General features: G+C 42.8%; 48 protein-coding genes, 1 other RNA gene and 1 pseudogene (1 of these 50 running past the window's edge). 23 read left to right on the forward strand and 27 right to left on the reverse strand.

Features of this window, described 5'->3' with window-relative positions:
• Positions 1-436 precede the first annotated feature (436 nt).
• From H5181_RS15835 to H5181_RS15850, 4 genes are all read left to right on the forward strand, one after another.
• Entirely contained in the window at positions 437-1,339 is a 903-nt protein-coding gene (locus tag H5181_RS15835; RefSeq protein ID WP_182751492.1) for a nuclease-related domain-containing protein, read from the forward strand.
• Positions 1,340-1,406: 67 nt separating this feature from the next.
• Entirely contained in the window at positions 1,407-3,314 is a 1,908-nt protein-coding gene (locus tag H5181_RS15840) for an SIR2 family protein (protein WP_182751493.1), read from the forward strand.
• A gap of 12 nt (positions 3,315-3,326) precedes the next feature.
• Entirely contained in the window at positions 3,327-3,977 is a 651-nt protein-coding gene (locus tag H5181_RS15845; RefSeq protein WP_182751494.1) for a hypothetical protein, read from the forward strand.
• Positions 3,967-6,108, forward strand: coding sequence for an AAA family ATPase (locus tag H5181_RS15850; RefSeq protein WP_182751495.1), 2,142 nt, complete (start codon positions 3,967-3,969; stop codon positions 6,106-6,108). The genes H5181_RS15845 and H5181_RS15850 overlap by 11 nt, the downstream gene beginning before the upstream one ends.
• Positions 6,109-6,916: 808 nt before the next feature.
• On the opposite strand, the gene gcvP is transcribed toward H5181_RS15850, so the two are convergent.
• The 6 genes from gcvP to H5181_RS15880 all read right to left on the reverse strand — a co-directional run bounded on the left by gcvP (position 6,917) and on the right by H5181_RS15880 (position 14,957).
• Positions 6,917-9,805 (reverse strand): aminomethyl-transferring glycine dehydrogenase, encoded by a 2,889-nt coding sequence (gene gcvP / locus H5181_RS15855; protein ID WP_059745593.1) that lies wholly within the window; start codon positions 9,803-9,805, stop codon positions 6,917-6,919.
• A 239-nt stretch (positions 9,806-10,044) separates the two neighbouring features.
• A complete protein-coding gene (gene gcvH / locus H5181_RS15860; protein ID WP_011638589.1) occupies positions 10,045-10,434 on the reverse strand; it encodes a glycine cleavage system protein GcvH in 390 nt (129 codons plus the stop codon).
• Positions 10,435-10,516: 82 nt separating this feature from the next.
• Entirely contained in the window at positions 10,517-11,611 is a 1,095-nt protein-coding gene (gene gcvT / locus H5181_RS15865) for a glycine cleavage system aminomethyltransferase GcvT (RefSeq protein WP_182751496.1), read from the reverse strand.
• Between the two features lie 219 nt (positions 11,612-11,830).
• Positions 11,831-13,054: an FAD-dependent oxidoreductase gene (locus H5181_RS15870; protein WP_123776496.1), complete on the reverse strand. Its 1,224-nt coding sequence runs from the start codon at positions 13,052-13,054 to the stop codon at positions 11,831-11,833.
• Between the two features lie 24 nt (positions 13,055-13,078).
• A complete protein-coding gene (gene ubiH, locus H5181_RS15875) occupies positions 13,079-14,353 on the reverse strand; it encodes a 2-octaprenyl-6-methoxyphenyl hydroxylase (RefSeq protein WP_182751497.1) in 1,275 nt (424 codons plus the stop codon).
• A 28-nt stretch (positions 14,354-14,381) separates the two neighbouring features.
• Positions 14,382-14,957, reverse strand: coding sequence for a UPF0149 family protein (locus H5181_RS15880; RefSeq protein ID WP_011638593.1), 576 nt, complete (start codon positions 14,955-14,957; stop codon positions 14,382-14,384).
• Positions 14,958-15,169: 212 nt separating this feature from the next.
• Here H5181_RS15880 and H5181_RS15885 point away from each other — a divergent pair, with 212 nt between their 5' ends.
• The 3 genes from H5181_RS15885 (at position 15,170) to H5181_RS15895 (ending at position 16,408) form a co-directional block, all read left to right on the forward strand.
• A complete protein-coding gene (locus H5181_RS15885) occupies positions 15,170-15,469 on the forward strand; it encodes a cell division protein ZapA (RefSeq protein WP_011638594.1) in 300 nt (99 codons plus the stop codon).
• 52 nt (positions 15,470-15,521) lie between these two features.
• A non-coding RNA gene (gene ssrS, locus H5181_RS15890) (6S RNA) lies at positions 15,522-15,703 on the forward strand.
• Between the two features lie 9 nt (positions 15,704-15,712).
• Positions 15,713-16,408, forward strand: coding sequence for a 5-formyltetrahydrofolate cyclo-ligase (locus H5181_RS15895; protein ID WP_182751498.1), 696 nt, complete (start codon positions 15,713-15,715; stop codon positions 16,406-16,408).
• Between the two features lie 86 nt (positions 16,409-16,494).
• On the opposite strand, the gene H5181_RS15900 is transcribed toward H5181_RS15895, so the two are convergent.
• The 4 genes from H5181_RS15900 to folX form a co-directional block, all read right to left on the reverse strand.
• A complete protein-coding gene (locus H5181_RS15900; protein ID WP_182751517.1) occupies positions 16,495-17,787 on the reverse strand; it encodes an O-acetylhomoserine aminocarboxypropyltransferase/cysteine synthase family protein in 1,293 nt (430 codons plus the stop codon).
• 144 nt (positions 17,788-17,931) lie between these two features.
• Positions 17,932-18,660: a dihydromonapterin reductase gene (gene folM, locus H5181_RS15905; protein WP_123883330.1), complete on the reverse strand. Its 729-nt coding sequence runs from the start codon at positions 18,658-18,660 to the stop codon at positions 17,932-17,934.
• Between the two features lie 246 nt (positions 18,661-18,906).
• On the reverse strand, positions 18,907-19,575 hold the full coding sequence (folE, locus tag H5181_RS15910) for a GTP cyclohydrolase I FolE (RefSeq protein ID WP_182751499.1): 669 nt from the start codon (positions 19,573-19,575) through the stop codon (positions 18,907-18,909).
• A gap of 26 nt (positions 19,576-19,601) precedes the next feature.
• The gene (folX, locus tag H5181_RS15915; RefSeq protein ID WP_011638602.1) at positions 19,602-19,964 is read right to left on the reverse strand and encodes a dihydroneopterin triphosphate 2'-epimerase; all 363 of its coding nucleotides are present in this window, start codon (positions 19,962-19,964) and stop codon (positions 19,602-19,604) included.
• A gap of 191 nt (positions 19,965-20,155) precedes the next feature.
• On the opposite strand from folX, the gene H5181_RS15920 reads away from it, so the two are divergent.
• The gene (locus tag H5181_RS15920) at positions 20,156-20,545 is read left to right on the forward strand and encodes a thiol-disulfide oxidoreductase DCC family protein (RefSeq protein WP_059745580.1); all 390 of its coding nucleotides are present in this window, start codon (positions 20,156-20,158) and stop codon (positions 20,543-20,545) included.
• An 11-nt stretch (positions 20,546-20,556) separates the two neighbouring features.
• Positions 20,557-21,399 (forward strand): SDR family NAD(P)-dependent oxidoreductase, encoded by an 843-nt coding sequence (locus tag H5181_RS15925; protein WP_182751500.1) that lies wholly within the window; start codon positions 20,557-20,559, stop codon positions 21,397-21,399.
• A gap of 157 nt (positions 21,400-21,556) precedes the next feature.
• Here H5181_RS15925 and mdh read toward each other — a convergent pair whose 3' ends face one another.
• Positions 21,557-22,492, reverse strand: coding sequence for a malate dehydrogenase (mdh, locus tag H5181_RS15930; RefSeq protein WP_011638612.1), 936 nt, complete (start codon positions 22,490-22,492; stop codon positions 21,557-21,559).
• A 530-nt stretch (positions 22,493-23,022) separates the two neighbouring features.
• Here mdh and H5181_RS15935 point away from each other — a divergent pair.
• The gene (locus H5181_RS15935) at positions 23,023-23,472 is read left to right on the forward strand and encodes a GNAT family N-acetyltransferase (RefSeq protein ID WP_182751501.1); all 450 of its coding nucleotides are present in this window, start codon (positions 23,023-23,025) and stop codon (positions 23,470-23,472) included.
• A 108-nt stretch (positions 23,473-23,580) separates the two neighbouring features.
• Here H5181_RS15935 and H5181_RS15940 read toward each other — a convergent pair whose 3' ends face one another.
• The gene (locus tag H5181_RS15940) at positions 23,581-24,369 is read right to left on the reverse strand and encodes a ribonuclease H family protein (protein ID WP_182751502.1); all 789 of its coding nucleotides are present in this window, start codon (positions 24,367-24,369) and stop codon (positions 23,581-23,583) included.
• 174 nt (positions 24,370-24,543) lie between these two features.
• Positions 24,544-25,347: a hypothetical protein gene (locus tag H5181_RS15945; RefSeq protein WP_123776503.1), complete on the reverse strand. Its 804-nt coding sequence runs from the start codon at positions 25,345-25,347 to the stop codon at positions 24,544-24,546.
• A gap of 277 nt (positions 25,348-25,624) precedes the next feature.
• Between H5181_RS15945 and yjjX the strand changes: the two genes are divergently transcribed.
• The 6 genes from yjjX to H5181_RS15975 all read left to right on the forward strand — a co-directional run bounded on the left by yjjX (position 25,625) and on the right by H5181_RS15975 (position 30,999).
• Complete coding sequence (gene yjjX / locus H5181_RS15950; protein WP_182751503.1) at positions 25,625-26,197, forward strand: inosine/xanthosine triphosphatase; 573 nt, start codon at positions 25,625-25,627, stop codon at positions 26,195-26,197.
• Entirely contained in the window at positions 26,190-26,711 is a 522-nt protein-coding gene (locus H5181_RS15955; protein ID WP_182751504.1) for a GNAT family N-acetyltransferase, read from the forward strand. The genes yjjX and H5181_RS15955 overlap by 8 nt, the downstream gene beginning before the upstream one ends.
• A gap of 143 nt (positions 26,712-26,854) precedes the next feature.
• Complete coding sequence (locus H5181_RS15960) at positions 26,855-27,895, forward strand: NADP(H)-dependent aldo-keto reductase (protein WP_182751505.1); 1,041 nt, start codon at positions 26,855-26,857, stop codon at positions 27,893-27,895.
• Between the two features lie 99 nt (positions 27,896-27,994).
• Entirely contained in the window at positions 27,995-29,284 is a 1,290-nt protein-coding gene (locus H5181_RS15965) for an aminotransferase class V-fold PLP-dependent enzyme (protein WP_182751506.1), read from the forward strand.
• Positions 29,285-29,349: 65 nt separating this feature from the next.
• Positions 29,350-29,805: a SufE family protein gene (locus tag H5181_RS15970; RefSeq protein ID WP_182751507.1), complete on the forward strand. Its 456-nt coding sequence runs from the start codon at positions 29,350-29,352 to the stop codon at positions 29,803-29,805.
• Positions 29,806-29,832: 27 nt separating this feature from the next.
• Positions 29,833-30,999: a membrane dipeptidase gene (locus tag H5181_RS15975; RefSeq protein ID WP_059745570.1), complete on the forward strand. Its 1,167-nt coding sequence runs from the start codon at positions 29,833-29,835 to the stop codon at positions 30,997-30,999.
• 149 nt (positions 31,000-31,148) lie between these two features.
• On the opposite strand, the gene cysC is transcribed toward H5181_RS15975, so the two are convergent.
• From cysC to cobA, 5 genes are read right to left on the reverse strand one after another with little or no spacing between them, the layout of a single operon-like run.
• On the reverse strand, positions 31,149-31,772 hold the full coding sequence (cysC, locus tag H5181_RS15980; protein ID WP_059745569.1) for an adenylyl-sulfate kinase: 624 nt from the start codon (positions 31,770-31,772) through the stop codon (positions 31,149-31,151).
• Positions 31,773-31,817: 45 nt separating this feature from the next.
• The gene (locus H5181_RS15985) at positions 31,818-33,542 is read right to left on the reverse strand and encodes an SLC13 family permease (protein ID WP_011638624.1); all 1,725 of its coding nucleotides are present in this window, start codon (positions 33,540-33,542) and stop codon (positions 31,818-31,820) included.
• A 3-nt stretch (positions 33,543-33,545) separates the two neighbouring features.
• Positions 33,546-35,006 carry a sulfate adenylyltransferase subunit CysN gene (cysN, locus tag H5181_RS15990; protein ID WP_182751508.1) on the reverse strand — a complete coding sequence of 487 codons (1,461 nt, stop codon included), beginning with the start codon at positions 35,004-35,006 and terminating at the stop codon, positions 33,546-33,548.
• Positions 35,007-35,066: 60 nt separating this feature from the next.
• A complete protein-coding gene (gene cysD, locus H5181_RS15995; protein WP_011638626.1) occupies positions 35,067-35,975 on the reverse strand; it encodes a sulfate adenylyltransferase subunit CysD in 909 nt (302 codons plus the stop codon).
• Positions 35,976-36,028: 53 nt separating this feature from the next.
• Positions 36,029-36,847, reverse strand: a complete 819-nt coding sequence (cobA, locus tag H5181_RS16000; protein WP_182751509.1) for a uroporphyrinogen-III C-methyltransferase — start codon at positions 36,845-36,847, stop codon at positions 36,029-36,031.
• Between the two features lie 284 nt (positions 36,848-37,131).
• On the opposite strand from cobA, the gene H5181_RS16005 reads away from it, so the two are divergent.
• Positions 37,132-38,022, forward strand: a complete 891-nt coding sequence (locus H5181_RS16005) for a phospholipase A (RefSeq protein ID WP_041413199.1) — start codon at positions 37,132-37,134, stop codon at positions 38,020-38,022.
• 163 nt (positions 38,023-38,185) lie between these two features.
• Here the strand turns inward: H5181_RS16005 and H5181_RS16010 are convergent, their stop codons facing one another.
• The 4 genes from H5181_RS16010 to H5181_RS16025 form a co-directional block, all read right to left on the reverse strand.
• Complete coding sequence (locus H5181_RS16010; RefSeq protein WP_011638629.1) at positions 38,186-39,910, reverse strand: hypothetical protein; 1,725 nt, start codon at positions 39,908-39,910, stop codon at positions 38,186-38,188.
• Positions 39,911-40,791: 881 nt separating this feature from the next.
• The gene (locus H5181_RS16015) at positions 40,792-41,583 is read right to left on the reverse strand and encodes a phosphoadenylyl-sulfate reductase (RefSeq protein ID WP_011638630.1); all 792 of its coding nucleotides are present in this window, start codon (positions 41,581-41,583) and stop codon (positions 40,792-40,794) included.
• Positions 41,576-43,267: an assimilatory sulfite reductase (NADPH) hemoprotein subunit gene (cysI, locus tag H5181_RS16020; protein ID WP_182751510.1), complete on the reverse strand. Its 1,692-nt coding sequence runs from the start codon at positions 43,265-43,267 to the stop codon at positions 41,576-41,578. The genes H5181_RS16015 and cysI overlap by 8 nt, the downstream gene beginning before the upstream one ends.
• Before the next feature lie 78 nt (positions 43,268-43,345).
• Entirely contained in the window at positions 43,346-45,136 is a 1,791-nt protein-coding gene (locus H5181_RS16025) for an assimilatory sulfite reductase (NADPH) flavoprotein subunit (protein WP_182751511.1), read from the reverse strand.
• A gap of 466 nt (positions 45,137-45,602) precedes the next feature.
• Here H5181_RS16025 and H5181_RS16030 point away from each other — a divergent pair, with 466 nt between their 5' ends.
• The 4 genes from H5181_RS16030 to H5181_RS16045 all read left to right on the forward strand — a co-directional run bounded on the left by H5181_RS16030 (position 45,603) and on the right by H5181_RS16045 (position 51,217).
• Complete coding sequence (locus H5181_RS16030) at positions 45,603-47,132, forward strand: Re/Si-specific NAD(P)(+) transhydrogenase subunit alpha (protein ID WP_182751512.1); 1,530 nt, start codon at positions 45,603-45,605, stop codon at positions 47,130-47,132.
• Between the two features lie 11 nt (positions 47,133-47,143).
• A complete protein-coding gene (gene pntB, locus H5181_RS16035; protein ID WP_011638634.1) occupies positions 47,144-48,628 on the forward strand; it encodes a Re/Si-specific NAD(P)(+) transhydrogenase subunit beta in 1,485 nt (494 codons plus the stop codon).
• Positions 48,629-48,732: 104 nt separating this feature from the next.
• The gene (locus tag H5181_RS16040) at positions 48,733-49,749 is read left to right on the forward strand and encodes a sensor domain-containing diguanylate cyclase (protein WP_011638635.1); all 1,017 of its coding nucleotides are present in this window, start codon (positions 48,733-48,735) and stop codon (positions 49,747-49,749) included.
• 769 nt (positions 49,750-50,518) lie between these two features.
• Entirely contained in the window at positions 50,519-51,217 is a 699-nt protein-coding gene (locus H5181_RS16045; RefSeq protein ID WP_011638636.1) for a DUF3581 domain-containing protein, read from the forward strand.
• Positions 51,218-51,440: 223 nt separating this feature from the next.
• On the opposite strand, the gene H5181_RS16050 is transcribed toward H5181_RS16045, so the two are convergent.
• The 3 genes from H5181_RS16050 to hldE form a co-directional block, all read right to left on the reverse strand.
• Entirely contained in the window at positions 51,441-51,917 is a 477-nt protein-coding gene (locus H5181_RS16050) for a TetR/AcrR family transcriptional regulator (protein ID WP_011638637.1), read from the reverse strand.
• 234 nt (positions 51,918-52,151) lie between these two features.
• Entirely contained in the window at positions 52,152-53,132 is a 981-nt protein-coding gene (locus H5181_RS16055; protein ID WP_259397067.1) for a hypothetical protein, read from the reverse strand.
• A gap of 3 nt (positions 53,133-53,135) precedes the next feature.
• Positions 53,136-54,566: a bifunctional D-glycero-beta-D-manno-heptose-7-phosphate kinase/D-glycero-beta-D-manno-heptose 1-phosphate adenylyltransferase HldE gene (gene hldE, locus H5181_RS16060; RefSeq protein WP_182751513.1), complete on the reverse strand. Its 1,431-nt coding sequence runs from the start codon at positions 54,564-54,566 to the stop codon at positions 53,136-53,138.
• 105 nt (positions 54,567-54,671) lie between these two features.
• Between hldE and H5181_RS16065 the strand changes: the two genes are divergently transcribed.
• A complete protein-coding gene (locus H5181_RS16065) occupies positions 54,672-55,598 on the forward strand; it encodes an LpxL/LpxP family Kdo(2)-lipid IV(A) lauroyl/palmitoleoyl acyltransferase (RefSeq protein ID WP_182751514.1) in 927 nt (308 codons plus the stop codon).
• A gap of 158 nt (positions 55,599-55,756) precedes the next feature.
• Here H5181_RS16065 and H5181_RS16070 read toward each other — a convergent pair whose 3' ends face one another.
• Positions 55,757-56,137 (reverse strand): hypothetical protein, encoded by a 381-nt coding sequence (locus H5181_RS16070; protein ID WP_182751515.1) that lies wholly within the window; start codon positions 56,135-56,137, stop codon positions 55,757-55,759.
• Between the two features lie 131 nt (positions 56,138-56,268).
• Positions 56,269-56,939: pseudogene (locus H5181_RS16075) on the reverse strand (nitroreductase family protein).
• A gap of 191 nt (positions 56,940-57,130) precedes the next feature.
• Here H5181_RS16075 and H5181_RS16080 point away from each other — a divergent pair.
• Positions 57,131-57,671: the 5' portion of a nucleoside-diphosphate sugar epimerase gene (locus tag H5181_RS16080; RefSeq protein WP_011638643.1), read on the forward strand. The gene runs 140 nt beyond the window's last position; the window shows 541 of its 681 coding nt (coding positions 1-541); its start codon is at positions 57,131-57,133; its stop codon lies off the right edge, out of view.

Raw genomic sequence — 57,671 nt, forward strand, 5'->3', positions numbered from 1 at the left:
TATAACTGCTTTTATAACTGCTTTTATAACTGCTTTTATAACTGCTTTTATAGACTGATTTTGTAAACGGCTTGAGTAGAAAGTGACAGACCCAAATAGTGACTAGCTTAAGCGATGTTTTTGAAGTGAACATGACTAACAGCGAAAACTAAACCCAAAAGGCCTGCTTAAAATAAGCAGGCCTTTTTATGTTTCACACTCAGGTAAAATGGTAGCTGTGACGCTAACCCATTAAGATCCCCCCCTGATACAAGCCATTATTATGCAATGATATTTTTGAATACAGCAACAGCCCATTTCGCTCAATTGCGACGCTTAACGATTGATGAGAATTTCCACTTACAATATTGCCAAACTCGGAGTATATTAATCCAGCAGATTCATGGATTTAGAATTGCGACCAATTACTTAGATCACACCACGCTCAAGGACGACAATGACAAGCTTCATCTCCAGTTTATTATCAGTAGGCATTCTTCTTTCTAGTATGTTTGTCACCCTTGGGGTGATGTTTGTATTGCTCAAACATCGCGACAGAACGGTTAAATTACCCGTCGATCGCGACCAACTTCAACGAATTCCCGCTTTTGGCTTACAGCAAGAGATACAAGACCTCCAAATCAATTTAATCGCCAGTATGCTAATGGGCGTATTGGTTGTGTGTCTGCCATTTGCCATTAACAGCATTCAAGCACACATTACCGTCGGCAAATTCCCTTGGATGTTTGCCATAATCTCTTTTATCGGATTATCTTATTGCGGCTACAAAACGTGGAAAAACTTTTCCAAACTCACCAAATTACGCCTAGGCCACACAGCAGAAATAGCCACTGCCAATGAGTTAATCGGCTTACAAGCATTGGGCTATCAAGTGTTTCACGACATACAAGCTGACGGCTTTAACATCGACCACTTAGCCATAGGCAAAAATGGCGTATTCGCCATCGAAACCAAAGGCCGCCACAAGCGACATAAAGACCATACTCAACCCAATCCGAATGGCAGTAAGGGTTACGAGCTTTTCTATAAAGATGGTCGCTTACACTTTCCATCATGGGTAGAAACCAAGCCACTCGAACAAGCCACTCGCCAGGCTAAATGGGTCAGCCAATGGCTCACTAAAGCGACTGGAGAACAAATCATTTCCAGCCCAGTACTCGTGTTCCCAGGCTGGTATGTAACCAGCCAAACACGGCCACCGTTTCCGATCATCAACCACAAACAGCTGGTCAAAACGTTACCCTCTGTCAGGACTCAATCACTCAGCCAACAGCAGGTCGATGCCATCGTGTATCAAGTGGCACAGCGGTGCTTGAGTAAGAGCGAGGTGGGGCAATGATAAAGATAGATAAAATTAATCCGGCCCCACTTTCTAGGATATGTAAAGCCAAATTGAGGCTGTGGTAATGAACCCTAATAATTCTTTCGAATATATCGTTAGACAAATTCTAAATAGACGATGTATTCCTGTCGCTGGTGCTGGTATTTCACTATATAGTGAGCATCCTGAAGGGCTTAGATATCATACAGTACCTTGGATGATTGCAACTCTCGAATGCGCTTTGTTAGCTAGTCGTGTTGATCGGTTTGATGTAAATATCCATGGTCCAATTTGCAGTCACACGACAACTATTGATGCGAAAGACGTTCAACAAGGTTGTCTCATCAGGCTGCAACAACTAGGGCATTCAATTGTATCGGTTGGCACCATTAAATCTGGTTGTTTCTTTTGTGACGTAATTTCAGCTGCGAAAAACCTTAAACTGGGAAATTTGGCAGAACTTTTCCTGTGGGAACCGATTAGCAATATTGACGATTCAAATAACTCTAAAGCGCCTTACAAACAACTTATTGAGTTGTTAAGAATTGTCGAATACCCAAAACTCGAACCAACTCCTGCTCATAAAATTATAGCTAAACTAGCTAGAGAGTCCTTAATCAGTGAAGTCATAACGACCAACTATGATTGTAATTTTGAAAAAGCTTACACAAAAATTGTAGGCAAAAACTCAGCGGATGTAATAGCAAATCTGAATAATTACAGGGAACTCGGAGCGACGTCGAATGGAGTCGTTAATCGCCTTAAAATTTTCAAAATAAACGGCTGTTCCGAAGAGCTAGGCGATGGTAGTAATGAAGATCAATGTGAGCGAATATTACTTACTGAACGTCAACTACAGCAATGGCGTAACCGACAATGGGCAGCGGATATATTTAAAGATAGGTTACGTTCTAATACACTATTTTTTAACGGTTTTGGTAGCGATGAACCACAAATTCATCATACTTTGCAAACCGTGTTGGATGAATACTCCGATTATTCACATACAAAAGGAATAGTGGAGCTATTTAATACCCCATCAGCCCCAATAGTAGCAATCTATGATCTGCATCCTAGTTTTCATCAACAGCAAATTATTAAATCATATGCTTTTCAACATGATTTTCCCCCACAGGATGGTGATAAGTTAATTATACGGAACCCTAAAGTTGGCTCGACTTTACCTGCTGACGAACTATGGCAGGCTATTTTTGAGCGTATTTATCGTCAGCTTTTAATCAATGCGTTAGAGCATAGTATAGTTCCTGCGAATGCTAGTTTTACTGCAATTGTTCCCTATGCGTCAACAATACTTGGTGAGATTTTATCGACCTTTGAAAAGACTCTTGAAGCTGACAAATTTCAAGATGATGAAAAGTCGCAAATAACAAGTGTGCCAGATTGGTTGAGCTCATTGAAACAGATATGTGCTAGGACAATATTACCAAATAGTATTTATCAAGCGTTTAGCACGTGTCTTCAGATGTTAAACGGTCATTTTAATGAGCAAGACGAAGCTGCTCACTACGTACCCGTTAATGAAAATAAAGCGCTGATGTCCGAGCTGATGTTGTTACTATTTATTTTGCATGAAAATCGCAAAGAACAGATTAGCTTTTGCCAAAAAAGAGGTATTGGGATATCGCTAAAAGATGAAGTAAAGTCACTGTATGTTTCTGCAAGCCCATCATTCTTAACCGATTCAAATACATCAAATGAAATAACTGGTGCCGCAGAGTTGATTCTTCTAATAGGAAATGCGGGGAGTTGCACTAGACCACAAATACATCGTTTAGCAAAAGTTATGGGCAAAAGCACCTTGCAACCTAGCACCATAATTGCTTTGGGATGGAAACATATATTCTATGATGGCCGTTTGAATGGTATTTCGTCTATTAATAAAAGACTGATGGATGCAGTTCAATCACCTACTCATTATTACTATGTCAACCAGCCAAGCTTAAATAAGCGCTCTTACTTAATACAAGTCTAAAGGAAGTGACAATTGGAAAAAAATGACTGCTTTAGCATCGAGTTAGATAAAAGAACTGATCCAATATTATCAATAATACCAATCTCAGTACATTGCTCATCGGCTTGCAATTTAGTTATATGGTTATCGCCAACAATTAATGCTGACAAAATAGTTTGGGCTGATATGCGTTTTGATATTGCACAGAAAATGGATCAATTAGCAGATTTACTTCGCGACCTTCAGTATTTCTCACCATTAATTGCAGTTATTGATATTGATGATTGTAAAGAAGAAAATTTAATAAATGAATGGTTGAAATTGACTGGTGATCAGGACTGGCACCGTGGCCGTTTTATTGTCCAAATAGCGAATGCAGAAAAGTATCCTACTGTAAAAGATCTTATAGATAAATGGACTGGTGCATTACAAGTTAAGCCGTACTCACCTAAGAGAATTGATAACAGTCGTTTTAAAGAGCTTTTACTTGAAGCCATTCCCACTGCAAAAATTTCAGCAGGCATTGATCCCCAGCTTTTTGGGCGGTATTCAGATAATGTGCTACAAGCTTTGGAGCATGGCCAAGTAGAGAAAATGGCTCAAAATTGGCAACAAGAGATAGTTGATGATTTAAACAACCTATTAGGTACACACTTCTTTGAAGGAACAAACAATGACGCTTAATAAAACTATCAGTTCAATTGAGCTTCAAAACTTTAAAGGCTATAGGTCAAATCAAGGTCAAAAATCTAATTGTTTTGATTTTTCTAATGCTGATTTAATTCTGATTACAGGCAAAAATGGTGTAGGAAAAACCTCTTTATTGGAAGCCTTAAACTGGACTATAAACCATGACGGCATCCCTAATAAATATCTTAATAAAACTCAAAATGATGGGTTAGTCAGGGTAAATGGTAATGAGTTCATCATAGGAGAGAAAAATTCAGGGGAAGATTTTTTAAAGACGGCATCTACTTTTTTCTTCCAGGAACATATTCAGAAATTAGCTTGTGATGAAGTGATCCAGTTACTTGAACCTGACAACAAGCCCGCACAGGCATTGAAAGCTAATCTTAAATCATTGCTGCCTCAATTAGAGTCGCTGCAACAGCAATTAATTCGGCGTAAATATAGAAAAGATTACGAAGCTGAACGAAAGAAGTTTGCAGAAATAATCTCTGAAGGCACTGAATTTCTAGACCTAGATCATCCTGCAAAAAAATTATTAACTTCGTCAACACTCACTCTAAAAAATGGAAATTTGCAAAGTAAATGGGACTCGCAAATTCGAAATCTGTCTAAAGGATTGAGCCTATTAATTGAACAATTCCAGGTGGTTGGCGAAAGTATTCCTGAGCATTTAGAAAATATTGGAAAATGTCTCAGTGAAATTCAGTTCAACATGATGGCGAATAAATCTGCTCAAGCGAAAAATCAAGAGTTTAGTCAGATTTTTGTCGATAGATTAATGCAATTACCTACTGACTTAGAAATTAAATGGAGTAAAAAGGCTGAAGAAAATGATCTATCGCATTTGCAGTTAGATACATTAGTTGTTGATTTTGCTAAAAATGAGTATTCATTAGCAATAAACAAAATGTTAGGACAACAAGAAATACTACGAAGCCAATATCAGAAAGTGTCCGAAGCAATAGCACGACTTAGTGACGGTGATAGCCTTGGCAACTGGTTAAATAATTTCCATAGTAATATAAATCAATGGCTAAGCGCTTTTGATAACGATGCTGAAAAAGTTAATTTAGATAAGATTGTGAATGATTTGACTGAAAATTTAGCTCAATTAAAATCCCTGAGTCTAAAAAAACTTCAAGAGCTACAACAACAACGTTTACTCATTGAAGAACAGAGCAAACAGATTTCTTCACAAATCCAACAATTAAGTTTATATAGTACCTCGGCTGAGCAGCTCAACCTTTATGGAGAAGAACTAAAAGAAAAACTTAATGGAAACACATTAAAAATCAGCGACATTCTTGATTACGCTAAAAACAAAATCAACTTACTAGCAGATCTAAAACCTGTAAAGAAGGAGATGTACTCACCAGAACCATTGATTCGTGCTTTTAAAAATTGGTCACGTCTTGAGCATGACAAACAACTTGACGAACAAAATGTTAGTCAAGCTGAAAGTATTGGAAGCGCTGAAACCTTGTTATCTAGTGCAATAAAAATTTGTAAGCAGGAGTCAGGAACAAACAGCCAATTACTAAACCTTATGAGCGAGATTCCAGCTGTTGAGTTACAAAATTTGACTGAAAACATGAATTCATTACTTGGTAATTTCCATTTCCCAAAAGGCTTTCTCCCAATAAAACTTAGCAATATTGGTACAGAAAAAAAACCAGAATGGACTTTTGTAACACAAAATAATGTGAGTTTTTCCGACTTATCAACAGGGCAAAAAACCCAACTTGCGATTTGTTGGACCATCAATCTTAATCTAGCGCTCGCTGATACGTTAAACCATAAGGTAATAGGCTTTGATGACTTTACGACGTCTTTGGATATGAACCAATTAATCCCCGCAGCCGTCCTACTCAGAAAGTTAGCTTATGCGAACGATAGAGATAAATGGAAACGGCAAGTGATTGTTACTAGTCACCATGAAGACCTTACCAACCGCTTATTGGATTTTTTACTGCCACCACAAGGTAGAAGCATGAGAGTCATTCAGTTTGAGGATTGGTCACCTGAGACTGGACCTAGTTTCAACTGTTATAAAGTTGAAATGGGTGAGCAAACTTCATCAAATTCCCGAGCAGAATCTGCAATTAAACGCTTGTTTAGTGATTGAATCAATTAAGGGGGAGGAGTAAATTATTCCGCCAATTAAAAAGCGACCTTTTCGGTCGCTTTTTAATGCCTTAATTTTATCTTTATGCTCCACCTGAACTTGAGGCCGTTGAAGAAAATAGCGTGAGCCTGACAGGACGTCAGGCTAGCTTTCGCGGTACAGGTCGTTCTTTGGTATCTGCCCCATATGGATATGGGAAATGTCATTATGATGTCGGGAACATCATTGACCATGCCATCACGACATTCGTAAATCCATTCACATCAGATTCCCATCGGAAGCGTTAGCATTTTCACTCTTTATTGTAAGATGGGCCGAAGCAGTCTACAAACGAAGTTAAAAGCTGGATCAATCCCCATGGCGACCTTTTCGCATCTGTTGTTTAAATCATTAAGGAAAATGTTGCGGGGCGGCTGGGCTAATTCTTTTAAAAAGAGTCAAGAGGGAACAGCCGTTGATTTCCTCTTGGTCTGATGTGGGCGAAGCGCCACGACGTTAGTGGCCGCAGGCCATAGCCATAGCTAAGATGTAAGATGAAGAAAAAAGAAAACACCTGGATTCCGGCTTAAAAGCATTGCAGGAAAGACGTTTGTTCGGAATTTACTGGAATGACACAAACAAAAAAGCGACCTTTCGGTCGCTTTTAAATTCTAAAACTTCAAATGAAGCCTACTACCACGATAATGGCGTTACTGCCGATGAGAAGACAAGAAAGCCGATGCTTTTCTCCTCGGAGTTGACTGGTGTCAATGAGAAGAGAAAAGTGTCGGCTGACGCCGTATTATCGAGGCCAAGTAGTCATTATCATTTATTCGTAGTCTGAAAGTGGGACACAACTACACATCAAATTGCGATCCCCATAAACATCATCGATACGATTTACGGTTGGCCAGAACTTATTTGCCTTAACCGCAGCCGTTGGGAACACGGCCACTTCACGACTGTACGGACGTGAATCAAACTCTGGGTCCATAATATCCGCTAAGGTGTGAGGTGCATTATGCAGTGGGTTATTGTCTACTGGCCACTCGCCTGCTTCTACCTTGGTAATTTCACCGCGAATAGAAATCATCGCTTCGATGAAACGATCCAGCTCAACCTTAGACTCAGATTCAGTTGGCTCAATCATCAAGGTTCCCGCTACTGGGAAGCTCATGGTTGGTGAGTGGAAACCGTAATCGTTTAGACGCTTAGCGATATCCATTTCGGTCACGCCAGAGGTTTCTTTTAATGGGCGTAAATCGATAATACATTCATGGGCAACACGGTCGTTACGGCCGGTGAACAACACAGGATAATGTGCTGAGAGCTTTTTCATGATGTAGTTAGCGTTTAATAGCGCTGTTTGGGTTGATTGCTTAACCCCTTTAGTGCCCAACAACTTAATGTACATCCAGCTGATTGGCAAAATGCTGGCGCTACCATAAGGTGCAGCAGATACCGCGCCGTTATGGTCGCTTTCGCGGCCTGGCTTAATCACTGTGTGGCCTGCTACAAATGGCGCAAGGTGTGATTTAACACCGATTGGGCCCATACCAGGACCACCGCCACCGTGCGGGATAGCAAAGGTTTTGTGTAAGTTAAGGTGCGATACGTCTGCGCCGATAAAGCCTGGTGATGTTAAACCAACCTGTGCGTTCATGTTTGCGCCGTCTAGGTACACTTGACCGCCATATTGATGGACGATTTCGCATACTTCGCGGATTGATTCTTCGTAAACACCGTGAGTCGATGGGTACGTGATCATGATGCACGATAGGCTGTCTGCAAGCTCCGCTGCTTTAGTGCGTAAGTCTTCTAAATCAACGTTACCTTGCTTGTCGCAAGCTGTAACCACTACCTTCATACCAGCAAGTTGTGCTGATGCAGGGTTGGTACCGTGAGCTGATTGTGGGATTAAGCAAATGTTACGGTGCGCGTCGCCGCGAGACTCGTGGTATTTCTTAATCGCTAATAAGCCAGCGTACTCGCCTTGCGCACCTGAGTTTGGCTGAATACACACAGAGTCGTAACCGGTGATTTTAACTAAAAACTCAGACAGTTCGTTAATTAACTGGGTGTAACCTTGTGCCTGATCTAGCGGGCAGAATGGGTGCATGTTAGCAAATTCTGGCCAGCTTACTGGTAGCATTTCCACTGCGGCGTTGAGTTTCATGGTGCATGAACCTAACGAGATCATTGAGTGGTTTAAGGCTAAATCTTTGTTTTCGAGACGCTTGATGTAACGCATCATCTCGGTTTCGCTTTGGTAGCGGTTAAACGTTGGATGGGTTAATACCGCATCTTGACGTACTAGCGCGTCTGGAATTGACTGGCTGCCATTAGCAACGATGTCGGCATCGAGTGCTGCAACATCTAAACCGTGACCTGCGCCTAGGATAACGTCAAATAAGTCTGCGATATCTGTACGGATAGTGGTTTCATCTAAGCTGATACCAAACACGCCGTCTGCATCTATACGTAAGTTAACTTGCGCTGCTATGGCGCGGGCATTAATGGCGGCAACGTCGGCACCTTTAACACTGATGGTGTCGAACCAAGTGGTGTTAGCTAAGGTTAAGCCTTTTGCTGTTAAGCCTGCCGCTAATATGTCGGCTAAACGGTTAATGCGTGATGCTATGGTTTTTAAGCCTTGTGGGCCGTGGAATACCGCATAAAACGACGCCATGTTGGCTAATAAAATTTGCGCGGTACAAATGTTTGAGTTGGCTTTTTCGCGGCGAATATGTTGCTCGCGCGTTTGCATGGCCATACGTAATGCGCTGTTGCCGCGGGTGTCTTTTGACACACCAATAATACGGCCTGGCATTGAACGTTTATGTTCGTCACGGGCAACGAAGAATGCTGCGTGTGGTCCGCCGTATCCCATTGGTACGCCAAAACGTTGCGCGCTACCAAATACTACATCTGCGCCCATGGCGCCCGGTGATTTAAGTAACATTAACGACATGATGTCGGCTGCTACTGTAACAATGACTTTGTTGTCGCGAAGCGTAGCAAATAGCTCAGTGTAATCGGTAATTTGGCCAATACGGTTGGTGTACTGGAACAAGGCACCAAATAATTCGTAATTTACCGCTTCACTCGCTGGGCCAACGACCACTTCAAAACCAAAACATTCTGCGCGGGTTTTCACTACGTCTAATGTTTGTGGGAATACGTCATCGGCAACAAAGAAGATGTTGGCTTTTTTAGCTTTAGACACGCGCTTGGCAAGGGCCATGGCTTCTGCCGCTGCGGTTGCTTCGTCCAGCAATGAGGCTGACGCAAGGTCAAGGCCGGTTAGGTCCATTGACACTTGTTGGAAGTTTAAGATTGCTTCTAAACGGCCTTGAGCGATTTCTGGCTGATATGGAGTATAAGCAGTGTACCAACCTGGATTTTCGAACACGTTACGCAAAATAACATTTGGCACTTGCACGCCGTAGTAACCCATACCGATATAGCTTTTAAAGACTTTGTTTTTGTCAGCTATGTTGCGGATATAGGCAATACCTTCGGCTTCGCCACACGAGTCACCGATGGTGAGGTCTTGTGGTAAACGAATTTTGCCAGGAACGGTTTGCGCGGTTAAGTCTTCTAACGACTCTGCACCAATGAAGTTGAGCATTTCTTGTTGCTGCTCAGCATTGGGGCCAATGTGGCGGGTTAGAAATAACTCGTGTTGTTCTAGTTGTGTCAGGGTTTGCTTGGTCATGTTAAACCTTGTTCCAAATCGACCAGTTATGGCGGTAGGGCACAGAACTGGATTAGGGTGAAAACGTGTAATACGTGACTAACCCGTAAAGGGTTTATTAATGCAACGCGCTTACGTCGTGAGTGGCTTTATGTGTGCCACTTCCTTTATGAAGCAGAAACGACAATACTGCAGGGCGCAACACTTTTATCGTTAGATAACAAAGAAGCTCCCGAGGGAGCTTCCTGCGTCATTGGCGCTTATTCTTCGTCAATCACTTCTTGGTAACCGTCTGCATCTAATAATGCATCCACTTCTGATTCGTCAGAAGGCATAACACGGAAGAACCAACCGTCACCAAATGCGTCGCTGTTAACAAGCTCTGGCGAGTCTTCTAAAGATTCGTTTACGGCAATCACTTCACCAGAAATAGGTGCATAGATGTCTGATGCCGCTTTAACTGATTCAGCTACTGCGCAGTCTTCACCGGCAGTTACTGTGTCGCCAACTTCTGGTAATTCTACGAATACCATGTCGCCTAATAGCTCTTGAGCATGCTCAGTGATACCTACTGTGTAGCTACCGTCTGATTCTTTACGGATCCATTCGTGCGAAGATGCATATTTCAAGTCTGCTGGAATAGTGCTCATTATCGTTGTTCCTTAATCTGATGTTCTAATACTTAACAAATAAATTCTTTTTGGGTAAAGCGCAACTCATTTTATTGAGTTGTTAGAAAGCTTGCTTACCGTTACGTACAAAACTTGGAGCGATGACTTTTACGTTAACACGCTTTTTACGCATTTCAACTTCAGCGATGGCACCAATACCACTAGGCACTCGGGCCATGGCAATAGAATAGCCTAATGTTGGCGAAAACGAACCGCTGGTGATCACACCTTGGTGCTCAACACCGTCTGCGTCGGTAAAAAATACTGCCATATCGTGGCGTAATACGCCCTTTTCTTCCATGACTAAGCCGACTAATTTGTCTGTGCCAGCCGCTTTAATGGCGGTGAGTGCATCACGGCCAATAAAGTCACGCTCGCTTGGCTCCCACGCTACAGTCCAGCCCATGTTAGCGGCTAATGGATTAATTGACTCGTCCATGTCTTGACCGTATAGGTTCATGCCCGCTTCTAAGCGTAATGTGTCACGCGCACCTAAACCACATGGCTTAACGCCTGCATCTAGTAGTGCTTGCCATAAGGTTTCTGCTTCGGTTTCTGGAACAATGATTTCGTAGCCCGCTTCGCCGGTGTAACCGGTTGTGGCAATAAATAAGCTGGCTGATTGCACACCAAAGAATGGCTTCATGCCTTCAACGGCAGCGTTTTGCTCAGCAGAAAATACAGTAGCTGCTTTGGCTTTAGCATTAGGGCCTTGCACGGCAATCATCGCAAGCTCTGGACGTTCAGTCACAACAACATCAAACGCGGCGGCTTGCTTGTTGATCCACGCTAAGTCTTTGTCGCGGGTGGCTGAGTTAACCACAACACGGTAATGAGTGTCGGTAAGGTAGTAGGTAATAAGGTCGTCGATGATGCCAGCGTTTTCGTCTAGCATGCCGCCGTAAAGGGCTTTACCAGGTACGGTAAGTTTGGCGACATCGTTAGCAAGTAACTTACGTAAAAAGGCACAAGCTTCGTTGCCGGTTACGTCAACTACGGTCATGTGCGATACGTCGAACATGCCCGCATCTTGACGCACTGCATGGTGTTCTTCTATTTGAGAGCCGTAATTAATCGGCATTTCCCAACCATGAAAATCTACCATTTTGGCTTTCGATTCTAAATGCTTGTTAAAAAGTACAGTTTTGCTAGCCATTATTATCCCTTTTTTTGAGGCCTTTCTTATGTAGGTTTTTGATAAAATGCGGCCAAAATTATACTCCGCAGACCCACTTTGTATACAAAAAATTTTTCTAATCCGAGTCCGGTCGCATTAGTTTAGCTAATCTATTGTTGTAATTTTTTTACATAATTTTTTACAATAAAAACGCCGATTTAACTGTATAGACTGATATTAAACAAGTTTCTATATTAGCTATGATGAAATTGGCTCGCGACAAAGTTTAGGTAATGTCATTTTGTTACCCATAGCCTGTTTGATGAACACTGTTTTCAGCCCAGCGACATTATCAACTAGGGTTAGGCCTATGTCGCGCATGGCTTTTTTAAGCGGATTGCTGCCGGCAAACAGTCTTTTAAAGCCTTCCATGGTGGCAATCATCTCCATCGCCTCTGCTTTACGCCAACGTTCAAGGGCGCGCAAATGGCTGTATTCGCCTAAATCTTTGCCTTGCTGGTGCAGTTCGGTAAAGGTGTCGATGATGCTAGCTGCGTCTAAAAAGCCTAGGTTAACCCCCTGGCCAGCTAACGGGTGAATGGTGTGAGCAGCGTCGCCAGCCAGCACTAATCGATGGCGGGCAAAGTGGCGCGCATAACGCATACGTAGCGGGAATGATTGACGCTCGCTAACCACCTGGCACATGCCTAAACGGCCATCGAGCGCGGCAGTTAATGCTTTGCCAAATTCGATATCGTCTAATGCCAACAATTGCTCGGCTTGGTCCGGCGATACTGACCAGACGATGGAACATAAGTTGTCGTCGTACAGTGGCAACATAGCTAATGGGCCGCCAGGTAAAAAGGCTTGTCTGGCGGTGGCGTCGTGGGCAAGTTCGGTGCGCACGGTCGCGACAATGGCATGGTGGCCGTAGTCCCAAAAGGTTAGCGGAATACTGCATTGCTGGCGCACCCAAGAATTAGCTCCGTCGGCGGCAACCACCACGGCGGCACTGACGTTATCGCCATTGGCTAGGGTTAGCCAAGCTTCGCGCTCGCCAAAGGCTACACGCTCAAGGCGTTGGTTTTCAATATGGGTAATGTTGCTTATTTCGCTGGCGCGTTTGGCAAGGGCATAACTGATGGCGTCGTTTTCAATGATCGAACCTAAATAGGCTTCGCTGATACTGTGGGCGTCGAACTCAATTTTACCTAGGCCGTCTTTGTCCCATACCGACATTTTTTGGTAAGGGCTAACACGGTTGTCGTCGAGGTATTGCCAAGCACCGAGGTTTTCCAGCAGTTGTTGGCTTGCTTTGTTAATAGCACTGACGCGCAATTTAGGCTCACCGCTGACCGCTTGGGTTGTGCCAGCATCGATAACCACCACATTAAGGTCGGCATTGGCTAAACCGATTGCGGTTGCAAGCCCGACCATACCACCGCCGACGATGGCAACATCATAAGTTTTAGTTGAAAACATGGTCAATCCTTACCTTAAAATGAGTTAACGCCAGCCCATGGCGGTTTGCGCTACGGGGCGCTTTAACGGCGGTAGCCAAGACAATAAACGCAAACCGATATTGCGTCCGGCAACTAACGGCCAATATTGATTGGAAAAGCCACGCACTAAAAATTCGATGTTGTTGAGTGTGCTGTCGCGATCGGCTTGGCGAGCGGCTAAATATTGATGCACGATAGCGCTGCTGCCGAGGTCGATTTCGGTTGCAGTGTTACTGCTAAAGGCATGTTCAAGCACCTTGAGTAGCCCGACTACATCACGTAAACCCAGGTTAAAACCTTGTCCGGCAATAGGGTGTAGCGTTTGCGCGGCGTTACCGACAAATATACAACGATGGTAAATCGGCCGAGGCATGTACGATAACGTGAGTGGATAACTGACCCGTTGACCCACATCGATAAAGCGGCCGACACGATGGCCAAATGCTTGTTGCAATGCCGCTAAAAACTCAGCTTTATCCGCATTTTTTAATTCATCAGCTTTGGCTGGCGGTAATGCCCATACCAGTGAATATCGCGCTTGAGTGGAAGGTGTTGATGGCACTGACGTCATCGGTAACAGTGCTAATGGACCTGTTTGGGTGAAGCGCTCATAAGCCCAGTGTTGATGCGGTTGGTCGGTAATGACATTGGCAACGACCGCCGTTTGATCAAAATCGATTTGCTCAGTAGGCTGCTGCAAATGTTGACGCACAACCGAGTTAGCGCCATCTGCGGCCACCAGCAACTGACAATGCAGCTGAGTGCCATTATCTAATGTTAATAAGTGACCGTCTGTTTGGGCTTGTAAATCAGTGACTTTGGCAGGACAAAACACGCTGACAGATGACTTTTGTAATTCGTCGAATAACACGTTACCCACACGAGCCAATTCAACCACCTGCCCTAACGCGTCTAAGCCTAATGGTTTAGCGTTAAGTTCGGTCATGCCAAAGTGGCCGCGATCAGACACATGAATATTTTCGATCGCGGTGCCAAGATGCTGCAACTTAGGCCAAATGCCTAAACGAGTCAGTTCGAAAATAGAACCGTGCGCAATGGCGATAGAACGGGCATCAAAACCGGAATGATTGTTGTTGGCAACATGAGCTTCGATGAGTGCAATGCGCAGCGGACGCGCTAAAGTGGCAGATGATAAAGTAGCAGATAATGTGGCAGATAACTTAGCTAACCCTAGGGCTAACGTGGCACCTGCCATGGCGCCACCCACTATGGCAATATCAACGACGAGTGGCTCGGTAGATGTGTGTGCTGTGGTCATACGCTGCGTTGCTGCCTATACCAAAATGTTAGTGAAAAGTAGAATGCTCATCGGTGTCATTCAAAGGCATGTCTAAGCCAAACTCTGAATAACATAAAATAGCTGACATTCTGACAAACTCTTGCAGCTCTTCGTAGGCAACTTCTGATTCTTCGTCATCACCAACATCAAATTCTACCTGGGCAATATCAGCAAGGTCTTTAATCACTTCTCGCACATCGGCTGACGCTTTGTTTAGCTCAGGTTGAATGATGGCAATACCCGTTAAAAAACTTTGGGTCCACAAGGCTAACGCTTCAACGCGATCGCTCAGTGACGCTTCTTCTTCTGGTAATAAAAGAGTAAAGCCAAATTCGAAATCGACTAAGCGTGCCACTGTGTCTTGATACAAATCGCTGATCAGCTGTTGTAAGTTTGGCTCTAGCGGTTGACCGTCGTTCATTAATTCAACTAACGGCTTGAGCCAAGCTAAATTTTCTTGCTTTACACCACCACAAATAATCCCAACAAGCGCCCCATGCACTTCTACTGGATGCTGGCCGACTTCAGCGTAATCTAAGGCCTGTTTTAGTTTTTCAATACATAATGAAGGTGGGATTGCCATGGTAAATTCCTAATAACGCAATATCTGCTTCAATGCTAGCAGAGTTAGTATGATGCTCCAAATGCTAGTGTGTATTGTGCCCAAATTATGCCTAGACTGAAGCGGATTTGTTCACACAAACAGCAAATAGTTAAAAAGGGATGCTGTTGCCTTGCTCTTTTAAATTCAGCCCTATATAGTTCGCGAACTGACTAAGGATCTGAGGCAACATTATGAGTAACAGTGCAGTTGATATTACCCTATTAGGGCGCACCTACTCTATCGCATGTCCAAAAGGACGCGAAGATGCTTTGCGCACTGTTGCCAGAGAAGTTGAAAACCAACTGACAACCTTGAAGTCGCGTACTAATAATTTAAGCCGTGAAGAGTTAGCCATTATGGCAGCACTGAACATTGGCAATGAATTGTTTGAAGAAAAACAAAAAAATAAACAATATATGGCGCAAATGGATGAGCGTATTTCGTTATTACAGTCAACGTTGGAAACATCGTTGGTTGAACGAAGCCGCTAGGAAGGCTAAACTAAGATTTCAGAACTAAGCATTGCTTAATTCTACCCTGTTTTGCTCCCTGGGATATTTGCTCGTTGGTTAAGTCCCTGTGCCGATAATTACAAACCCAGGGTGAATGCTTTCGTTAACATTGTGCATGCTCGGATTATACCGAGAAGCCTTAGGAGATGAACATTTACCCGCCTTGAACCTACGGTTCAAGGGCTGCGCCGGCAGCGGTATTTTGGGGAGCATTCTAATTTTATGTCAATCACACGCTTTATGACTAACAAAGACAATCGTCCAGTTACGTCAACATCTTCGGCACGCATCAGCTATTTTGCCACACCAACAGAACTCGAAGACCCCGTATTTGATAGTGTCGGCATGAGCCGCGATAATATTCGTCGCCATGTAAGACAAGAACGTAATAGCCTCAGCGATGAAGAACAAAATCAATTAGCCTTAATTGCTAGCCGTCATATGTTAGCCGAAATTCAGGCGCAGTCGGCTCAGCATGTTGCCTTGTATGTCACTCACGATGGTGAACTTGCCACTCAAAAACTGATTGAAGCGTTATGGGATGTCGACATTAATCTCTATTTGCCGCGTATTCATCCGTTTAGTAAGGGTAATTTGTTGTTTGTGCGTTACGATCGCGATTCTGTGATGGTTAACAACCAATATGGAATTAGCGAGCCACAACTCAATGTGCAGCATGTCATTACCGTCGATAAGCTTGATATGATCATTACTCCGCTAGTCGCCTTTGATGAACACGGAAATCGTATGGGCATGGGCGGCGGATATTACGATCGCACCTTGTCTCAAGTTATTGATAATAAGCCATTAGCCATTGGCTTTGCCCACGACTGCCAGCAAGTCAGCCAAGTTCCTACCGATTTTTGGGATATTCCTTTGCCAGTGATTATTACCCCAACGAGAAGATTAGCTATTTAAAATAGCTACCGATTCGTAATAAAAAGCCTCATCAATAAACGCTATTGATGAGGCTTTTTAGTTAACTGATTAGACTAAAAATGGGCTTACACAATCGCCTTATCAAGCGCTTGGCTAACATCAGCAATGATGTCGTCGATGTGCTCAATACCCACCGATATGCGCACTAGATCTTCTGATACTCCGGCTTTAGCTAATTCGACACTGTCTAACTGGCGATGGGTGGTACTGGCTGGATGACAAGCTAACGATTTAGCATCACCGATATTGACCAAACGTAGCACCATTTGCAGTGCATCAATAAACTTACCACCAGCAATTTTACCGGCTTCTGCGTTGTCGGCTTTAATGCCAAAACTAATAATACCTGAGGCCTTACCGCCAGTAATTTTTTGGCAGGTTGCATGGTGTGGGCTGTCTGGAAGAGCTGCGTAATTTACCCAACTAATGCTTGGGTGCTGCTGTAGATATTCGGCTAGCGTAAGCGCATTACTGCAATGACGTTCCATACGTAAACTTAAAGTTTCTAAGCCTTGAAGTAACAAAAATGAACTGTGTGGTGACAAGGCTGCGCCAGTATTACGCAGTGGCACTACGCGGCATCGGCCAATATAAGCGGCGGGTCCAAATGCGTCGGTATACACCACACCGTGATAAGACGGATCAGGTTCGTTAAGTATCGCAAAACGTTTTTTGTTGGCAACCCAGTCAAATTTACCCGAGTCAATAATCACCCCGCCAATGGTTGTGCCGTGGCCGCCAATGTATTTAGTGAGCGAATGAATAACAATGTCGGCACCATGATCAAATGCGCGGCACAACACTGGCGTCGCTACAGTGTTATCTACAATTAATGGCACTCCGTGTTTATGGGCAATATCGGCCAAACGTTGTAAGTCGACAATATTACCTGCTGGGTTACCAATCGATTCGCAAAATAGCGCTTTAGTGTTGTCATCAATTAATGCGTCGAGACCACCAAAGTCATCAAACGCCGCCATACGGACTTCAACGCCCTGGCGTGGCAGCGTATGGGCAAATAAGTTATACGTGCCGCCGTACAACTGGCTGGTACTGACAATATTGTCGCCCACTTGGGTTAATGCTTGAATCGCGTAAGTAATCGCAGCCATGCCAGATGCCACAGCCAGTGCACCGATACCGCCTTCAATGGCGGCTAAGCGTTGCTCTAACACACTGGTAGTAGGATTCATGATGCGGGTATAGATGTTGCCTGCCACTTTTAAATCGAACAGGTCGGCACCGTGCTGGGTATCATCGAAGGTATATGAGGTGGTTTGGTATATCGGCACCGCAGCGGCTTTGGTGGTAGCTTCAGACTCGTAGCCATAATGTAGCGCCAATGATTCCAGCTTCATGTTTTCTGCAGACATAGTGACTTCCTTTCGATAATAGCGAGTGTGGATACTGATTAATATCCACACTACCAATTAGCCATCTAGAAGTCTATAACAAATTAACGTCAACATTGCCCCGCACATTAGCGCTTGGCGTTGTATGGATTATTTTAAATGCCTGCCGCCATCAACGGCGTAGCTGCGGCCGGTAACATAATGGCTGGTGTGCAAGTAGTCGACTAAAGCAATAATCTCCGCATTACCAGCTTCTTTGGGCAATATGGCTTTAGCCAATGCCTTGGCTTTGTATGTCTCGCCGTCATCTTCATTAAATAAAATCATCGCAGGAGCAATGGAGTTCACTTTGACATGTGGGGCTAATAAACTGGCAAATGACAGTGTCATATTATGCAATGCTGCTTTACTGGCGGCGTAGGCGATGTGCTTTTTACTGCCCTTTTCGGCAACGTAATCGGTAATGTGAATAATGTTACTGGCACCAATACTGTCGTCATTGCTTTTAGCGGCGCTAATCAGTAATGGCGCTAAGGCGAGATTGATTTGATACGGCGCTGATACGTGAATTTGCATCATCCGCATCATCGTATCGGCAGGGCTTAAGCCGCTGTTATCGGGTAACCAGTCTGACGCATTATGAATAATGGTATCGAGGCGAGCATGATGCTCATTGATGTGAGTAATTAATCCATCAATAGATGCCGGATCGGTTAAGTCGCATGAATGTAAACTCGCGCCCAACTTACCGAGCTGTTCAATGCTGTCATAATGGGTGCGATAAGTGCCAATGACATGATGACCTTGAGCCAAATAATATTTGGCCAGTGCATAACCTATGCGTTTACCTACGCCGGTGATCAGTATTGTACGTTCCATAATGCTCTCTTTATTTTCAGCTCTGATACATTGAGCCTTTATCATAATTAAATTAGATGGTTATCTCAAAGCAAACCATTCGAATCTGACTAAAAGCCATCCTAGCGCGTAATAATGACAATCGATAGTGTTTATAAAAAATGACCTCACGATGTGAAGTCATTATTAAAAATCATGCTGTGGCGCTAGCGATCCCGAGTTTAGGCGAGCTATGCCTAAACGTTATGCTAAACGTTATGCTAAAAGTTATGCTAAAAATTCGGCTCGGCTAGCAGGATTGGCCTTAAAGCAGCCACCAAGTGCAGTGGTTTGTGTGCTTGACGAGGTGTCCATAATGCCACGAGATTTTACGCAGTAATGGGTGGCGTTAATGCTCACTGCAACATCATCGGTCGCCAACAACGTTTGCAGCGCGACTAAAATCTGCTGAGTTAAGCGCTCTTGCACTTGTGGACGCTGAGCAAAAAATCGCACAATTCGGTTAATTTTCGATAAGCCGATAATGTTATCTTTGGGAATATAAGCCACTTTGGCGAAACCATCGATAGTAATAAAGTGATGCTCGCAAGTACTCACCAAACTGATATTGCTAATTTTTACCATCTCTTCAACACCCATCTTATTATCGATTTGAGTGATTTTTGGAAAATTAGCATAATCGAGACCCGAGAAAATTTCGTTAACGTACATTTTGGCAATGCGGTGCGGAGTTTCGGCTAAGCTGTCATCGGTTAAATCTAGCCCTAACGTCGACACAACTTCGGTCATTAAGCCTTTAATGCGCTGGTATTTTTGCTCGCTGGTCATGTTACTTGGCACTAACGGTGTTTCAAGGCCATGGGCGACTAACGCTTGTTGTACTTTTAATGCTTCTGCAGACAACTCTGCGCGAGTTATGTCATTAATGGTCGTCATAATAACATCCTTAAATAATAGGTTGGCTAGCTTTGGTATTCTAAAGATAACGACACTGAATCAGCGAAACGCAATGCATGAGGCTTATCAATGGTGACTCTGGCCAGGGTAACGGTTGGGTGCTCACGGCAAATATCTAATACGTCGGCAACCAATTTTTCCAGTAATAAAAAACGGCCTTCTTCGACATGCTGAATCACTTTTTTGGTGATTACTTTGTAGTTTAGCGCATCGGCAACATCGTCGGTTTGAAACGATCGATCGGCTGGATAATGGATCTCGATATTGATCACCACGTCTTGCTGCTTTTCGCGTTCGTCTTGGTTAAACCCAATAAACGTACGTAAGCGTAAATTGGTGACCTTAATAATGGCTTGGCTTAATGGCATTATTGAGCCCTTGTGAATTGTTTTGATGATATACGCCAAGATGCAATAAAAAGATCATAAACCTCGGTAATTTGTGTGTAATCGCGATCATGGAAACAAATGTAAACTGACTTGGAGTTTGGGGCGTACAATAGTCAATATAAGCATTAAAAATGTGTGTTTAGTAAGCATTGGCATAAAAGAGGTAAATAATGGAACTGACTATTTTTTACGATGGCACCTGCCCACTGTGCCTCAATGAAATGAAGCAATTAAAGCATCATGACAATTTAAACCGCATCGGCCTTGAAGACATTAACGCTGCTGATATTAATCTGCGTTTTCCTGATTTAGATGTAGTGCACGCCAATACGGTGCTACATGGATTACAAGCTGATGGTAGCTGGCTGTATGGTTTAGATGTTACAGCTAAAGCTTGGGGCTTAACCGGTAAACATGGTTGGATAAAGTTATTACGTTTACCGCTGATTAAACCTGTTGCTGACCTCGCGTATTTGGCCTTTGCCCGTAATCGTTACCGTATATCTTATTTGCTTACAGGTCAAAAACGCTGTGATAACGGTAACTGTAAAATAAAGTAAGGGCAAAGTGCATGAGCGATTCAACGACAACAGAAACCATTATTGTGATTGGCGCGTCATCGCTAATTGCCCAAGCTTTTATTACCAAAACCTTTACTCACCAAGCCTATACTGATCAAGCAGTTATTCAGCAAGCATCAAGCCAGCAGTCAAACAGGCATGATACTTCGCCGCTACAAATCATTACGGTTAGCCGCCAAAATAATTTGATACTACATGAGCTTACGGACAATATTAGCCATCATCATTTCAGCTGTGATTATCAGCAAGCCTCAATAGAACAATGTGTTACCAATATAGCGGCCATTGCAGGCAAAGTGACACGAATAGTGATGTGTAATGGTATTTTGCACAGTAAAAACCCGCAAAGTGCTGATTCAACTTTAGGGCCTCATTCGGCTAAAGATTCAACATTAATGCCAGAGAAACGCATTGAGGATATTGATGCACTATCGTTAGAACAGTTGTTTTATGCCAACAGTATTGTGCCTATGTTATGGCTAAGCGCCCTCACCTCATTATTGTCACTACCGCGTCATAAAGTCACTGGCGAACAAAAATGTGTGATCAGCATATTAAGTGCCCGAGTGGGCAGCATTTCAGATAATCGCCTCGGCGGCTGGTATGGTTACCGTGCGTCAAAAGCCGCATTAAACATGCTAATCAAAACCACTGCGGTTGAATATGCCAGACGCCTTAAACGAGTCAAACTTATCGCGTTTCATCCAGGCACTACTGACACACCATTATCAAAACCCTTTCAGGCTAACGTACCCGCAGGCAAGCTTTTTACCCCAGAATTTGTCGCCAGCCAGCTGTATAACATCATGGCCGATATTGAGCCCAACGGCTAAGCCAGTTACTTAGATTGGCAAGGCAAAGAGATTAGTTGGTGAGATTCTAGATACTGAATGCTGAATGCTAGATGCTAGATGCTAGATGCAAGGCATTTTAAAACAAAAAAAAACGCGAAGCCTTGGCTTCGCGTTTTTTAGACCATCGATTTGTTAGTTACTTAACAAATTCAACGCCTAATTTGATGTCACCTTTAAGGGTGTCTAACATTGCATCGCGAGCGTTAGCTTCGAATGCGCTGATTTCACCGTAAGGTAATACTTTTTCTACGCCGTTTTTGCCAAGTAGGATTGGCTGTGCGAAGAATGTAGCGTGCTCACTGCCGCCGTCAACATAGGCACACTCAACAACGTTAGCTTCGCCTTGTAGACCACGTACCAATGATAAACCAAAGCGACATGCAGCTTGGCCCATTGATAATGTTGCGCTACCGCCACCGGCTTTAGCTTCAACAACTTCAGTACCCGCGTTTTGAATGCGAGTTGTCATTGCTGCAACTTCTTCATCAGTGAAAGTAACACCTTCAACTTGAGAAAGTAGTGGAAGAATAGTCACACCGCTGTGTCCGCCGATTACGTTAACTTTAACGTCAGCAACGTTTAAGCCTTTAAGCTCAGCGATGAAGGTTTCGCTACGGATAACGTCAAGTGTTGTGATACCGAATAAACGGTTTTTGTCATAAACACCGGCATTTTTTAATACTTCAGCAGCAATCGCTACAGTAGTGTTAACTGGGTTAGTAATAATACCCACTAATGCTTTAGGGCAAGTTACAGCCACTTTTTCCATTAGGTTACGCACGATACCAGCGTTGATGTTGAATAGATCTGAACGATCCATACCAGGCTTACGCGCAACACCAGCAGACATTAACACTACGTCTGCGCCAACTAATGCATCAGTAGGATCTTGACCAGCAAAACCTTTTACTTCTACATCTGTTGGGATGTGACTTAAGTCAACCGCTACACCAGGAGTAACAGGAGCGATGTCATATAGAGACAACTTTGAGCCCGCAGGCAGTTGAGTTTTTAACAGTAAAGCTAGAGCCTGGCCAATACCACCAGCGGCACCCAATACAGCAACTTTCATAATTATCTCCATCAATTTATGCAGTTTGTGACATAGATCTAAATTGTCGTGGCGTCACATTACTGCATCGTCACAATAATTTCAATTATACGTTAGTGGAGGACCGTAAATAAGTAAGCCCTGATCCACGCACAGACTGGCGTAACGCCAAGTGTTAGCAGTGTTAATCCGTATAAAAACACGGCAAACAACATCGACAATATGATTATTTTTCGCCTTTTTTATACTGAAAAAACCAACATTTGAGAGTTTTTATATTGAACAAATATAACTCAGCTGTTTTATTGTGGAGTTGTAATCACCCTATCAAGCGGGTTAAGCAATATTGATATGTTTGTTTTTGGCATTAAAATGTTGATTTTGTATTGATGAGTTTGACCGTTATAGAACTTGATCTTTCATCTCGTTTAAAGCCATAAATATTGGAGCATTAACTCATTTCGTACACATTTTCTGACGCAACAAGCCAATACTTTTATTGAGTGTCGCGTTATGATAACTGCAGATCATCCTATAAAAACGAGAAAACCATGACAATAAGAATTGGCCAACATGCCGACCTACAATCCCTAGTTCAGTTTAACCAAGCCATGGCAATGGAAACCGAAAACCTTTCATTAGACACTGAGCAATTGACTCGCGGTGTTGAAGGACTACTTACTCATCCTGAACGTGGGGTATATTTAGTCGCCGAAGTTGATGGAGAAATTACCGGTTCGTTAATGGTCACCTATGAGTGGAGTGACTGGCGCGCGAGTAATTATTATTGGATCCAGAGTGTGTATATCCGTCCACAGAATCGTCGTCAGGGTATTTATGGCAAGCTTTATCAAGCGGTGAAAGACTTAGCAGCAGAAAACGGTGGCACCGCCAGTTTCCGTTTATATGTTGAGCATGACAATAAAGCTGCCCAAAAAACCTATGAGTCTTTAGGGATGGAGCAAAGCCATTATTTAATGTACGAAGAAAATACTAAGTAATTAATCGTAAGTAGTCGTAAATCACGCACAAAAAAGCCGGAAAAATCCGGCTTTTTTAGGTTTATTGACCAAGGAATCTAACGCGTTCAGGGAGGATTTTGCCAATAACTAGCCTGTTCGCAACGCGAGAATTTTACTGATATCCAGTGGCGCAGTAAATTGACTAAACTCTTTGTGCTGCTGATCAATCGCATGAATCGACATTCTGTCAGCCAACTCGTTACCTTCAATACCAATATGGGCGGCAACATGTTGAAGCACTAAATCGTCTTTCATTGCATCGTATAGCTCATGTGCTTGTTTGATGATTTCTAGATTGGCGATTTCACCGGTTTTTCGAGTCCAGTTTTTGGCTTTCCAACCATATGCCCACTCACAAACACATTTAATCGAATATTGTGAGTCACTCATGATTTGCACGGTTTCACCCGCGTCTAGGACCTTTTTAGCCACTATTAATGCTTGATGCAGCGCATTGAGCTCGGCAGTATTATTGGTGCCATTAGGATTAAACAAACCAAACCATAATTCGACTAACTCGCCTTTGCGGTATATTGCCATCCCAGAACCCGCTTTACCTGGGTTGGGTTCGCAACCACCGTCGGTGTAAATAACCACATCAAATTGGCTTAGCACTGCTTGATTCGCGCTAAGAGTCTTGGTTGATGTTCCAGCCCCTGCAGCCTTTGTCGATGAACGACCAGCCGCTTTAGCTGGCACACTTTTGCCTATGCTGCTTGCAGGAGATTTAGCAAATGCAGCTTTGGCTTCTGCTTCTGTAGCAAAGGATTTGTACTTGGCTTGCGGATATTTATCAACTGAACGTTTGGTAACATCCCAGCTGGTAAAAATACCCGTTTCTCGACCGGCCCATACTACGTAAAACTTCTTTGCCATGATTAACTCTTACTTCAACAATGCTAACTTCACTAATAACGTGCCTGCATAATGCCATGATTAAACTTGGCTTTGAAACAAAAAAGCATGTTGCGTGCTGCAGTTGCAGTTAACTTGAACATCTTGATCAAATAAGCTTAAGTTTGATTTACCTGAGCTTAATGTGGATGAGCATCAGTCTAGGGTTAGTGGACCATCGATATTTTGATAATCGACACTACCAGACCCAGAATTAACAATGGTCAAACCTTTGGTGTTAGCCACATCAATGCCACCGGAACCATCATTTATCTTAACCAATCCGGAGACTTGATTAACCTTGATTGAACCCGAACCATCTTCAATACTCACATCACCAATAACATGGTTAATGCGAATAGATCCCGAGCCATCTTGCAACTCAATCGCGCCTTTAGCCTCGCTAATATTAATAGAGCCTGAACCATCAACTAATACCAATTTGCCAATGTGGTTCATCACAATACTGCCAGAGCCATCGATCAACTCAATATCCGCACTAACATCATCTATTTGGATGGGCCCTGAACCGTCTTTAATATTCAATGCGAGCGCCGCTGGTACTTCTACCAATAAATCAATATAAGGTGATTCACCGAAATAGTGATCACTGTGTATTTCTGATAATAAATAGCCCTTATCACCTTTTCGGGTCAAGCTGAGCTTAATTTCGATGTCATCTTGATCCAATGATTGGGTGTAAATATCGGCATGCACGCTAACTTCTTTTAAGCCTTCAACCCCGACAATTGTTAACTTGCCGGCGCCAGTATTGGCGACTAACTCAGTTAATGATCCAGCATCAAGATTTAATTGCTGTTTTACTAAGTTAAGATTTGTATTGTTTTGCTCTGACGATGACGTAAATACAGACTCGGCTTCGCTTTGCGAAGCACCAAATAGGGTGGCACCTAGAATAAGCCCGACCGTGACACTAATGGTTGCGATACGAATAGACATAAGATTAATTCCTTTTATGAGGATAAAAATAAGCTTAGCCCACTAAACAGATGTTATTAACAAAGTTAACTGATGTTTGTATGAGTTAGCGGCAATTAACAATCATTTAGCAGGTTTCATACCAACTAAACAAAATCATTATTTACAACAAGTTACAATTATCAGTACTAAAATTAACTACGTCATCAAACCCCAAATGGTTAAAATCCCTTACAATGTGGTTAACTTCACTACTGTGCCCAACATGGTTAACTCAAACAAATAAGAACATAACCCTATGCCAACTTTTACTGCGATACCACAAACGTTAACTATCATTGTTGGTTCAACCAACCCAGTTAAAATCAATGCTGCAAAACAGGCTATTGGACAATATTTCCCTGATGTTCATATTGATTGTACTGGCATGCATGCACCATCACTGGTGGCAGACCAACCCATGACCGAAGCAGAAACTAAATTGGGTGCCATCAACCGAGCTCAATTTTGCCAAGCCAATGCAAAAGTAGTCGATCAACATGCTGACTTTTATGTGGCAATGGAAGGCGGAGTCGATCAGTTTGATCACAGCCCAGCCACCTTTGCTTACATGGCCATTATCCATAACGGCATATTATCTGTTGGTCGTAGCGCTAACTTGCCGTTGCCACAGTCAATTTTTAACGCTTTACAAGCAGGTGAAGAACTTGGCAAAGTAATGGATCGAGTATTTAACACTCATAATATTAAACAAAAAGGTGGCGCGATTGGCTTGCTCACTCGAGGTTTAGCCACCCGCGAAAGCATTTATACCCAAGCATTAGTGCTGGCAATGGCTCCTTTTATCAATGCGGAATTATTTAATGACTGAAAATCAGCAAGCAAATGCAACCAAAGACAACTTGCAAGCCCCCTTGATTAGAACATTACAAGCACATGACGATGCCGCATTAGCAGCGGTTATTCGTGAAGTGTCTGCAGAATATGGGTTAACCCCAGACAAAGGCTTTAGCGTAGCCGATAAAACCCTCGACTGTTTAAGTGAGGTATATCAAGCTGAAGGTTCACAATACTGGGTGATTGAGTATCAAGGCAAAGTGGTTGGCGGCGCTGGAATTGCGCCATTAGCAAAAAATGACGGCGTATGTGAATTACAAAAAATGTATTTTTCTCGCGCTATACGTGGTCAAGGTATGGCGAAGCCATTAACCCGTCAATGTATTGAGTACGCCAAGCAACAAGGCTATCAATCAATGTATTTAGAAACCACGGCAGTGCTAGTTGAAGCACTAGCACTCTATGAAAAACTGGGCTTTAGTCACTGTCAGCATTTAGGCGAAACTGGTCACGATGCCTGCGAAATCGCGATGATAATGAAGTTATAGCGCATAAACTATTCTATTATTCTCCAAAAATAGCTGCATTAGATTGTTTTTTAAGCTGTTTTGCTACGACTTTATTATAGCGCTTTGCAACGATGCAAAAGCTTGGTAGCCTCAGATTAAGCACATTCCATAGGAGGATGATCATGGAATATCAACGTATCGCGCATTCTAACCTTGAGGTGAGTAAAATCTGCCTCGGCACCATGACTTGGGGAGAACAAAATACTCAAGCCGACGCTTTTGCTCAACTCGATTATGCTATTGGTCAAGGCGTTAACTTTATTGATACCGCTGAAATGTACCCGGTTCCACCTAAAGCCGAAACCCAGGGTGAAACCGAACGCATCATTGGTAACTACCTCAAAGCGCAAGGTAATCGCGACAATTTAGTGATTGCCACTAAAGTAGCTGCGCCTGGTGGTAAAGGTGATTACATCCGTAAAGATATGGCTCTGGACTGGCGCAACATCCATCAAGCCGTTGATGACTCATTAGCGCGCTTACAAATCGATACTATCGATTTGTATCAAGTACATTGGCCAGATAGAAACACTAATTTCTTCGGCGAAATGATGTATGAACACGATGAAGAAGAGCACTACACGCCTATTTTAGATACCCTTGAAGCCTTAGCAGAAATCATTAAGCAAGGTAAAGTGCGTTATATCGGCATTTCTAATGAAACCCCTTGGGGCTTTATGAAATACCTTAAATTAGCTGAAAAGCATGATTTACCACGTATTATCAGTGTGCAAAATCCTTACAACTTGCTTAATCGCAGCTACGAAATCGCCATGTCTGAAATCAGTTATCGTGAAGAAGTGCCGTTATTAGCTTATTCGCCGTTAGCCTTTGGTGCTTTAACCGGTAAATACGAAAATAATCAGTGGCCTGAAGGCGCGCGTTTAACGGTATTTAAACGTTTTGCCCGCTACAACAGTACCCCAATGGCACTGGAAGCGACGCAAGCTTATATCGATTTGGCCCGTGAGTTTGGTTTATCTCCCACCGAAATGGCCTTAGCGTTTGTAAATAGCCGCAAATTTGTCGCCGCTAACATTATTGGAGCCACCGATTTACATCAATTAAAGCAAAACATCGACAGTCATAAAGTCAGCTTATCTGCTGAGTTGATGGGCAGAATTAACGAGTTATCGGCGTTATATCGTTTCCCTTGTCCGTAAGCTCGCGTCATTAGGCTTATTGCCACAAAGCCTTGCATTAGGCATCAAGATCACTGAAGATCTTGATGCCTTTTCTTTTTAATACAGAAACCCTTATTTATGAAGCCTGCATTGTCATTATCGTCTGCTGTTTTATTTGATCATCAAGCATTGCGCGATCAATTCCCGGCGCTTAAACAGACCATTGGCGATCATCCTCTGTGTTACTTAGACACCGCAGCCACTAGCCAAAAACCGCAAGCGGTCATTGATGCTATGACCGAGTACTACCAACTCAACAACGCCAATGTGCACCGTGCGGCGCATCAATTATCTGCAAGGGCAACTCAACAATATGAATCGGTTCGGCTACAAGTGGCTGAATTTATCCACGCCCAGCGTCAAGACGAAATCATTTTTACCCACGGCACCACAGAATCGATCAATATGGTGGCCTACGGACTGACGTCACAGATCAAGCCAAATGATGTGATATTAATTGATACCGCAGCCCACCACGCCAATATTGTTCCTTGGCAGGAACTGGCAAAGCGCACCGGCGCGGTGATCAAACCGATCCCACTGACAACAGACGCGCAAATGGATATAACCGCTTTTGATCAATTATTAGCCCTAAAACCTAAAGTGGTTGCCCTAAGCCATGTGTCAAATGCCTTGGGCACATTAAACCCAGTCAATGAGCTAGTCGCAAAAGCCAAAGCCGTCGGCGCACTAACCTTGGTTGATGGTGCTCAGGCCATTGCCCATTTGCCTGTTGATGTACAACTAATTGATTGTGACTTTTATGTGTTTTCAGGCCATAAAATGTATGGCCCAACAGGGGTGGGAATTTTATATGGTCGATATACAGAGCTCGATAAATTAACCCCAATGCTCACTGGCGGCGAGATGATCAAAACAGTGAGTTTTGAGCAGACTGAGTTTGGCGCGTTACCAAATCGCCTTGAAGCTGGAACGCCCGCTATCGCAGAAGTGATTGGCCTAGGGGCTGCAATTCATTTTTTACAGCAATTGCCACGCGAGCAAATACTTGCACATGAACAACAATTGCTGCGCTATTTACAGCAGCAACTGCAACAACTTGGCGCTATCGAATTATATGGTATTGCCAATGATAAGCACTCTGGTGATAAGCACTGCGCTGATGGTCAACGCCATAATATTGGTGCTGTGGCTTTTAATCTGCAAGGTGAACATCACCAAGATGTGGGGATTTTACTCGACCAACAAGCTGTGGCCGTTCGTTGTGGTCATCATTGCGCTATGCCGCTAATGACCAGCCTTAATTTAGGCGGCTGTTGCCGTGCATCAATAGGCATCTATACTAATAAGCAAGATGTTGATCAATTTATTCATGCACTTAATACTGTAAAAGAGTTATTGTTATAGTGTTAAAGTACAACACGCTGATCCAGATACATCTATTATCTACAGCCGAGGTTAATTGAACTACCATGTTAAACCCAAGCACCGCACCTTCACCGCAGTTATTTTCGCCTTTATCGGATGAATTAGTTGAAGCAGTTAACCTCATTGAGCAAGCCAATAACTGGCAAGATAAATACCGCCAGATAATGTTATTGGGAAAATTATTACCGCCTCTCGCGCCGGAATTTAAACAGGCGGATGCACAAGTTAAAGGCTGTGAAAGCCAAGCATGGCTGTACCATTACACGCTAAATGGCCGACATTTTTATCTGGCCGATAGCGATGCACGTATTGTAAAAGGCTTAATTGGATTGTTACTGGTCGCCTGCCAAGGTAAAACCACCGAGCAAATACAACAATTTGATATAAAACAGTATTTTGACCGTCTCGGATTAAGCGGCCAATTAAGTCCATCTCGTACCAATGGTTTAACTGCGTTAGCGCAAGCCATCGTTGCCTATACACAAGATGTTGGTACCTGAAATACTTGCCAACACTAAGGAATAATAATGACCCAAAAAGTCTGTAACCAAGCTCGCCGTCATATGTTAAAAGGCCTTGGAGCAGCCACATTATTAAGCCCTTTAAGCTCATTTCCTGCATGGGCCGCTAAACCACGTCGTTTATACATTGATGGTTTATCATTTTTACCGACCGACATCAATGATGTTAAAGCCTCAAAACTCGACGCCTTTATCGCCGATGTCTCGGCGATTGAAACCATTGAACAAGCTGATGGCACTAAAAATTACAAACGCACTTATGAAGCCTGCATCAACAGTATTACCCAAGCGGCTAATTCGGTAAAAGCCAATCCAGACGTGTACCTGCAAGGGCTTACAGGTACTGACATTAGTAAAGCTAAAACACAGCAACAAACCGCGGTGTTTTTTCAAATTCAAGGCGCTGATTGTGTTGAAAATGACGGTTTAAGTAATGAATGGCAACAACTAGATAATTTGCATCAACAGGGTTTACGGGTACTGCAGCTGACACACCATTATGGTAATCGTTATGCCGGTGGTGCATTAGATAATAATGGCTTAAATAGTTTAAATACTCCATTAACCACCGCTGGGCGCGAGCTCATAACAGAGCTTAATCGGAAAAACATTCTTATTGATGTCAGTCACTCAAGCGCCCAAACGGCCCTCGATGCAATAAAAGCCAGCCAGTCTCCTGTAGTGCAAAGCCATGGTGCTGCGCGCGCTATTGTCAACAATGCCCGTTGCTCACCCGATGAAGTTATCCGTGCCATTGGCGATAACGGCGGAGTATTTGGGGTGTTCATGATGAGTTTTTGGCTCACCAACAAGCCAATTCCAACGATAGAAGACTACATAAAGCAACTTGCTTATATTGCTAAAGTGGGCGGCTTTGATTGCGTAGCCATCGCCAATGATTTCCCACTGCGTGGTCAAGAAAACCTATTAGCGTTAGATAACAATAATAGCGAAGGGATAAAAGAGTACCTTGAGTGGTGGCACAGCTTAGAAGACAAAAATGTATTAGGTTTTGACGTTGAACCCAAGCATGTAGTGATACCAGAGCTCAACAGTATCGACCGCATGAGCCGCATCGACGATGCCTTGAAAAAAGCCCGTTTCAAATCTACCGATCGCGATCGTTTTATGGGTGAAAACTGGCAAAGAGTGCTCAAACAAGTATTGGTATAATCGATCACAAATGCTCAGTGTTTAAGCGCTTGCAGCAACAGAGACTCAATAATAAAAAAGGGCTGATGTTATATAACACATCAGCCCTTTTGTTCTTCTCGATTTAGTTGTCGATTTGGTTATCAATTTAATTGTCGATTTAGTGCCGTTTAAATCCCTGCACCAGCAATTTCTCTTGGTGGATTAAGCACATCAATCGCTTTTAAGTAGGCCAGTAAACCATGTACCTGAGTATCCAGATCACCTTTGCTGGTATCAATGGTTAACTCCGCAGACTCTGGCACTTCATAAGGTGATGAAATACCGGTAAAGTTAGTAATTTCTCCCTTGCGAGCTTTAGCGTACAAGCCTTTCGGGTCTCGCGATTCACACACACTCAATGGTGTAGACACATGGACTTCAACAAACTGACCTTGTGGAAATAATGCCCGGACGCGATCACGTTCTTCACGTGTTGGCGAGATGAATGCCGACAGCACCACTAAGCCTGAATCAACCATTAACTTAGCCACTTCACCAACACGACGTAAGTTTTCATCGCGATCTTCAAGGCTAAAGCCTAAGTCTTTACACAGACCATGACGAACATTATCACCATCAAGTAAATAGGTATGGAAACCATGCTCAAATAACGCTCGTTCTAATGCGCCTGCGAGGGTTGATTTACCCGAGCCAGATAATCCCGTAAACCATAACAATACTGGGTTTTGGCCTTTTTGGGCGCCACGGGCAGCTTGGTCAATGGCATGTTGATGCCAAACAATATTACTCATCACTACTCCTATCGAATGGTTGTTACACCACACTAAAATTCTTTGTTAAAACGGGAAGAAATACGGGATCGAAAAAATAACCACTAATGAATATACGATGGATAACGGTAAACCTAAGCGCACAAAATCGCTGAATTTATAATTACCGGCATTAAATACCATGAGATTAGTTTGATAGCCGTAAGGCGAAATAAAACTCGCGCTTGCACCAAATACCACCGCCATAATAAACGGCCGAGGATCAACACCAAAACTGGTCGCGACCGCATAAGCCACCGGGAACGCCAGTGCTGCAGCAGCGTTGTTAGTTATCAACTCGGTGACAATTAACGTAATCAGATAAATCCCAACAAAGGCGGCAAACACACCATAGCCATTAAACACACTCAATAAAGTTTGCGCCATGACGTCTGCTAGGCCGGTTGTGACCATTAAGTTAGCTAAGCCTAAGGCACTGCCTACAATCACCACCAGTTCTAACGGGAAGCGACGTTTAAGCTCACTTAAGGTTATCGCGCCAATCGCCACGTAGCTGAGTAATAATAAAACTAAGCCTTTGGCTAAAGGTAATACATCAAAAATGCTGGCCAAAATGGTTAATGCAAATCCAACAAGCACCCAGTTACCGCGTTTTTCATCTAAACGAACGCTTAAATCTAAGCCGCTAACTGCAGCAAAGTCGCTGGTTAAATTAGGGCTCTTAGAAAAACGATCGCCAGGCGTGAGCAGTAACACATCACCGGGTTGTAGCACCACATCGCCTAGTCCGCCTTTTAACGGAATATGACCACGACGAATAGCCATTACGGCTGCATCAAAGACTTCACGAAAACGCGAATCTTTTAAGGTTGTACCAACTAAACTTGATGATGGCGCTAAAACCGCTTCAACCAAATTTTGGCCTTTAGCATGCTGCTTACCAAACCACTCTAAACCATCAAACTGATGCAATAGCTCAACCGACTCAACCGCGCCACTAAAACGCAAAACGTCATCGGCTTGCAGCACCATTTGTGGTGGCACAGGGCAAATACGTATACCGCTGCGTTCTAATTCAACTAAGTAGAGTTTTTTAAGTGCGCGCAAACGGTTATCAATGACACTTTTACCCACTAAAGTAGAGGTTTTAGCAACATGGGCTTCCAATAGATAAGGCAATGCTTCATCTTCGGACTCTTCACGTCTATCGGGTAAAAAATTAGCCATTATGGTCAACACGACTAAACCACTTATGACAACTAATGCACCAACTTGTGAAAACTCAAAAAACCCCAGAGGTTCAAGGCCAGCATTTTCAACAAATGAGTTAACAATCAAATTGGTAGAAGTACCAATGAGCGTAAGCGTACCACCGAGGATTGCAGCATAGTTTAATGGCAACAATAACTTAGAAGGAGCATGCGCTTGATTACGACGCACAACGCCAATTAACGATGCTACAACAGCTGTATTATTGGTAAACGACGACAACAACGCCGTCGATATACCTAACTTAGCCAGGGTAGAAAATAACGAGCCTTTCCCTATCACTTGGCTTAATTTGCCCAGTAATGAGGTTTTCTCGAGAGCTGTGGCAGCCAGCACCAACAGCACCAAAGTGATTAGTCCGTTATTAGTAAAGCTGCCAAGGGCTACATTTAAATCAACTAGCCCGAGGATATAACAAAGTAATGAAGCGAAGAAAAACATGGCGGCCGGTGTTGCAAGCCCAGCAAGAAGCCCACCGACCAGTGCTAACAAGATAATCGCTAACAACCATATTTCGCTCATTATTTATTTTCCAAGCACGCTAATATCGCGAGCATTCCAATGCGGGAAATGCTTACGCACTAACGTATTAAACTCGACTTCAAATGCACTAAACTCAGTGTTGGTTTGCTTATCGCCTTGATGTCCACTGACAACCATGGCCGCTGCAACGGTAGCATTAGATAATCTGTCGATTAAAATCATCCCGCCAGTATCACGTACCAAGCTGTAAGCGTCTAACACAATCGATTCAGTTAAATCTAACTTTACTCGGGCAATGGTATTTAAACTTAATGAGCTTGCAGCACTGCGCTCAAGCGTGTTCACATCAGTAATATATTCAATTTCGCTCACGACGGCTTGAGTTTTCTTACCCGCGACTTTCACATCATATAATTGACCGATCTGTAATGGTTTTTCATCCATCCACACCATATCAGCAACAATATGGTTAGCAACTTCTGGTGCAGTAGCTGGGTGAGCCAATAAATCACCGCGTGAAATATCAATCTCATCTTCAAGGGTTATGGTAATGGCTTGGCCTGCTACGGCTTCTTGCAAATCACCATCAAAAGTCACAATACGCTCTATTTTACTGCGTTTTCCTGATGGCAATGCAACTAATTCATCGCCCACTTTAATGATTCCTGATGCTAATGTGCCAGAGAAACCACGAAAATCTAAGTTAGGACGTAATACGTATTGCACAGGGAAACGCACCGGTAGATCGCTCAGTTCGCGCTGGGTATCGATAGTTTCAAGTAGTTCAAGTAATGTGCCACCTTTATACCAATCACACTGCGTACTGCGGTTAACCACGTTGTCGCCATTTAAGGCAGATAACGGCACATAGCGAATATCTAAATCACCGCCATTTTCTGTATCACAAGCACCTTTAACAAATTCAGTAAAATCGGCTTGAATCTTTTCAAATACAGTTTGGTCAAAACCGACCAAATCCATCTTATTCACGGCAACAACAAAGTGACGTAAACCTAATAATGATGCAATAAAGGCATGGCGTTTAGTTTGGGTTTGGACACCATAACGTGCATCAACCAAAATAACCGCTAAGTCACAGGTAGATGCGCCCGTTGCCATGTTACGAGTATATTGTTCATGACCAGGAGTATCAGCAATGATGAACTTACGTTTTTCACTAGAGAAATAACGATAAGCCACGTCAATAGTAATACCTTGCTCACGCTCAGCTTGTAAACCATCGACCAATAACGCAAGGTCAATGGCTTCACCTGTAGTGCCCATCTTCGCGCTGTCACTTTTTAGACTCGCTAACTGATCTTCATAGATTTGCGCACTGTCATGCAGTAAACGTCCAATTAAGGTACTTTTACCATCATCGACACTGCCACAAGTTAAAAAACGCAGTAAGCCTTTGTTTTGTTGTAAGGCTAAATATTCTTTTACACCGTGCAGCTGGATCTCGGCTGCCATACGGTCGGTATTGTTTTTTGCTTGGTCCATAATCTTTCTCACTCAAATTCGTTCGCATGCTGGGTTGATAAAACAACCATGTTCAATTGTTTAGAAATAGCCTTGACGCTTTTTCTGCTCCATTGACGCACTTTGGTCAGAATCAATTAAGCGACCTTGACGTTCACTTGAACGAGTTAACAGCATCTCTTCAATAATTTTTTCTAAGGTGTCGGCTTCTGAAGGCATCGCCGCCGTTAGCGGATAACAACCTAGGGTTCTAAAACGAACCCGTTCAACCGATTCAACATCACCTTCTTCTAACGGCATACGGTCATCATCTTTCATGATGAGCTGACCACCCTTGTTTACTACAGCACGAGGGGCTGCAAAATATAACGGTACGATTTCAATATTTTCTTGATAGATGTACTGCCAAATATCGAGCTCAGTCCAGTTAGATAAAGGGAACACTCGAATGCTCTCGCCTTTATTGACCGCGCCATTATAGGTGCGCCATAACTCTGGACGTTGGTTTTTAGGGTCCCAACGATGGTGCTTATCACGGAACGAATATACCCGCTCTTTGGCACGAGACTTTTCTTCGTCACGTCGTGCGCCACCAAAAGCCGCATCAAAACCATATTTATTCAATGCTTGTTTTAACCCTTGGGTTTTCATAATGTCAGTGTGCTTGGCACTGCCATGAGTAAATGGGCCAACACCTTGTTCAACACCTTCCTGATTAGTATGAGTCAGTAACTCAAAACCAAACGCCTTGGCTTGTGCATCACGAAAGGCAATCATCTCTTTGAATTTCCAACCCGTATCGACATGTAATAACGGAAATGGAATTTTACCCGGGTAAAAAGCTTTGCGCGCAAGATGCAGCATCACCGATGAATCTTTACCTATCGAATACATCATGACAGGATTACCAAACTCAGCTGCTACTTCACGGATAATCTGGATGCTTTCGGCTTCCAGTTGTTGTAAATGGCTTAACGAACGGCCTGCCATGATGATTCTCCATTACCTAATATTGCTGCTGAGCAGCGGGTTAAATTATTCGACTACAGCGCTTTAGCGACTGTGTCTAAATCTGTTTTTTGTTGCGCATTGACGGGATCAAACCAATTTAAGCTGTCAGCTAATTCAACAACCTCACCAATAATCATCAGCGCAGGCATCTGTAAAGCAGGATCTGCGGCTAATTGAGCCAGCTCGCCTAATTTACCAATAAACCGCTGTTGTGATGACGTGGTCGCGTTAGACACAATGGCCACTGGCGTATCAGCACTGCGGCCTGCGTTGATTAAACCATCACTAATAATATTGGCATTTAATATGCCCATATACACTACTAAAGTATTGTTAGTGTTAGCATAACCCTGCCAATCCATAGGGCGACTCGCTAACTGACAATGACCAGTGATAAAGGTGACACCCTGGGCATAATCACGATGCGTTAGCGGGATACCTGCATAAGCGGAAGTACCACTGGCAGCGGTAATACCTGGGACTACTTCAAAAGCAATACCGGCAGCCACTAAAATTTGTAGCTCTTCGCCGCCGCGGCCAAAAATAAACGGGTCGCCGCCTTTTAAACGCACAACATTTTTACGGGTATATGCTTTAGTCACCAATAGCTGATTAATTTCATCTTGAGCTGCGCTGTGTTTACCTGCGCGCTTACCCACAGCAATTTTTTCAGCGTTACTGGGGATCAAATCTAAAATGTCTTGGCTGACTAATGCGTCATATAACACTGCATCGGCTTGTTTAAGAATGCGATAGGCTTTTAGTGTTAGTAGTTCAACGTCGCCAGGACCGGCGCCGACTAACCACACTTTGCCTTTGGCTTGTTGCCCTGGCATAGATACTAACTCCATCACATTTACCTCAAGATATTTGACCATGTTCAAATATAGCGTTTTCTATATTCCATATACAATAGTTAATAGTTAGTTTTTATAACTAAATAGCATATAAAAAAATTTGTTCGCGATTTAATCTATTTGACATGCCAATACGTATAGAATGCCGCATTGAAATGAAAAGAATTGTTAACTTAATTCGACAAAGCTCTGGCAATTGATAACAATGAACACCGTAAAATGCTGATACTAAGAATTACACTAAAATTAAACCTATAATTATGCTTATGGATGATGCAATGATAAAAAGCACTCAATATCTTGGACTCTCGCTATTATTACTTGGCTTTAGCACCCTCGCCCTTGCAGAAGACTCATTAGTTGATCAGCGGGTCAAAAGAGAATTAGCCACATCAGAAAAACCCTTTGTTCTGACTCCACACAAAGCCAATTACTTATTGCCTGTTACTTATCAAACAAGAACAAACTCGTTGCCATTTGAGGTTAAATATCCAGATGAAGACGTCAATATCGACAAGCTAGAAGCAAAGTTTCAAATCAGTTTTAAATTCCCGGTTTGGTATAACGTGTTTGGCGATAATGGACATTTGTTTTTTGCTTATACCAATCAATCGTATTGGCAAGTTTATAATAAAGATGCGTCATCTCCCTTCCGTGAAACCAATCACGAACCTGAAGTGTTCATGCTATTTAACAACGACTGGAAAATTGGTGGATTTACTAACTCGTTTTTAGGTTTTGGGGCTGTGCACCAATCTAACGGGCAAACTACACAATTATCAAGAAGTTGGAATCGAATATACGGCAGTGCGGTATTTGACAAAGGTCCATTCGCATTAGGACTTAAAGTCTGGTGGCGTATTCCTGAAGATGAAAAAGAAGATATTAATTCACCAGATGGCGATGATAATCCAGATATTAATCGCTACATGGGTAACTTTGAATTAACAGGCGTGTATGGCTTAGATGAGCACCGTTTTACAATGCTGTTACGCAATAACTTAAGCAGCACAAATCGTGGGGCGGTTGAATTCACCTGGAGTTACCCTATCATCGGTAATCTACGTATATATACTCAGTATTTTAACGGGTATGGTGAAAGCTTAATTGATTATAACCATCATAATCAACGAATTGGTATTGGTATTGCGTTAAATGACATCCTGTAAGTAGGGCAATTAGTGTCTTTAATTTGCGTAAAGAATTAGCGTCAAGAATTAACATCAACAATTAGCTGTTAACGCTTAAACGTCATGCGTGAGACATAAAAAAGGTGACCATTTGGTCACCTTTTTTAGTTTCGTTAACGTCGTACTAGTAGCGTTAATGAAATTATTTAGCACTCGCTTTAGAATTTACTTTAGAACCAATTACTAAGCCCTTATCCGTAAAGTCTACCGACATCTGTAAACGCATGTCGTAGTCTTTTAACATCAGTAATTCTTCTGGCATTGGTTCGCCACTCATTTCTGCCATATCGACTAACGGAGCAAACATTTTTTGGTAATCAACAGACAAGTCAAAGAAACCATTAGATTCAAGTGATTGCTTATACATCAAATCAGCTAACTCTGTACCTCTGTCGCCAGTATAAGCAACTAAATGGCTACCTTTAATGGCTAACTTTGCACTAACCCCAAATTCAGGTGGCAACATTAACATAGGGGTAATATCGACTGGATCGCCATTATCTTTCAAGTCCACTTCTGCAAGCGGCGGGTAAAACGGCTTCATCATATCAACTAACATCATCGGTTTTTCAGCCGACACACTAATTAATGCGTCTAGTTTTTCAAAACTAGCTTGGCCATTTTTCTCAGTTAGCTTGTAATCAGCTAATGTCACGCTAATGCCTTTAACACCATTAGCCATACCCGTCATCATGCCAAGCATAGCTGGATTTAACTCACTTAACTCTGATTGCATTTGAGCCAATGCAGCACATTGATATTGCGGTGTTTGTAAATCTTTCCACACTTCGTTCAGTGCTGGTGCGAGTTGATTAACATCAATGCCTAATGAAAATGACAAGATATTGTCGTGACCGTTACTGGCAAATGATGGCACAAAACCACGCATTTTATTCAATGCAGACAAAATCACTTGGTTGTTACTTTCAAGCACAACAGCGGCATCAATAGTACTTTCGTCGCGAGTAATAGAGTATGAATTTAACCCCATTACACTGCGCGGCCAATTAGCAGCAATAGCATTTAATTCAGTTTGACACACTGGTGTTTTCATTTCTGCAAATGGATCTTCACCCTGAATTTCAATCATTTTGGTCATTTGCTTGGCCAGCATATTACCGTCTGTCGATGTTAACCCTTTAACCAATTCAACATGATTAATAAAGCTAATACTGTCTTGCATAAAACCATGAGTCTTAGCGATGTCTTGCAACATGGTGGTTTCGCTAATTGGATGGTCAACTTTCTTTTCACCCAATGCGGTTTCAAGCAACTCAGGTTGATTAAATGACGTATTCAATGTCACGGTTAACCAGCCATCTTTAACAGAAAATACAATCTCAGCGTGCTCTTTCTCATCAACATCAGTCAATGTATAACCGCGATATTCAACAGAACCAGATTTGCCCATTGTATGAGTTAAGCCACTTTCTTGCTCAGCGCGATCTAATTCCGCCCAAAATGCTGCAGGATTGCTGATCTCAACTTTCATTACCGGCAATGCACCTAAGGTATAAAAATAACTCTTAATTGAATCAGGTAAGCCGTATGTTGATAGTAAGGTTTCAGGCTCTGGCAACACGGTCATGTATTGCTTATATAAACTGATAAAAAAGCGCTCTTGAGCTGAAGAGCTATCATCTAGCGACAGCATTTTATCCAGATCATAAGCTTGGTAATTACCTGCAATGCTATACAGATAATCTTTTAACGGAAATGGAACTAACTGCCCAGAAAACGCTAATGTATCAGCTGGGACATAGTCCAACATAGGATCGTTCTTAACGACTGACGTCCCTTGTTGCGACAGAAAGTATCCACCAGCACCAACAGCCAATACCACAGCAGCAATTGCCATTTTATTCATCTATAAACTCCAATTTATATTATTGTTAACTCTTCCTTGAAATGAGTTAGCGTTTAAACATTTATTATCTTTTTGGGATAAGCATTATCGATTTCACCGATAAACTGCGGATTAATTTAGCATTAAATGTTAATCAGCGCATTAGATGTTGCCTTTTGGGGTGATATTTATGCAGAAAACAGCACTAATAAAAAACCAATAACATCAAAAAGGCAGCTTATTATCCAACGAGCTTAGAAAGGGAATTTGATCAACATAGAGATGAGAAGCAAAAAGGATTAAGCAGGAAATAACTCAAACATTTGATTTCCCGATAACTCAAACCGCTGAGTTATCGGGAACAACCGAACAGATTGCTTATACGCTAACAAGTCAATCAATGTGCTCGAGGATGCGAGCGAAGCTTTTGAAGGTACGTGGATTGCAAAAACAATCCCAAAGCGTCCACAAAAACCGTCTACAGGAATTTCTAAATCTAGACTATTATCGGCACTGATGCATGAAAATTTAAATAAAATTTAATTATTTTCTATCCACACATAAAACCAGTAGCTCAATTCAATGCACAACTAATTATTTAGGAGGACAAACCAACCTCAACCTGTCCTTTTTAATTATAACGTTGCAATGTCTGACAACATGCTAACAAACATGCTTGGTGATAATTTGGCTGCATGATATTACAAACCGATGAGATAAAAGCCGTTTATCTCATAATTCAAACTTATGAATGACAACAATAAAACAAATTAATTAACAAGAATAACGTCGAATTTAAGACAAAATAGAGGGTGATACGGTAGATAATTAAAGCCTTAAAATGCATTCATCCGCAATAAATTGCGGATGAATGGAGTACGTTATCTAACACCACTTCACAACTAGATATCGAAGTGCAGACCACATTCTCGCTGTAAGCCATTAAAACGAGTTTCTTCTTCGCTCATGCCCAACTCAAGAGGTTTACTTGAGTGAGTATCGCCTACCGACACATAGCCTTGTTCCCATAATGGGTGATATGGCAAGTCATGTTCAGTTAAGTACATATGCACGTCTTTGTTGCTCCACTCAATGATGGGTAACAACTTAAAACGTTTACCACTAATGGCTAAAATCGGCAATGCTTCACGGGTGCTAGACTGGCTACGACGCAAGCCTGCGAACCAGGTACCGACATTTAATTCAGCTAATGCACGTTGCATAGGCTCAACTTTATTGATGCGGTTATACTTTTCTAAGCCGTCAATCCCCTGCTCCCATAGCTTACCAAAACGGGCTTCTTGCCACGCTTGGGTTTGACCCGCTTGGTACACTTTAAGATTGAGGTTTAAGCGCTCAGTTAACTGATCAATAAATTGATAGGTTTCCGCAAACAAATAGCCAGTGTCGGTTAAAATCACCGGAATATCACTTTGCGCTTGAGTCACCATGTGCAACATCACCGCGCCTTGAATACCAAAACTAGACGATAACGCATGATCGCCCGGTAAATATGCCAGGCCCCAAGCCACTCGTTGTTGCGCCGTTAAACCTGCTAAAAACAGGTTAATGTTTTCAAGCGCTGCAGTTTGCTCTGCTTTAGGCGCTAATAATAACGCCTGCAGTTGAGCCGGAGTCACAGAATGATCGACGGCCGCGCCAGTTGGCGCAGTCGTTACCACTTCATTAGGCATGAAAATCCTTAGCGGCGTCATTAACCGCCTTCACTACGCCAATGCGCACAGTGAAGTTACCAAAGGTTTCGCCCGCATCGCGCTCTGTGGCGTAGCGGCCAAACAAGGTATCCAATTCAGCTAAAATTTCAGCTTCTTGAATGTTTTCTTTATGCATTTTATTCAAACGCGTGCCTTCAAAGCTGGCGCCTAAATACAAATTGTAACGCCCAGGAGCTTTACCCACTAAACCAATTTCAGCCGCAAATGGACGGGCACAACCGTTTGGACAACCGGTCATACGCACCACAATTGATTGCTCGCTAATACCATGCTTAGCCTGTAGAGCATCAATGTGATCAATAAACTCAGGGAAGTAACGTTCAGCTTCTGCCATCGCTAATGGGCAAGTTGGCAATGCCACACAGGCAATTGAATGACCGCGAGTACCACTTAGCACCTGGCCTAATAAACCATGTTTACGCGCTAACCCTTCAATTTCAGCTTTATCTTGTGCAGCGACACCGGCAATAATCATGTTCTGATTAGATGTCATGCGGAAATCGCCTTTATGGATTTTGGCTATTTCACGTAGACCAGTTTGCAAGGTTTGACCTGGCATGTCTTTAATACGGCCACTTTCAATAAACAGCGTTAAATGGAACTTATTGTCGATACCTTCAACCCAACCATAACGGTCGCCGCGATCGCCAATAATCACATCACGTTTGGGCTCAAATTTAACCCCGGCACGTTTCTCTACTTCTGCTTTAAATGCATCATAGCCATGATCAACAATGGTGTACTTCAAACGCGCACGTTTACGTACAACACGGTTACCCCAGTCACGTTGAACGGTCATTACCGCTTCGGCAAACTTGGTAACGTCGTCAGTTTTAATAAACCCAAAGTCGTCAGCTAAACGTGGGAAGGTTTCTACTTCACCGTGGGTAGACCCCATGCCGCCACCCGCAACCAAGTTAAAGCCAATTAACTCGCCGGCTTCTGCTACCGCAATAAAACCAAGGTCGTTGGTGTATACGTCGACATCATTATGTGGTGGAACTGCAACCGCCATTTTAAATTTACGTGGCAAATAGGTTTTACCGTAAACCGGTTCAACCGTTTCGGTGCCTAATAGCTTTTCTTCATCTAACCAAATCTCAGCGTAAGCGCGAGTGTGTGGTAATAGATGATCAGATAAATGCTTGGCAACCGCATACGCCTGAGCATGTAACTTAGATTCAACCGGGTTTGGGTTACACATCACGTTACGGTTTACGTCACCACAAGCGGCAATAGAATCGAGTGCGGCGCGATCAAGACCTTGGATCAAGGTTTTTAAATTACGCTTAGGAATGCCGTGGTACTGAAACGTTTGACGCGTGGTTAAACGAATGCTGTTTGAGGTGGTTAGCGTAGATGAAATTTTATCCACTTCTAACCACTGCGCTGGAGTACAAATACCACCAGGTACACGGGCACGTAGCATAAAGCTATGCAATGGCTCTAACTTTTGCTCTTTACGCTCGTTACGTAAATCACGATCGTCTTGCTGATAAAAACCGTGGAATTTGATCAACTGTTGATCGCCATCACTAAACGATCCTGTCACTTGAGTATCTAAACCCTCTTGGATGTCGCCTCGTAAATAATCACTGTCGATTTTTAAGTATTCGTTTAACGCTAACTTTTGCTCACTCATGGCCTGGGCCTCTCTTAATTCTGTTCAATTCATTAGTGCGATTGGGTTGCTAGATTTGGCTAGCAACCGAGGTCGAATTTAGTACACGTCTTTTTGGTAGCGTTTGTCGCTACGAAGTGTTTCAAAGTAAGCTTCTGCGTCATCAGCGCTTAAGCCACCTTGTTCAACCGCTATATTCACTAATGCTTGGTGTACATCTTTTGCCATGCGTTCTGCATCACCACAGATATACACATGCGCGCCATTTTGTAGCCACTGCCACAACGCTTCAGCTTGCTCGGCAATGCGATGCTGAACATACACTTTATGAGCTTGATCACGCGAGAAAGCCACATCTAAACGCGATAAATCGCCATTTTTAAGATACTGCTGCCATTCAACTTGGTATAAGAAATCTTGCTCAAAGTGTGGGTTACCAAAGAATAACCAACTATTACCCGACACACCGTCTGCGGCGCGTTGCTGCATAAAGGCGCGGAATGGCGCAACACCAGTACCAGGACCCACCATAATTACCGGTGTTTCTGGGTTTTCTGGTAAGCGGAAATGGTTATTAGGCTCAACATATACATTAACCTGCTGGCCTTCTTCAGCTGAGGCTAAGAAATGCGATGCACCACCAAAACGAGCTTGGCCTTGACGCTCATCTTCAACCAATGCCACTGTTAAGTGTACTTCGGCTTCAACTTCGGCCTGGCTAGAGGCTATTGAATATAAGCGTGGCGTTAATGGACGTAACATATCAACTAATTGCACGGCGCTAACCTTGGCAGGATATATTGCAACTAAATCGGCTAACTGATGCTTAAGAATAAACTGTCTGGTTTGTTCTTTGTCTTCACTAATGGCAGCTAGTTCAGCATTACCACTCAACTCAGCCCATGTTTTAACTAGACCTGGGTATAACTGAGTTAATTCTTTCTTGTCAGTTAACGCAGCCTTTAATGATAATGACTGTTTTGATACGGTAACATTGTCGTCTGCAGCTAACCCGAGCGCGGTGATAACTTCATCGACAAGCACTTCGTTATTACTAAACCATACACCTAACGCATCACCGACTTGATAAGTTAATCCTGACTCGCCTAAATCAATTTCAACATGGCGGACATCACGATCAGAATCTCGACCAGTAATTTTTTGGCTGACGAGTACTTCTGCGGTATAGGGGTTTTGCTTGGTATATTCGCTTTCACCAGCAACTGATGCAGTACCAATAGAGACCACACTTGCACTTGATGCTTGAATATACGGCTTAACAGCTTCTACAACGCTGTCCTGCCATTGTTGTGAAATATCTTCATAATCAACATCACATTCTACCAACGGCAATAAAGATGTTGCCCCTAGTGCACTTAAACGCGCATCAAAGTCTTTACCGGTTTGGCAGAAAAACTCATAACTTGAATCACCTAGCGCTAACACAGAATAATGAAGCTTATCTAATTTAGGTGCACGCTTTGAGGATAATAATTTGTGTAGTTCAATCGCATCGTCAGGCGCTTCGCCTTCACCATGAGTACTAACAACCAATAACAAGATGGTTTCTTGTTTTAGTTGACGGACATTGTATTCGCCCATAGAAGCTAAATTAACCGCGTAACCTTGCGCTTGCGCTTTAGCCGCTAGCTCTTTAGCTACGCCACGACCATTGCCCGTTTGGCTACCGTATAAAATCGTAACTGTTGGTGCGGCACTTGTCTCTGCTGTCGTCTCGACACCGCCTTGACCTTGGTTAGCACTCGCAGCGAGATAACCACTGACCCATGCAAGTTGAACTGAAGATAATTCAGATGTGAGTTGCTTTAGCTTATCGACTTGTCCTTGAGACAATGGCGATGCTAAAGCTGAAAGTTCTTTTAACAACATAAGACGGCCTTATAACAGTGTAATGTGAACTAGCTTACTCCTAAGGACAAAAACCAAAAAAGAATAAAAGATGATTTTTTATTCCATTTAGGAATATGCAAAGATGTTTTTTTAAGCTACAAAAGTGTGGCGCAGTTAAAAGTTTTTAAATTACCTTAATTTAAAACCCTTTAATTAACCTAAAGGCACTTGTACCGAACATGCCTCATGTCGCAAGCTAGGAGCGCCAATTAACTGATGAATAATTCTCAGGTTGATTGTTCTCTGAGTAAAACGACATGCAAATACAATGTAACTGTGTCAACGTAATGCCATTGGTTAAATAGTTTACCCGACTTCAATGGTCATATGCTGCTCTTTTTCTATCTTCAAAGTGCAGCATGTGAGGCAGAAATACTCAAACGGAATGGTCTATTGATGGGGAACAACAATAGACGGTCTTTTTATTAACCATCAGGAAACAGTCATGCAGATTGGAATACCGAGAGAAAGTATCGAAGGTGAAACTCGAGTCGCCGCGACTCCAGCCACTGTGGTACAACTAATAAAACTCGGCTTTAGTGTGGCAATTGAAGCACAGGCAGGTGTGAAGTCGAGCTTTGATAATGCTGCATTTGAAGCCGCTGGGGCGGATGTGGTCGACAATGTGTACGACGCTGACTTTATTTTTAAAGTGAATGCACCGTCCGATGACGAAATCGCCAAAATGAAACCAGGTACGACGCTGGTGAGTTTTATTTGGCCTGCCCAAAACCCTGAACTTGTTGAAAAACTGTCAAGTCACAATATTACTGTGATGGCGATGGACATGGTGCCACGCATCTCACGCGCCCAATCACTCGATGCCTTATCATCGATGGCCAACATTGGTGGTTATCGCGCGGTGATCGAAGCCGCCCACGAATTTGGTCGTTTCTTTACCGGGCAAATTACTGCAGCAGGTAAAGTGCCACCAGCCAAAGTGTTGGTAATTGGCGCTGGTGTAGCCGGGCTTGCCGCTATTGGTACAGCGGGCTCGCTAGGCGCCATAGTGCGCGCATTTGATACTCGTCTTGAAGTGGCTGAGCAAATTGAGTCAATGGGCGGTAGCTTCTTAAAGCTTGAATTTGAAAACAATGAAGGCGGCTCGTCTGACGGCTACGCTAAAACCATGTCAGAAGAGTTTATTGCTGCTGAAATGGCGCTCTTTGCTGAACAAGCCAAAGACGTCGATATCATCATTACCACCGCATTAATTCCTGGTCGTCCTGCGCCAAAGCTGATCACCAAAGACATGGTCGATACCATGAAACCGGGCTCTGTGATTGTCGATTTAGCGGCAGCAACTGGCGGTAACTGTGAATACACCGTCACTGGCGAACGCTTTATTACCGATAACGGCGTCAAAGTGTTGGGTTATACCGACTTACCGGGTCGTTTACCGGCGCAATCGTCACAACTTTATGGCACTAACCTAGTTAACTTGATGAAGTTAATGTGTAAAGCCAAAGACGGTAATGCAGTGCTCGATTTTGACGATGTAGTGATGCGTAACATGACCGTGGCTCGTGGCGGCGAAATAACTTTCCCACCTCCAGCCATTTCAGTGTCTGCGGCACCGCAAAAACCAGCAGCGAGTATAGAGCCAAAAGCGGCCAAAGTTGACAAAGCACCGTCAAAACTTAAATACATTTTAGGTGTGTTAGGGCTTGCTGGTTTTGCTGCAGTCGCTTCTGTTGCTCCCGCTGAGTTCTTATCGCATTTCACCGTGTTTATCCTATCGTGTGTGGTGGGTTATTACGTGGTGTGGAATGTGTCGCACTCATTGCATACGCCGTTAATGTCGGTCACTAATGCTATTTCAGGCATTATTGTGGTTGGGGCGTTATTGCAAATAGGCCAAGGTTCAGCATTAGTCACGGCGCTTGCGTTTGTCGCGGTGCTTATTGCCAGTATCAACATCTTTGGCGGGTTTACCGTCACTCAGCGCATGCTGAAGATGTTCCGTAAAGATTAAGGAGTCATATCGTGTCTCAAGGACTGGTTACAGCATCTTATATCATTGCCGCGGTGTTTTTTATTCTCAGCTTAGCTGGATTATCAAAACAAGAAACCGCTAAAAATGGTAATTTATTTGGCATTATTGGTATGGCGATTGCGCTTATTGCAACCATACTCAACCCTGCCACAAGCGGCGTAGAATGGATTATTCTCGCCATGGTCATTGGTGGATCAATTGGTATTCGCTTAGCATTAAAAGTCGAAATGACTGAAATGCCAGAGCTAGTCGCGATTTTGCACAGTTTTGTGGGTCTCGCAGCGGTATTAGTGGGCTTTAATAGCTTTATTGATATCCAACCACACGAAGTGTCTGAAATTGTTGTGGTATTGGGGCAAGACCTCAATACAACACTAGAAACCGCCAGAGCGGCATTTGCAGAAGCAAGCAAAGCCCAACAAACTGAGCACCTAACCGGTGCAATGCTTAACATTCACTTAGTGGAAGTATTTTTAGGCATCTTTATTGGTGCTGTCACTTTCACAGGTTCGATTGTGGCCTTTGCTAAGTTACGTGGTTTGGTTTCATCAAAAGCATTAATGCTACCTCATCGTCATAAATTAAATTTATTGGCCGTTGTGGTGTCGTTTATTCTCATGGTGATATTCGTTCAGGCTGGTGGTGCAGTGACACCAATCATCTTGATGACCCTAATCGCGTTCGCATTTGGTTGGCATTTAGTGGCTTCAATTGGCGGTGCAGATATGCCAGTTGTGGTTTCCATGCTGAACTCATATTCGGGTTGGGCAGCAGCAGCAGCAGGTTTCATGTTATCTAATGACTTACTGATTGTTGTTGGTGCGCTTGTGGGCTCATCGGGTGCGATTCTGTCTTACATTATGTGTAAAGCCATGAACCGCTCGTTCATTTCTGTTATTGCCGGTGGTTTTGGTAATGATGCCGTTGCAGCATCAGGCGATGATACCGTCGGTGAATACCGTGAAACAACCGCTGAAGATGTCGCTGATATGCTAAAAGCGTCTGATTCAGTCATCATCACTCCAGGTTATGGTATGGCGGTGGCTCAAGCACAATATCCGGTGGCTGAAATTACTAGAAAGCTCCGTGATATGGGCATTAAAGTTCGCTTTGGTATTCACCCTGTTGCTGGACGTTTGCCAGGCCACATGAACGTACTGTTGGCTGAAGCTAAAGTGCCTTACGATATCGTGTTAGAAATGGACGAAATCAACGAAGACTTTAGCAGTACAGATACAGTGCTAGTGATTGGTGCTAACGATACGGTTAACCCAGCGGCGATGGAAGATCCAACTAGCCCTATTGCTGGCATGCCAGTATTAGAAGTTTGGAAAGCGCAAAACGTGATTGGCTTTAAACGTTCAATGAACACCGGTTATGCCGGTGTACAAAATCCATTGTTCTTTAAAGACAATACCCAAATGTTGTTTGGCGATGCGAAGGACAGTGTAGAAGCAATCCTTAAAGCCTTATAAATCAACTTTGTGACGAACAAAACACCAGCAACTAATGCTGGTGTTTTTTTGTTTAATAACCAGCTAAACTGGGTCAATTGGACTCAAAGGATTATCAGCTATCCATGGCACAGCAGGACATCATTACTCAATTACAGCTTGAACTAGAGCAGCATAAGCAGACAATCAAGCAACTAGAGAATGAGAACAATCGACTTACTCTATTAAATAAACGAGTAAACGAGCAACTCAACGCTACGCTTGATGGCACTGGTTTATGTCTATGGGAACAACATATTCCCACCGGGAACCTGACTATTTTTAATCAGCAGTGGGGCCATCTGCTCGGGTTTACTCGTGAAGAGTTACCAGCTCATATCAGCAGCTGGAAAAACAATCTACACCCGGAAGACAAAGACTGGGTAATACAAGCCTTTGAAAGTCATGTAGCCGGTAACGCAGAAATTTATCAAGCCGTGCATCGTATGGTACATAAAGATGGCACTGTTGCATGGGTATCTGACCGTGGACGTATTATTGAGTATGGTATTAACGGTGAACCGCTGCGTATTATGGGCACTCATATTGATGTCACCCAAGAAAAGCGCTACGAACAAGATTTAGCCAAACTCGCTCATCGTGATCCGTTAACTAATTTACTCAATCGAAATGCACTCATTGCTGCCTTTGAACAAGGAAAAAGCACTCACAGTACACATCAAGGCGCGCTGTGCTTTATCGATTTGGACGGTTTTAAGATAATTAATGACCACTTAGGCCATCGATATGGCGATAGTTTATTAATCCATATTGCCAACGATATAGCTCAAATATGCGATCAACTCTTTAGTACGCCAGACACAACACAAACCCCACTACATCATGTGGCACGTTTTGGTGGTGATGAGTTTGTCATTTTAGCCCATTGTAACGATGTGGAACGACTAACAACCTTGGCTAAAACCTTACTGTCGCACTATCAACACCCTATCGAATTAGAGGGTGAAAGCATTAAAGTAGGCCTCAGTATTGGGATCAGTTTATTTGATGAATTAGATGAGTTTACCAATGTTTGCGAGCAAGCAGATAAAGCCATGTACAGCATTAAAAAACACGGTAAACATAACTTCTTATTTTGGTAAGAGGATTAAAAAACTAGAAAATTTACTTTTGCTCGCTTAAAAATGCCAACATAAGCTCTCACATAAGCCCCTCATATAAGCCTTAAATCATCACCAACTGCGCTAAGGTCTTGTGAAAAAAATGCCCATTACAAGGGTAAAACCGATATATCCTCTCACCAGTATTTTTACTTATGCTCAACTCCAGATAAAACTTGGGATAAATCCATACAATGAGTTTATTCAAAGCGGTAATGTCAGAGCGGTTATCTCGTTTGCTAACAAGGTGAAAGACGGATAAATATCTAATCTATTGCCATTCAATACTTAGCAGAGCGCTAACAAAGAACGGTTTGATATTCATTAAGTCGATGTAAATGACGCTGAAATTTGATATGAATGACACTGAAAATATAATTTATATCACTTTATATTCGTTTTCAGGATATGCTGCCAACTAAGTTGATTTGTTATTCAAAACAAAATCTCGAGTAAAGGTACCAAATAATATTGGTATACTGTTGTAATACAAAGAGCATGTTCGACTTATTTCGTCGCTAATGACAGCGGCGAAACAGAATTAGTACACTAAAGACACCTTGTCGTTAATCTCAGCATAGGATGTTTATAGTCATCGGGTGAGTTTATTTGCCATCATGCAGTAAACTCTCGCTCATTAATGGATTTTATCACTAACCTAGTCTCGCATTAGCCTACATTGTTATCGCGTTATCATTAACAATCATGCCTTGTGATATGGCTTACTACTGACTAATAAGAATTATTCTTTATGTTTTTATCACCTTATTTTACTAAGCAAGATCAAAGTGTGTTTATTTCGGCTCAACAAGCCAGTGACTTCGCCAAAAAAATCGCTGGAGATTTCAACCCTATTCATGATGTGGGCGCTAAACGCTTTTGTGTCCCTGGCGATTTATTATTTGCACTAGTGTTGACCCAATACGGCCTAAGCCAAAACATGCAGTTTAAGTTTGCCGGCATGGTTGGTGACAACGTTGAGCTTCACGTCGATAAAAATGTGGCCAATAAATTCAGCATTAGCGACACCAAAGGCAAAGAATATCTGCATATCGAACGTCAGGGTGAAGTGTGCCAATGTGATATACAAACAGCGGCATTTATTAAAAGCTATGTCGCTTTTTCAGGATTGAACTTTACCCATGTACTTGTGCCAATGATGAAGCAATACAAGGTCATGATTAATCCTGATCGCCCATTAGTAATTTATGAAAGCATGTCATTTCATTTAGATCATTTTGATTTCAGCACCATCAGTTTGCACCTTATCAAACAAGACTTAGCCATTGATGGTAAGCGTGGCGATGTCACCCTCACCTTTGAACTGCAAAGCGAAGGCAAAGTGATAGGTAGCGGAATCAAAACTTTAGTATTAAGCGGTTTGCGTGCTTTTGATGACGAGCAAGCGCAGCAAATGTGTGACAGATATGAAAGCAGAAAGTTAGCGTAAACCATAATACGTGAGCGATGTTCAATCGCTCACAATATACCATTCCATAATGATATCTAAGCAGTCCAACATGTTGAATGCTCAGATACCAATATGGAATGTTCAGTTCGATATCGTATTGATCATAATGTCAATTTTAATATCAATTTGTTACTTACAGGGTAAAACTTAAATAGCCAAAATTTTTGGTGCTTGTAGCAAGCTAGTGAATTTAAATCAGTGACTACTCTTGCTGTAATGGCACATCTTGTAATAATGCCAATGCACTATTGCCGATAAGTTGCTCAACACATTTACGCCCAACATCAGCAAAATGACTCACAGCAGCTTCGATGACAATATTAAGCGACTTGAGTATTTTCATGCTTTCGTCACTACTACCACATAAACTGAAAAACAGTTGTAAAACGGCTTTACGTTCAGGTTGTTTCATAACTTCAGCCCATGATTGCTCTAGCGCTGCTATCGAAGAAAAATCTAATCCTTCAATAAAAAACTGCCCAATACGTTGATCTAAACGCACTAAGAATTCTGTTTTACGCGGGAAGTGATGGCTGATACCAGTTCGGCTGACACCAGTAGCAGCAGACAGCGTAGTATAAGACATCGCCTCAAAACCAATCGTGAGGATTTGTTTAAAGGCTTCATCTAAAATTTGGTTAACGGTTAACTCAGTTTCAACTCGTGAACGCTTGGCCATAAACTTGGTCTCTCTAATTATTTTGGTGCAAGAGCTTACCAGACCAAACCAGAAAATTCTGCTAAGAATTAGCAAACTTACAACATTTTTAACCGTACATTATCCAGAAAGGCAGGATAAAACAGAACATTATCGCGATAACTATTTATTTACCCTTTAAAATCAAAGGTTATAAAAAATCACCATTTAATGAGCAGTAAGAAGTGATAAAAACACGTAACAAAAATTTACATATTATTTTTCGGTTAAGAATTGATTTGTCAGCCAGCGCTGTGTTTCTGCCTTACCCATTAACCTTTCCAAGGTCGGAGACAACACTTCAATTAGCTCCGGTTGACGCCAAAACATATACCCTGGCAAAGATTGAACCGCGCTAAAAGTGCGCTGAACTAAGCTAGAAAACTCAGTCATGTCACGCGGCGACCACGCCGGCATTAATGGATAAACCGCCATTAAAAAATCCTCATAGTGAGTAAAATCCTGCAATTGCTGAGCATCATAATGACCGAGCACTATTTGAAGTTGAGGCGCACTCCAATGCGACAAATTACCACTGTCGTTGATAAGCGCCAGATTTCGGCGATGGAACTGTTGCCATGCTAAATCGAGCTGCTGATAATGCTGCGCAATACGCCATAACAGATACAAATCCGCTAGCCATTCATGCTGATATTCTGTTAAAGAGGAGGGTAAAATACTGCCTTGTAGTGCAATGTTATATAAATGACCGATTTCGTGCCACAAGGTTAATTGTATTTGGTTGGCTAATGGTAACTGATAAGTTTTTAAGCCAATAGCGCCACTTTGCTCAGCCATATTGTTAGCTGGATTAATAACAATAACCCCTGCTATTTTTTGATGTTCAGCAACCAGCACCATCGCACTTTTACGTCCAACTGCGCGGCGAATATTGGCAGCTGAAAAAGCCGTTTGTTGTTGTAATGAAGCAGGGAGTAACGCAATACACCTTACCAGTGTAGATAAAGAACATATTAGCGCTTGTTTGGTTGCTATTGGGATAAAATAAGCTTGGCGAATGTTATCACTCGCCAAGCCATCTTCAACCATAACTGTTGTGGTTTTTAGTTGATTTTTAACCACAGACTGAGACGTAATAAGCTGGCTGGCATTAACAAAGTAACAAACGAATAACGGTGCGCAAACAACGCTACAGCTTAATAACTTGAGTAATGACCGTTGCCAGTATCTAAGCATCAACTATTTTTGTGACATAATATTTTGAATTATTGCAGTTGTTGATACACCGTCCTCAAATCCGAGCACTTCAACCTTGCCACCTGCCGCTATCACTTCAGCACCACCAGCAATATCTTCCACTTTGTAATCGCCGCCTTTAACTAAGGAGTCTGGCAATAATCGGGTAATAATACGTTGTGGTGTGTCTTCAGTGAAAGGCACCACCCAATCAACCGATGCTAAGCCCGCTAAAACAGCCATACGACGGTCGACAGGATTAACAGGACGTCCAGGGCCTTTTAAGCGCGTCACCGAGCTATCATCATTTACAGCAACAATAAGACGATCACCTAATGCTTTGGCTTGTTGTAAATAGCTCACATGCCCAGCATGCAAAATATCAAAACAACCGTTAGTCATTACAATACGCTCACCGCGTAAACGTGCCTGATCCATCGCATAAGCTAATTGATCTTCTGTCATTACCCCAAAACCAGACTCGCCATGGTTAAGGGCTAACGCTTGGATCAGTTCAATGCGGCTAACCGTTGAAGTGCCTAGTTTACCCACAACCACACCCGCGGCAGTATTGGCTATCGCACAAGCTTGCGCTAACGAAGCACCCGCAGCAATTGAGGTCGCTAAAGCAGAAATCACCGTATCACCAGCGCCCGTAACATCATGAACTTCACGTGCAACGGTTGGAATATGCAATTCTGGTTGGTTTTGCGACACTAACGTCATGCCCTTTTCTGAGCGAGTTACTAAAATAGCTTCAAAGTCGTGCAACTTGATCAGTTTCTGGGCTTTTTCGATTAAATCATCTTCGCTGGTTACCGTACCGACAACCGCTTCAAATTCACTCATATTTGGGGTGATTAATGACGCGCCATGATAACGAGCAAAATCATGCCCTTTTGGATCAACTAAAACCTTTACCCCTTTGGCTCGCGCTTTAGCAATAAAATCCTTTGGCTCATCAATGGCGCCTTTGGCATAATCTGACAATACCAATACATCGACATTATCTAAAATGGCTTCGCTTTGCGCGAATAATGCTTGGCTAGTCGCTTTATCAAATTTCTCTTCAAAATCTAAGCGGATTAACTGTTGATTACGCGACAATACCCGTAATTTAGTAATTGTCGGCTTGTCTGCTACCGTTAACCATTGCGGTTCAACGCCAAACACTTTTACCCCTTGGGTTAATGCTTGTGCGGTTTCATCTTGGCCTACTATGCCCGCTAACTGGACATGTCCACCTAATGTCGCAATGTTTAATGCCACGTTGGCGGCGCCGCCGGGTCTATCTTCAATTTGATTAATTTTAACAACAGGTACAGGGGCTTCGGGTGAAATGCGTCCCGTAGGGCCTACCCAATAGCGATCTAACATCACATCGCCAATCACTAAAACGCGCGCATTTTCAAAAGCTGGGAGAGAAACCTTCATAGTGTATTCGCTGTCTTGTAAAAATTTAACCGTGATTGTACCTAATTTTCATCTAAATATGAGTTAGAATAACAAATAATTTTTTGTGAACTAGACGAGTTGTCCGTGGTCGAGAAAGCCGAATTTTCTTCTGATTTATATCATCCTAAACATTGGCCTATGTGGTTTGGCGTCGGTTTAATGCGTTTAAGCTTGCTATTACCTCTGTCTTGGCAAATGAAAATTGGCCGTGGCATTGGTCGATTAGTCATGAAAGTTGCAGGCGGAAGAACCCACACCGCTAAGCGTAACATCGATTTATGCTTTCCTGATATGAGTGATGCAGACAAGCAACAATTGCTTGAGCGTACTTTTGAAGAAACCGGAAAAGCAGTATTTGACACCATTAACGCATGGTGGTGGTCAAATGAGCGCGTGCAACAGCACATGACCATTAAAGGCACTGAGCATGTTAGTCAGAGTTTAGACAATGGCAAAGGGGTGATTTTATTTGCGGTGCATTGTTTACCGCTTGAAATGGGCGCGCGTATATTTGGCCAGTTTGCTCCGGGAATTGGCGTGTATCGTCCCCATAACAATCCGGTGATGGAATACTTACAAGTTAAAGGTCGCTTGCGTTCAAACAAAGGCTTAGTGCCTAAGCGTGATGTGCGCCAAATGATCCGCAGTTTGCGCAGTCCTGACGTGATTTGGTATACCGCCGATCAAGACTTTGGTCGTTCGAGCGCTGTGTTTATTCCCTTTTTTGGCGTACCCGATGCTGCCACCATTACTGGCGCAACCTCATTGGCGAGGCTAGGTAAAGCCAATGTGGTGCCTTTTTTTGTTGAGCGTAATAGCGATGATAAAGGCTACACCCTTGAAATCATGCCGCCTTTAGAGAATTTCCCCGGCGACAATGAAACTGATGACGCTATTCGTGGTAACAAGATTGTAGAGCAACTGATTAACCGCAACAAAGCTCAATACATGTGGCTTCATCGTCGTTTTAAAACACGTCCCACTGAAGACACACCATCGTTATATGACTGATTTTAGGTAATCGTTTAGGTTATATAAATGATGACAGTTGCTACCGATTAACTACCAATGACCAATACATAATTAACCCGCTATAGCATTATTACAGCTATAGCGGGTTAATTATGTATTCAGAAAAATAGGCAAAATAGATACCTTGAAAGAGGCGGTTAGGTTTTCTTATGTGTAAACTCAAATTCTTGCGCAATATTGACCGCCTTAAATCCTGATGGATCCGTCATCAAGGTTTTCGCCATAAAATCGGCAGCCATACCAAAAGGCTTTTCATTCACTTGGCGATTAAACTCAATGCCTTCGCCAGTTTGGCTGATTAAATATTGATAAGCTAAACGGTTACACTCAATCACCCAATCAGCTGTTTCCCCCGCGGCTTCAGTCCTCGGCAAGCAACTTAACCCAATAGAGTTATCATTGTGTGTTATCGATAATTTGACTAAGTGGCCTAAGGTTGATTGAGCATCGTCAGCTTCTGCCAGCATGGAGACTATCCCGCCTAGAGTGCCAACCAACAACGAACTTAACAATTTCATATTAACTCCTTTTAATACGTTTCTAACGGCGATCATTCAGATCAATAATATTCTTACCAACAATATTCTTACCAACCATCATGTTATCAGTGGTCGTTTTATAAACGGACATAGACTAACAGTGAAGACCATTAAATAAAATTACAAATCTCATTAAGGTTTTTTTTATCCATAGCATGCTGTGGAATGGTCGCGTCATCGGCAGGATACCCAGCAATGATAAGCATATACGGACGTTCATTATCATTGTCGCGCCCACACACTTTACTTAAAAAACTCATCGGTTTTGGCGTATGCGTTAATGTGCCGAGGCCTGCGTGATGTAATGCTTGAATTAAAAAGCCAGTCGCAATCCCCACTGACTCATGTACATAATAATTACTCTTCTGTTCACCAGACCTTCAGTACGTTTTTTGCTGAACACCGCAATCAGCCAAGGCGCATGTTCTAAGTACGGTTTATCGGCATTGGTGCCTAACGGTTTTAATGCATCTAACCATTCTTCTCCAGCGCGACCTGCATAAAATGCTTGCTCTAATGCCTCAGCTTGTTGACGAATTTGCGCTTTTATCTGCGGGCTATTTATCGCCACAAAATGCCACGGCTGATGGTTAGCACCATTGGGTGCTGTGCCCGCAGCTAATATACACTGTTCAATAATGGCTTGCGGTACAGCTCTATCAGAAAATGCCCGTATTGAATGTCGTCGTTTAACTTGCTGGTAATTATCTTGTGCCCGCTTGAGCATTTCATCTGGGGAATATTCAATAAAATCAGTTAACGGTAAATGCGCTTGGGTCATAATCCATCCTAATTATTGGTATTGGCTATGTTGTAGTGATAATTGAAAACGCATTTTTCAATTATCACTATTTTTTGTAATAACTCTAAGCTAACAAACAGGATAATAATTGCTATCAAAATATTCTTATTGAAACCGTTCGAGCGACAGATTAGAGTCTAGCGAGTCGGTTTAGCTTTCTAAAGGATTATATGATTGCAGCAATAATAGGTGCGACGGGTTTAGTGGGGAATACCTTACTTACTCGCATCATTGAAAGTGAACATTATAGTAAAGTATTGGTTATTGGCCGTTCAGCACCTAATTTGGTCGAACATCAATTTGGTGCTGAAAAAGTGCAGTTCATTTGCTGTCAACTTGACGAAATACATGAGCTGACATTAGCAGAAAAAGTGGATCATGCGTTTTGCTGTTTAGGCACCACAATCAAACAGGCGGGCAGTGAAGAAGCTTTTATTCAAGTCGATAAATTAGCCGTATTGGCTTTTGCTAAACTGATCCAAGCTCAAGCAAATCCTTCTCTTAAATTTATGGTGGTGACTGCATTAGGTGCGGATGCTAAATCAACGGTGTTTTATAACCGGATCAAAGGCGAAGTAGAGCTATCACTTAAGGCGCTATCGTTACCGGTACTTAATATTTTTCAACCGAGTTTATTATTAGGACCACGAGATAATGGCCGTTTTATGGAAGATATTGGTCAAACCCTTTTTGGTGGTTTATCGTTTCTAT

Source organism: Shewanella sp. SG44-2 (genome assembly GCF_014164215.1).
In the GTDB taxonomy this organism is placed as follows: domain Bacteria; phylum Pseudomonadota; class Gammaproteobacteria; order Enterobacterales; family Shewanellaceae; genus Shewanella; species Shewanella frigidimarina.

What these genes read in the sequence shown, in the direction of transcription:
- H5181_RS15900 (WP_182751517.1), bottom strand. Translation starts at nt 17,787, where the DNA reads ATGAAGCTGGAATCATTGGCGCTACATTATGGCTACGAGTCTGAAGCT.
- H5181_RS15970 (WP_182751507.1), top strand. Translation starts at nt 29,350, where the DNA reads ATGTTAAACCCAAGCACCGCACCTTCACCGCAGTTATTTTCGCCTTTA.
- folM (WP_123883330.1), bottom strand. Translation starts at nt 18,660, where the DNA reads ATGGAACGTACAATACTGATCACCGGCGTAGGTAAACGCATAGGTTAT.
- H5181_RS16045 (WP_011638636.1), top strand. Translation starts at nt 50,519, where the DNA reads ATGTTTTTATCACCTTATTTTACTAAGCAAGATCAAAGTGTGTTTATT.
- H5181_RS16015 (WP_011638630.1), bottom strand. Translation starts at nt 41,583, where the DNA reads ATGCCTAATGAAGTGGTAACGACTGCGCCAACTGGCGCGGCCGTCGAT.
- H5181_RS15850 (WP_182751495.1), top strand. Translation starts at nt 3,967, where the DNA reads ATGACGCTTAATAAAACTATCAGTTCAATTGAGCTTCAAAACTTTAAA.
- H5181_RS16010 (WP_011638629.1), bottom strand. Translation starts at nt 39,910, where the DNA reads ATGAATAAAATGGCAATTGCTGCTGTGGTATTGGCTGTTGGTGCTGGT.
- yjjX (WP_182751503.1), top strand. Translation starts at nt 25,625, where the DNA reads ATGCCAACTTTTACTGCGATACCACAAACGTTAACTATCATTGTTGGT.
- H5181_RS15985 (WP_011638624.1), bottom strand. Translation starts at nt 33,542, where the DNA reads ATGAGCGAAATATGGTTGTTAGCGATTATCTTGTTAGCACTGGTCGGT.
- gcvH (WP_011638589.1), bottom strand. Translation starts at nt 10,434, where the DNA reads ATGAGCACTATTCCAGCAGACTTGAAATATGCATCTTCGCACGAATGG.
- hldE (WP_182751513.1), bottom strand. Translation starts at nt 54,566, where the DNA reads ATGAAGGTTTCTCTCCCAGCTTTTGAAAATGCGCGCGTTTTAGTGATT.
- H5181_RS15925 (WP_182751500.1), top strand. Translation starts at nt 20,557, where the DNA reads ATGAGCGATTCAACGACAACAGAAACCATTATTGTGATTGGCGCGTCA.
- H5181_RS15840 (WP_182751493.1), top strand. Translation starts at nt 1,407, where the DNA reads ATGAACCCTAATAATTCTTTCGAATATATCGTTAGACAAATTCTAAAT.
- H5181_RS16030 (WP_182751512.1), top strand. Translation starts at nt 45,603, where the DNA reads ATGCAGATTGGAATACCGAGAGAAAGTATCGAAGGTGAAACTCGAGTC.
- H5181_RS15975 (WP_059745570.1), top strand. Translation starts at nt 29,833, where the DNA reads ATGACCCAAAAAGTCTGTAACCAAGCTCGCCGTCATATGTTAAAAGGC.
- H5181_RS15870 (WP_123776496.1), bottom strand. Translation starts at nt 13,054, where the DNA reads ATGTTTTCAACTAAAACTTATGATGTTGCCATCGTCGGCGGTGGTATG.
- H5181_RS15940 (WP_182751502.1), bottom strand. Translation starts at nt 24,369, where the DNA reads ATGGCAAAGAAGTTTTACGTAGTATGGGCCGGTCGAGAAACGGGTATT.
- H5181_RS16070 (WP_182751515.1), bottom strand. Translation starts at nt 56,137, where the DNA reads ATGAAATTGTTAAGTTCGTTGTTGGTTGGCACTCTAGGCGGGATAGTC.
- H5181_RS15965 (WP_182751506.1), top strand. Translation starts at nt 27,995, where the DNA reads ATGAAGCCTGCATTGTCATTATCGTCTGCTGTTTTATTTGATCATCAA.
- H5181_RS15895 (WP_182751498.1), top strand. Translation starts at nt 15,713, where the DNA reads ATGTCAATCACACGCTTTATGACTAACAAAGACAATCGTCCAGTTACG.
- H5181_RS16055 (WP_259397067.1), bottom strand. Translation starts at nt 53,132, where the DNA reads ATGCTTAGATACTGGCAACGGTCATTACTCAAGTTATTAAGCTGTAGC.
- H5181_RS16040 (WP_011638635.1), top strand. Translation starts at nt 48,733, where the DNA reads ATGGCACAGCAGGACATCATTACTCAATTACAGCTTGAACTAGAGCAG.
- cysD (WP_011638626.1), bottom strand. Translation starts at nt 35,975, where the DNA reads ATGGCAGGCCGTTCGTTAAGCCATTTACAACAACTGGAAGCCGAAAGC.
- H5181_RS15835 (WP_182751492.1), top strand. Translation starts at nt 437, where the DNA reads ATGACAAGCTTCATCTCCAGTTTATTATCAGTAGGCATTCTTCTTTCT.
- H5181_RS15885 (WP_011638594.1), top strand. Translation starts at nt 15,170, where the DNA reads ATGAGTAACAGTGCAGTTGATATTACCCTATTAGGGCGCACCTACTCT.
- mdh (WP_011638612.1), bottom strand. Translation starts at nt 22,492, where the DNA reads ATGAAAGTTGCTGTATTGGGTGCCGCTGGTGGTATTGGCCAGGCTCTA.
- gcvP (WP_059745593.1), bottom strand. Translation starts at nt 9,805, where the DNA reads ATGACCAAGCAAACCCTGACACAACTAGAACAACACGAGTTATTTCTA.
- cysI (WP_182751510.1), bottom strand. Translation starts at nt 43,267, where the DNA reads ATGAGTGAGCAAAAGTTAGCGTTAAACGAATACTTAAAAATCGACAGT.
- ubiH (WP_182751497.1), bottom strand. Translation starts at nt 14,353, where the DNA reads ATGACCACAGCACACACATCTACCGAGCCACTCGTCGTTGATATTGCC.
- folX (WP_011638602.1), bottom strand. Translation starts at nt 19,964, where the DNA reads ATGCCATTAAGCCAAGCCATTATTAAGGTCACCAATTTACGCTTACGT.
- gcvT (WP_182751496.1), bottom strand. Translation starts at nt 11,611, where the DNA reads ATGGCTAGCAAAACTGTACTTTTTAACAAGCATTTAGAATCGAAAGCC.
- H5181_RS15935 (WP_182751501.1), top strand. Translation starts at nt 23,023, where the DNA reads ATGACAATAAGAATTGGCCAACATGCCGACCTACAATCCCTAGTTCAG.
- H5181_RS15955 (WP_182751504.1), top strand. Translation starts at nt 26,190, where the DNA reads ATGACTGAAAATCAGCAAGCAAATGCAACCAAAGACAACTTGCAAGCC.
- folE (WP_182751499.1), bottom strand. Translation starts at nt 19,575, where the DNA reads ATGACGACCATTAATGACATAACTCGCGCAGAGTTGTCTGCAGAAGCA.
- H5181_RS16005 (WP_041413199.1), top strand. Translation starts at nt 37,132, where the DNA reads ATGATAAAAAGCACTCAATATCTTGGACTCTCGCTATTATTACTTGGC.
- H5181_RS16050 (WP_011638637.1), bottom strand. Translation starts at nt 51,917, where the DNA reads ATGGCCAAGCGTTCACGAGTTGAAACTGAGTTAACCGTTAACCAAATT.
- H5181_RS16025 (WP_182751511.1), bottom strand. Translation starts at nt 45,136, where the DNA reads ATGTTGTTAAAAGAACTTTCAGCTTTAGCATCGCCATTGTCTCAAGGA.
- H5181_RS15960 (WP_182751505.1), top strand. Translation starts at nt 26,855, where the DNA reads ATGGAATATCAACGTATCGCGCATTCTAACCTTGAGGTGAGTAAAATC.
- cysN (WP_182751508.1), bottom strand. Translation starts at nt 35,006, where the DNA reads ATGGACCAAGCAAAAAACAATACCGACCGTATGGCAGCCGAGATCCAG.
- cobA (WP_182751509.1), bottom strand. Translation starts at nt 36,847, where the DNA reads ATGGAGTTAGTATCTATGCCAGGGCAACAAGCCAAAGGCAAAGTGTGG.
- cysC (WP_059745569.1), bottom strand. Translation starts at nt 31,772, where the DNA reads ATGAGTAATATTGTTTGGCATCAACATGCCATTGACCAAGCTGCCCGT.
- H5181_RS15880 (WP_011638593.1), bottom strand. Translation starts at nt 14,957, where the DNA reads ATGGCAATCCCACCTTCATTATGTATTGAAAAACTAAAACAGGCCTTA.
- H5181_RS15920 (WP_059745580.1), top strand. Translation starts at nt 20,156, where the DNA reads ATGGAACTGACTATTTTTTACGATGGCACCTGCCCACTGTGCCTCAAT.
- H5181_RS15945 (WP_123776503.1), bottom strand. Translation starts at nt 25,347, where the DNA reads ATGTCTATTCGTATCGCAACCATTAGTGTCACGGTCGGGCTTATTCTA.